The organism is Rhodococcus parequi, from assembly GCF_046042785.1.
GTDB classification, from domain to species: Bacteria; Actinomycetota; Actinomycetes; order Mycobacteriales; family Mycobacteriaceae; genus Prescottella; species Prescottella parequi.
The window spans coordinates 1-46,154 of record NZ_JBDLNV010000013.1 but is presented as its reverse complement, the minus strand read 5'-3'; the positions used below and the strand labels follow the sequence as shown (position 1 = coordinate 46,154).

Annotated in this window: 52 protein-coding genes and 1 pseudogene; 26 read left to right on the top strand and 27 right to left on the bottom strand. The window is 69.2% G+C overall.

Translation table 11 applies throughout. From position 1 onward, the window contains the following. Positions 1–512 (top strand): ESX secretion-associated protein EspG (locus ABEU20_RS24785; protein ID WP_420167045.1); only part of this gene is annotated, 512 nt, incomplete at its 5' end. 4 nt (positions 513–516) lie between these two features. Here the strand turns inward: ABEU20_RS24785 and ABEU20_RS24780 are convergent. The 5 genes from ABEU20_RS24780 to ABEU20_RS24760 all read right to left on the bottom strand — a co-directional run bounded on the left by ABEU20_RS24780 (position 517) and on the right by ABEU20_RS24760 (position 3,550). Beyond that, positions 517–1,206 (bottom strand): histidine phosphatase family protein, encoded by a 690-nt coding sequence (locus ABEU20_RS24780; RefSeq protein ID WP_420167044.1) that lies wholly within the window; start codon positions 1,204–1,206, stop codon positions 517–519. Then, complete coding sequence (gene pheA, locus ABEU20_RS24775; protein WP_420167043.1) at positions 1,203–2,117, bottom strand: prephenate dehydratase; 915 nt, start codon at positions 2,115–2,117, stop codon at positions 1,203–1,205. Before pheA ends, ABEU20_RS24780 begins: the two co-directional genes overlap by 4 nt. 72 nt (positions 2,118–2,189) lie before the next feature. Then, positions 2,190–2,903: a hypothetical protein gene (locus tag ABEU20_RS24770; RefSeq protein WP_420167042.1), complete on the bottom strand. Its 714-nt coding sequence runs from the start codon at positions 2,901–2,903 to the stop codon at positions 2,190–2,192. 89 nt (positions 2,904–2,992) lie between these two features. Beyond that, the gene (locus tag ABEU20_RS24765) at positions 2,993–3,259 is read right to left on the bottom strand and encodes a hypothetical protein (protein WP_420167041.1); all 267 of its coding nucleotides are present in this window, start codon (positions 3,257–3,259) and stop codon (positions 2,993–2,995) included. 3 nt (positions 3,260–3,262) lie between these two features. Then, entirely contained in the window at positions 3,263–3,550 is a 288-nt protein-coding gene (locus ABEU20_RS24760; protein WP_420167040.1) for a hypothetical protein, read from the bottom strand. A 60-nt stretch (positions 3,551–3,610) separates the two neighbouring features. Here ABEU20_RS24760 and ABEU20_RS24755 point away from each other — a divergent pair. From ABEU20_RS24755 to ABEU20_RS24735, 5 genes and pseudogenes are all read left to right on the top strand, one after another. Then, positions 3,611–4,585: pseudogene (locus ABEU20_RS24755) on the top strand (serine hydrolase domain-containing protein); the annotation flags it as partial. Between the two features lie 26 nt (positions 4,586–4,611). Next, positions 4,612–5,430 (top strand): CPBP family intramembrane glutamic endopeptidase, encoded by an 819-nt coding sequence (locus tag ABEU20_RS24750; RefSeq protein ID WP_420167039.1) that lies wholly within the window; start codon positions 4,612–4,614, stop codon positions 5,428–5,430. 37 nt (positions 5,431–5,467) lie between these two features. Next, complete coding sequence (locus tag ABEU20_RS24745) at positions 5,468–6,811, top strand: LCP family protein (RefSeq protein WP_456300339.1); 1,344 nt, start codon at positions 5,468–5,470, stop codon at positions 6,809–6,811. Positions 6,812–6,874: 63 nt separating this feature from the next. Next, positions 6,875–7,420 carry a ferritin gene (locus ABEU20_RS24740; protein WP_420167038.1) on the top strand — a complete coding sequence of 182 codons (546 nt, stop codon included), beginning with the start codon at positions 6,875–6,877 and terminating at the stop codon, positions 7,418–7,420. Positions 7,421–7,577: 157 nt separating this feature from the next. Continuing rightward, complete coding sequence (locus ABEU20_RS24735; RefSeq protein ID WP_420167037.1) at positions 7,578–8,126, top strand: ferritin; 549 nt, start codon at positions 7,578–7,580, stop codon at positions 8,124–8,126. A gap of 120 nt (positions 8,127–8,246) precedes the next feature. Here ABEU20_RS24735 and ABEU20_RS24730 read toward each other — a convergent pair whose 3' ends face one another. The 4 genes from ABEU20_RS24730 to ABEU20_RS24715 are packed head-to-tail and all read right to left on the bottom strand — an operon-like array spanning position 8,247 to position 11,233. After that, on the bottom strand, positions 8,247–9,161 hold the full coding sequence (locus ABEU20_RS24730) for a DUF5926 family protein (protein WP_420167036.1): 915 nt from the start codon (positions 9,159–9,161) through the stop codon (positions 8,247–8,249). A 33-nt stretch (positions 9,162–9,194) separates the two neighbouring features. Next, complete coding sequence (locus tag ABEU20_RS24725; protein ID WP_420167035.1) at positions 9,195–9,959, bottom strand: glycerophosphodiester phosphodiesterase; 765 nt, start codon at positions 9,957–9,959, stop codon at positions 9,195–9,197. Further along, positions 9,956–10,885, bottom strand: a complete 930-nt coding sequence (locus tag ABEU20_RS24720; RefSeq protein WP_420167034.1) for a DUF4328 domain-containing protein — start codon at positions 10,883–10,885, stop codon at positions 9,956–9,958. Before ABEU20_RS24720 ends, ABEU20_RS24725 begins: the two co-directional genes overlap by 4 nt. Beyond that, positions 10,886–11,233 carry a rhodanese-like domain-containing protein gene (locus ABEU20_RS24715; protein ID WP_420167033.1) on the bottom strand — a complete coding sequence of 116 codons (348 nt, stop codon included), beginning with the start codon at positions 11,231–11,233 and terminating at the stop codon, positions 10,886–10,888. 503 nt (positions 11,234–11,736) lie between these two features. Here ABEU20_RS24715 and ABEU20_RS24710 point away from each other — a divergent pair. Together ABEU20_RS24710 and ABEU20_RS24705 are read left to right on the top strand one after the other, a co-directional pair. Next, positions 11,737–12,666 (top strand): LLM class F420-dependent oxidoreductase, encoded by a 930-nt coding sequence (locus ABEU20_RS24710; protein ID WP_420167032.1) that lies wholly within the window; start codon positions 11,737–11,739, stop codon positions 12,664–12,666. A 248-nt stretch (positions 12,667–12,914) separates the two neighbouring features. Next, positions 12,915–14,420, top strand: coding sequence for an MFS transporter (locus ABEU20_RS24705; RefSeq protein WP_420167031.1), 1,506 nt, complete (start codon positions 12,915–12,917; stop codon positions 14,418–14,420). Between the two features lie 69 nt (positions 14,421–14,489). Here ABEU20_RS24705 and msrA read toward each other — a convergent pair whose 3' ends face one another. Together msrA and ABEU20_RS24695 are read right to left on the bottom strand one after the other, a co-directional pair. Next, on the bottom strand, positions 14,490–15,158 hold the full coding sequence (msrA, locus tag ABEU20_RS24700) for a peptide-methionine (S)-S-oxide reductase MsrA (RefSeq protein ID WP_420167030.1): 669 nt from the start codon (positions 15,156–15,158) through the stop codon (positions 14,490–14,492). Between the two features lie 9 nt (positions 15,159–15,167). Further along, entirely contained in the window at positions 15,168–16,310 is a 1,143-nt protein-coding gene (locus ABEU20_RS24695) for an acyltransferase family protein (protein ID WP_420167048.1), read from the bottom strand. A gap of 235 nt (positions 16,311–16,545) precedes the next feature. Between ABEU20_RS24695 and ABEU20_RS24690 the strand changes: the two genes are divergently transcribed. Then, entirely contained in the window at positions 16,546–17,175 is a 630-nt protein-coding gene (locus ABEU20_RS24690; RefSeq protein WP_420167029.1) for a superoxide dismutase, read from the top strand. A gap of 211 nt (positions 17,176–17,386) precedes the next feature. On the opposite strand, the gene ABEU20_RS24685 is transcribed toward ABEU20_RS24690, so the two are convergent. From ABEU20_RS24685 to ABEU20_RS24675, 3 genes are all read right to left on the bottom strand, one after another. Next, a complete protein-coding gene (locus ABEU20_RS24685) occupies positions 17,387–18,397 on the bottom strand; it encodes a CotH kinase family protein (RefSeq protein ID WP_420167047.1) in 1,011 nt (336 codons plus the stop codon). A 632-nt stretch (positions 18,398–19,029) separates the two neighbouring features. After that, positions 19,030–19,707: a DUF4956 domain-containing protein gene (locus ABEU20_RS24680; RefSeq protein ID WP_420167028.1), complete on the bottom strand. Its 678-nt coding sequence runs from the start codon at positions 19,705–19,707 to the stop codon at positions 19,030–19,032. Next, a complete protein-coding gene (locus tag ABEU20_RS24675) occupies positions 19,704–20,567 on the bottom strand; it encodes a polyphosphate polymerase domain-containing protein (RefSeq protein ID WP_420167027.1) in 864 nt (287 codons plus the stop codon). Before ABEU20_RS24675 ends, ABEU20_RS24680 begins: the two co-directional genes overlap by 4 nt. 125 nt (positions 20,568–20,692) lie before the next feature. Between ABEU20_RS24675 and ABEU20_RS24670 the strand changes: the two genes are divergently transcribed. From ABEU20_RS24670 to ABEU20_RS24655, 4 genes are all read left to right on the top strand, one after another. Beyond that, complete coding sequence (locus ABEU20_RS24670) at positions 20,693–21,553, top strand: SMP-30/gluconolactonase/LRE family protein (protein ID WP_420167026.1); 861 nt, start codon at positions 20,693–20,695, stop codon at positions 21,551–21,553. A gap of 173 nt (positions 21,554–21,726) precedes the next feature. Then, on the top strand, positions 21,727–22,254 hold the full coding sequence (locus ABEU20_RS24665) for a peptidase (protein ID WP_420167025.1): 528 nt from the start codon (positions 21,727–21,729) through the stop codon (positions 22,252–22,254). A 269-nt stretch (positions 22,255–22,523) separates the two neighbouring features. Then, on the top strand, positions 22,524–23,225 hold the full coding sequence (locus tag ABEU20_RS24660) for a TMEM165/GDT1 family protein (protein WP_420167024.1): 702 nt from the start codon (positions 22,524–22,526) through the stop codon (positions 23,223–23,225). Positions 23,226–23,234: 9 nt separating this feature from the next. After that, entirely contained in the window at positions 23,235–23,720 is a 486-nt protein-coding gene (locus ABEU20_RS24655) for an FABP family protein (protein WP_420167023.1), read from the top strand. A 4-nt stretch (positions 23,721–23,724) separates the two neighbouring features. Here ABEU20_RS24655 and nrdF read toward each other — a convergent pair whose 3' ends face one another. Further along, a complete protein-coding gene (gene nrdF, locus ABEU20_RS24650) occupies positions 23,725–24,693 on the bottom strand; it encodes a class 1b ribonucleoside-diphosphate reductase subunit beta (protein ID WP_420167022.1) in 969 nt (322 codons plus the stop codon). Further along, entirely contained in the window at positions 24,686–25,324 is a 639-nt protein-coding gene (locus ABEU20_RS24645) for a superoxide dismutase (RefSeq protein ID WP_420167021.1), read from the bottom strand. The genes nrdF and ABEU20_RS24645 overlap by 8 nt, the downstream gene beginning before the upstream one ends. Positions 25,325–25,576: 252 nt before the next feature. On the opposite strand from ABEU20_RS24645, the gene ABEU20_RS24640 reads away from it, so the two are divergent. The 6 genes from ABEU20_RS24640 (at position 25,577) to ABEU20_RS24615 (ending at position 31,717) form a co-directional block, all read left to right on the top strand. Further along, the gene (locus ABEU20_RS24640; RefSeq protein ID WP_420167020.1) at positions 25,577–26,413 is read left to right on the top strand and encodes an alpha/beta fold hydrolase; all 837 of its coding nucleotides are present in this window, start codon (positions 25,577–25,579) and stop codon (positions 26,411–26,413) included. 37 nt (positions 26,414–26,450) lie between these two features. Next, a complete protein-coding gene (locus ABEU20_RS24635) occupies positions 26,451–27,614 on the top strand; it encodes an acyl-CoA dehydrogenase family protein (RefSeq protein ID WP_420167019.1) in 1,164 nt (387 codons plus the stop codon). Between the two features lie 17 nt (positions 27,615–27,631). Beyond that, a complete protein-coding gene (locus ABEU20_RS24630; protein WP_420167018.1) occupies positions 27,632–28,513 on the top strand; it encodes a VOC family protein in 882 nt (293 codons plus the stop codon). Between the two features lie 104 nt (positions 28,514–28,617). Continuing rightward, entirely contained in the window at positions 28,618–29,388 is a 771-nt protein-coding gene (locus ABEU20_RS24625) for a TetR/AcrR family transcriptional regulator (protein WP_420167017.1), read from the top strand. A gap of 54 nt (positions 29,389–29,442) precedes the next feature. Then, positions 29,443–30,861 (top strand): amidase, encoded by a 1,419-nt coding sequence (locus tag ABEU20_RS24620; RefSeq protein WP_420167016.1) that lies wholly within the window; start codon positions 29,443–29,445, stop codon positions 30,859–30,861. A gap of 34 nt (positions 30,862–30,895) precedes the next feature. Further along, the gene (locus ABEU20_RS24615) at positions 30,896–31,717 is read left to right on the top strand and encodes a hypothetical protein (RefSeq protein WP_420167015.1); all 822 of its coding nucleotides are present in this window, start codon (positions 30,896–30,898) and stop codon (positions 31,715–31,717) included. 7 nt (positions 31,718–31,724) lie between these two features. On the opposite strand, the gene ABEU20_RS24610 is transcribed toward ABEU20_RS24615, so the two are convergent. Both ABEU20_RS24610 and ABEU20_RS24605 read right to left on the bottom strand, forming a co-directional pair. Further along, positions 31,725–32,360 (bottom strand): ankyrin repeat domain-containing protein, encoded by a 636-nt coding sequence (locus ABEU20_RS24610; RefSeq protein ID WP_420167014.1) that lies wholly within the window; start codon positions 32,358–32,360, stop codon positions 31,725–31,727. Beyond that, on the bottom strand, positions 32,357–32,947 hold the full coding sequence (locus ABEU20_RS24605) for a GlcG/HbpS family heme-binding protein (protein ID WP_420167013.1): 591 nt from the start codon (positions 32,945–32,947) through the stop codon (positions 32,357–32,359). Before ABEU20_RS24605 ends, ABEU20_RS24610 begins: the two co-directional genes overlap by 4 nt. 139 nt (positions 32,948–33,086) lie before the next feature. Between ABEU20_RS24605 and ABEU20_RS24600 the strand changes: the two genes are divergently transcribed. From ABEU20_RS24600 to ABEU20_RS24590, 3 genes are read left to right on the top strand one after another with little or no spacing between them, the layout of a single operon-like run. After that, positions 33,087–34,244, top strand: coding sequence for a sensor histidine kinase (locus tag ABEU20_RS24600; RefSeq protein WP_420167012.1), 1,158 nt, complete (start codon positions 33,087–33,089; stop codon positions 34,242–34,244). Beyond that, on the top strand, positions 34,241–34,861 hold the full coding sequence (locus ABEU20_RS24595; protein ID WP_420167011.1) for a response regulator: 621 nt from the start codon (positions 34,241–34,243) through the stop codon (positions 34,859–34,861). Before ABEU20_RS24600 ends, ABEU20_RS24595 begins: the two co-directional genes overlap by 4 nt. 3 nt (positions 34,862–34,864) lie before the next feature. Further along, a complete protein-coding gene (locus ABEU20_RS24590) occupies positions 34,865–35,410 on the top strand; it encodes a hypothetical protein (protein WP_420167010.1) in 546 nt (181 codons plus the stop codon). Between the two features lie 24 nt (positions 35,411–35,434). Here ABEU20_RS24590 and ABEU20_RS24585 read toward each other — a convergent pair whose 3' ends face one another. After that, positions 35,435–36,082 carry a PadR family transcriptional regulator gene (locus tag ABEU20_RS24585; RefSeq protein WP_420167009.1) on the bottom strand — a complete coding sequence of 216 codons (648 nt, stop codon included), beginning with the start codon at positions 36,080–36,082 and terminating at the stop codon, positions 35,435–35,437. Positions 36,083–36,261: 179 nt separating this feature from the next. Here ABEU20_RS24585 and ABEU20_RS24580 point away from each other — a divergent pair, with 179 nt between their 5' ends. Then, positions 36,262–36,792 (top strand): DUF3558 domain-containing protein, encoded by a 531-nt coding sequence (locus ABEU20_RS24580; RefSeq protein WP_420167008.1) that lies wholly within the window; start codon positions 36,262–36,264, stop codon positions 36,790–36,792. A gap of 15 nt (positions 36,793–36,807) precedes the next feature. Continuing rightward, entirely contained in the window at positions 36,808–37,173 is a 366-nt protein-coding gene (locus ABEU20_RS24575) for a hypothetical protein (protein WP_420167007.1), read from the top strand. Between the two features lie 24 nt (positions 37,174–37,197). Here the strand turns inward: ABEU20_RS24575 and ABEU20_RS24570 are convergent, their stop codons facing one another. From ABEU20_RS24570 to ABEU20_RS24545, 6 genes are all read right to left on the bottom strand, one after another. Next, a complete protein-coding gene (locus ABEU20_RS24570) occupies positions 37,198–38,010 on the bottom strand; it encodes a hypothetical protein (protein ID WP_420167006.1) in 813 nt (270 codons plus the stop codon). 63 nt (positions 38,011–38,073) lie between these two features. Next, positions 38,074–38,676 carry a TIGR03086 family metal-binding protein gene (locus tag ABEU20_RS24565; RefSeq protein ID WP_420167005.1) on the bottom strand — a complete coding sequence of 201 codons (603 nt, stop codon included), beginning with the start codon at positions 38,674–38,676 and terminating at the stop codon, positions 38,074–38,076. Positions 38,677–38,749: 73 nt separating this feature from the next. Beyond that, positions 38,750–39,382, bottom strand: a complete 633-nt coding sequence (locus ABEU20_RS24560; RefSeq protein WP_420167004.1) for a DUF6308 family protein — start codon at positions 39,380–39,382, stop codon at positions 38,750–38,752. Between the two features lies 1 nt (position 39,383). Beyond that, positions 39,384–39,968: a hypothetical protein gene (locus tag ABEU20_RS24555; protein WP_420167003.1), complete on the bottom strand. Its 585-nt coding sequence runs from the start codon at positions 39,966–39,968 to the stop codon at positions 39,384–39,386. Between the two features lie 82 nt (positions 39,969–40,050). Next, a complete protein-coding gene (locus tag ABEU20_RS24550; RefSeq protein WP_420167046.1) occupies positions 40,051–41,496 on the bottom strand; it encodes a flavin-containing monooxygenase in 1,446 nt (481 codons plus the stop codon). Positions 41,497–41,656: 160 nt separating this feature from the next. After that, on the bottom strand, positions 41,657–42,025 hold the full coding sequence (locus ABEU20_RS24545; protein ID WP_420167002.1) for a RidA family protein: 369 nt from the start codon (positions 42,023–42,025) through the stop codon (positions 41,657–41,659). A 170-nt stretch (positions 42,026–42,195) separates the two neighbouring features. Here ABEU20_RS24545 and ABEU20_RS24540 point away from each other — a divergent pair, with 170 nt between their 5' ends. After that, on the top strand, positions 42,196–42,963 hold the full coding sequence (locus tag ABEU20_RS24540) for an SDR family NAD(P)-dependent oxidoreductase (RefSeq protein WP_005516432.1): 768 nt from the start codon (positions 42,196–42,198) through the stop codon (positions 42,961–42,963). A 57-nt stretch (positions 42,964–43,020) separates the two neighbouring features. Here ABEU20_RS24540 and ABEU20_RS24535 read toward each other — a convergent pair whose 3' ends face one another. Beyond that, positions 43,021–43,530 (bottom strand): pyridoxamine 5'-phosphate oxidase family protein, encoded by a 510-nt coding sequence (locus tag ABEU20_RS24535; protein ID WP_420167001.1) that lies wholly within the window; start codon positions 43,528–43,530, stop codon positions 43,021–43,023. A gap of 143 nt (positions 43,531–43,673) precedes the next feature. Next, positions 43,674–45,269: a TM0106 family RecB-like putative nuclease gene (locus ABEU20_RS24530; RefSeq protein WP_420167000.1), complete on the bottom strand. Its 1,596-nt coding sequence runs from the start codon at positions 45,267–45,269 to the stop codon at positions 43,674–43,676. 121 nt (positions 45,270–45,390) lie between these two features. Here ABEU20_RS24530 and ABEU20_RS24525 point away from each other — a divergent pair, with 121 nt between their 5' ends. Next, positions 45,391–46,020 (top strand): DUF6474 family protein, encoded by a 630-nt coding sequence (locus ABEU20_RS24525; RefSeq protein WP_420166999.1) that lies wholly within the window; start codon positions 45,391–45,393, stop codon positions 46,018–46,020. The last annotated feature ends 134 nt before the right edge of the window (positions 46,021–46,154 follow it).

Here is a 46,154-nt window from a genome sequence, read left to right as displayed (position 1 = left end):
GGTTCGCGGCGGGCGCCGTGTCGCGGCTCTGTCTGGCCTGCGACGGCGACGGCGCCGTAGTGGCGCTGCGCAGCGGCGACGCCCTCACCGTCCGGTACGCGCGCCACGACCTCGCCGGGCCGGTCGCGCACGCACTGGGCGCGGTCGACCCGCTCGCGTTCGGCGTGGTCAATCGGCCCACTGAGGTGCTCGGCGCGGCACTCGACCGCCTCGCCGACCCGGCCCGGGCCGCGGGGGAACTGACCGGGATCGGGGTACCGGCGGCGGACGCCGCCGTCCTCGGACCGGCGTTCGTCGACTGTCCCGTCTTCACCGAGATCGTCGGCATCGCCGGTGAGGACGGGCGCCCCGACCTGATGCACGGGCCGGTCACGGTGTTCGACACCGCGGCCGGCCGGATCGTCGGCACCACCAGCGTCGCCGCCGACGGCACGCGCTGGACGTCGCTGAGCCCCGGTCACCCCGGACGGCTGCGTCAGGCCCTGCTCGGTCTGCTCGACCAGCTGGACTGAGACGTCAGCCCATCGGGTCGTCGGTGGCGCCGGCCGCCTCCGGCTCGAACCACGGCTGCTGCGGGGTCGCGTCGAACGGCGGATCGTAGGCGCCCCATCGTACGCACTGCCAGCCGATGTCCGTCGGCACCAGCTCCACCGTCGACGTGTTCTCGAGGTGACGGTCCGCCGCGAACGCGCCCGGCACACCGGACAGGTAGGCGGCGACGAGCCGGATGGCGGCCCCGTGGCTGACCACCACGACGTCGCCGCCCGCACCGCCGTCGAGGTACTCGCCGCGCAGCGCATCGATCACCGGCACATAGCGTTCGACGATGTCGTGCCCCGACTCGCCGCCGGGGATCCGCGCCGACAGATCGCCGGTGTGCCACGTGTGGAAGACCTTCGCGAACATCCGGTGCGATTCGAGGTCCGAGCGGTCCTCGAGCTCGCCGGCCTGTGCCTCGTGGAGGCCCTCCCGGACCTGCAGCGTGATGCCCGACTCCGTCTCGACGAATCCCGCGGTCTCCCGGGCGCGCAGCGCCTGCGACGACACCAGTGCCGTCGGCGGACGCAGCGCCAGCCGCGAGCCCAGCGACTGTGCCTGCGTCCGACCGAGTTCCGTCAGCCGCGCACCCGGCAGCCGGGTGTCGAGCCGGCGTTCGACGTTCGCTTCCGTCTGCCCGTGCCGGACGAGGATCAGCCGCCCGCTCATGCGCCCGCCTCCCCGCGGCGCAGACGCTCCAGCCAGGCGGTGTCGTCGGCGTCCGGCATCGGCGCGCCGCCCCCGGGCACCGCCGACGGCCACGATCCCAGGAACCGGACGTCGCTGAAGCGGTGCAATGCCTTGAGCGCCTCGGCGACCAGGCCGTCGTCGATGTGCCCGACGCAGTCGAGGTGGAACAGGTAGGTGCCGAATTCCTTACGGGTGGGCCGGGATTCGATCCGGGTGAGGTCGATGCCGCGGGTCGCGAACTCGGTCATCGCCCGCACGAGCGAACCGGGCACGTTGTCGAGGTGCAGCACGACGCTGGTGCGGTCGTTGCCGGTGCGGGCGGGGGCCGGACCGGGCTCGGTGACGAGCACGAAACGGGTGCGCGCACCCTCGTAGTCGGCGACACCGGACGCGAGCGCCGTCAGCCCCAGCCGCTCCCCCGCCAGCGCGGTGGACACGCCGGCGTCCGCGAGACCGGCCGCGACGTCCTCGGCGGCACCGGCATTCGACGCCGCGGGTTCGACCACCGCGTTCGGCAGGTTCCGGTCGAGCCAGCTCTGCACCTGTACGGTCGCGACCGGGTAGGCGCGCACGGTGCGGACGTCGTCGAGCGTGGCGCCGGGACGTCCGACGATCGTGAACGCGACGTCGAGTTCGGTCTCGGCCATGACCTGGAGCCGGTCGCCGAGCGCGAGCGCGTCCATCGTCGGGCGGATGGATCCCTCGACGGAACTCTCTATCGGGACGACGGCGCCGGCGACCTCGCCGCGGCGCACCATCTCCAGCGCCGCGGACTGGCTGACGGCGGCGATCCGCTCGACCTCACCGGTGAACGTCCCGGCCGCCTCGAGCTGGGCGAGGGCCATCTCGGTGAAGGTTCCGGTGGGTCCGAAGTAAGCGATACGTGGCACGCCTACGAGATTACGCACTCGGCCGGGGCGCACTCCCGCGATCGGTCCCGGTTCCGTTACAGCAGACCGGGGTTACAGCAGACCGGCCTGGGCGAGCACGCGGTCGACCTCGTCCGGGTCGGCCACCTCGATCCCGAGCAGCACACCGCGGACCGCCTCGGCCGCCTCCGGGACCAGCGCGGCCAGCGCCGCCGCATCCGGTGCGGCGAGGGCGGCCCGGACGTCGTCACCGCGCAGCGACGCGACCGTGCCGGCGAGCAACGCGAGGACCTCGGCGCCGTCGGCGGCGCGGGCGACGAACCCGACGGAGGTGTGGGTGAGGACCGCGAGGAAGTCGGCGACGACGTCGGCCGGCTGTCCGGCGACCAGTCCGGGGCTGTGCCCGGCGTCGGCGAGGAGCTGCGCCGACTCGGCGAGCGTCGGGCCGGACTCGTCGGGCGTGACGAAGACGGCGACCGGCGCGGACAGGCGGAGTTCGACGGCGTCCTCGACCTGCTCGGTCGTGCAGTCCACGTGGTAGCGGACGGCGCGATGGTCGATGGCACTCTCGAGAGCCCGCGGTTCGACGTCGAGTTCGACGACCATGGCCCCCGCGTCGGCGTCGGCGCCGACCGCGGCGGTGAGCACGGAGGCGGCCACGATCGGGTGGCCGGCGGTGACGGCGTCCCGGACGGCGGTCGGGACGGCGGCCTCGCGCCGCTGGTGGAGCAGCCCCGCGACGAGCGGCTGCGGCGCGCTGTTGCGGGACGGAAGAGTCGGCATCGACAGGGACACAGGGATCGACACACCACCACGTTAGCCCGGACCGGCGGAAACTCCCGCTTCCGAGCCGAGGGGTTGCCCCACCACCCCCGAGGAATTAGCTTAGGTTTACCTCACTTACTTCTGCTCGCGTCACACGAACCGAAGGATGCCGCCATGACCCGCACCACCGGACCGACCACCGCCGAACGGATGCGCAGCGCGAGCGCCCGCGCCACCGACGCCGTGCTCGCCGTCGCCGGCACCGACCCCGTCGTCACCTCCCTGCACCACCTGCGCGGCGACGGCACCGCGATCCTCGTGGCCCCGTCCGAATCGGCGGCCACGGCGCTGGCCTGGCAGTACGGACCGGGCGGGCTGCCCGCTGTCCTCGAACTCACCGACTACGCGCCGCTCACGCTGCGGGAACCGGTCCGCTCGCTCGTGTGGCTGCGCGGCAACCTCGTCGCGGTACCCGACGACCGGGCCCGCCGGCTCGCCGACGACCTCGGCGCCGCTGCTGTCGGCGACGACGGCCGACTCCAGCCGCAGCGTGAGCAGCGCGGCGCCGTGACCGAGGTCGAGCAGCGCCGGGTGCGGGTTCTCGGCGGCGACGGGCAGCCGACGAGGATCCGCAGCGCCTGGCTGAGCGCGAGCGCGTCGTCCACCGGTTCGGTGAAGTCGAGGCGCACGTCGTGGTTCGCAGAGTCGGCGGAAGGCGTCGGGCCAGCATCTCGACGAGGTCGGCGTGGTCCTCCTCGGGCAAAGGTGTCGCGAGCACGGTGCTGCACCGCCTCGCGCAGCGCGGACTCATCGACTACGACACCCCCGTCGCCGCCTACTGGCCCGAGTTCGGCGAGGCCGGCAAGGAAGCGATCACCGTCCGCGAGCTGCTCAGCCATCGCGCCGGACTGCACCGCATCCGCGGCCTCGTCCCGGGCCGGACCGCGCTGCTCGACCACGACCGGGTCACCTCGGCACTTGCCGCGGCCGTGCCGGATCCTCGGCGTACGCGGCTGCCCGGCTACCACGCCGTCACCTACGGAACGTTGATCGCGGAACTGACCGCGCGGGTGACGGGACAACCGTTCACGGAACTGGTGCGCACCGAGGTCGCCGAACCGCTCGGCATCCCCGAGTTCTGGTTCCAGGTGCCCGAGTCCGAGAGGGCCCGTATCGCGAAGGTGTTCCCACGCATCAACCCGTTCGGGGTGCCGTGGGGGCTGACCTCGATGACGCTCTCGCTCGTGCCGCACCTCAAGGACATCGCCGACGCCGGGATGCCCGAGGGCTTCGACCTGCTGGTGCGCGACCCGACGATCCACGACTTCGTGATGCCCGGCTGGAACGGGGTGTTCAGCGCCCGGGCGCTGGCCCGGATGTACGCGGCATTCGCGAACGACGGCGTCGTCGACGGCATCCGATTCCTCGAACCCGACACGATCGCCCAGCTCAGCGAGGTCCAGACCCGCGCCCGTGACTATGTTCTCGGCATCCGCATGAACTGGCGGCTCGGCTATCACGCGGCGCTCGTCGCGGCCCGCACCCAGCACTCGGGGGCGTTCGGCCACTACGGCATGGGCGGATCCGGCGCCTTCGCCGACCCGGAGACCGGGCTGTCGGTGGCGTTCGTGACGAACCGTCTCGGCAACGCGCTGACGCCGTTCGCGGACCTGCGGCTACCGAGCCTCGGCGCCCGCGCCGAATCCCTCGCTCACCACCTCTGACGCCGATTGCGGCTAGCGTCGGCGTGGTGATCACCCGCACCACCGTCGATTCGTGGCTCCGGCCCAGCTCACCGCCGCCGTCCGAACCGCCGCTCGACGCCCGGGAACGGCGGACGCTGTGGTTCGAGATCACCATCGTCCTGCTGGTCACGTTCGGGCTCAACGGCGTCTACAGCGCGCTGTCGCTGCTCGAGTCGGCGCTGCAACCGGGTGGGCTGTCCGAGCAGGCGGTCGCGCTCAACCCGTCCCGCTCGACACAGTCGTTCATCGACCTGGCCCGACAGCTGCTCGGCGTCGTCAAGCTGGCGGCGTGGGCCGCACTGGGGCTGTACCTGCTGTGGCGCAGCGGCCTCGGCCCGCGCCGGATCGGTCTCGGTCGGACGCAGGTGCGCGACGGGATCCTGCCCGGAGTCGGACTCGCAGCGCTGATCGGTCTGCCCGGCCTGGCGTTCTACCTGGCCGCGGTGGCGCTGGACATGAACCTCACGGTCATGGCCAGCACCATCGACGACCACTGGTGGCGGCTGCCGGTACTGGTGCTGTGGGCGATCGCCAATTCGGCCGCCGAGGAGATCCTCGTCGTCGCGTACCTGATCTCGCGGTTGCGCAGGCTGGGCTGGAGCGAGAACTCGTCGCTGCTGGCGTCGGCGCTGCTGCGCGGCAGTTATCACCTCTACCAGGGGCTGGGCGGGGGCATCGGCAACGTTCTGATGGGTCTGGTCTTCGGCCGCTACTGGCAGCGCACGGGCAAGTTGTGGCCTCTGGTGATCGCGCACGCGCTGATCGACACCGTCGCATTCGTGGGCTACGCGCTGCTGCGCGGGCACCTGTCGTGGCTGCCGTGACACCCATTCGCCGTTCTCGTGCGTATTCTCGGATGTCGTGAACGGCGAGACCCCCGACAGACGTCAGCCGGGCCCGCCGCAACGCGGTCGGCCCCAGCCGCCGCGCAACGTTCCTCCGCCACCCCGCCGCGGCGGTCCCCCACCGCAGCGTCCGCCGCACAATCCCGAGGGCACCCAGATCATTCGCCGGGACGGCCGCGCCGGTGGACCCACCCAGCGTCCGGCGCCGGCCCGCGCGTGGTCGCAGGCGCCGGAGCCGCAGCCGTACTCGCAGGGCCAGGGCGGACCCCGCGGCCCGGTGCACGCGCCCACGCAGACGCCGCGGCCCTACGCCGAGCCGCGTCGCATCCCGCCGCCTCCGCGTAATCCCCAACCGCCGCGGCCCCCGGCCGCACCCGCCGAGCCGCCCAGGCAGCGTCGGCCCCGCAAGCGCGGGACGTGGCTGCGACGCGTCGCGCTCACCCTCGTCGTCCTCCTGGTGGCGTCCGTCGGCGGTGTGGTCTTCCTCGACACGAAGCTCAACCGCGTCGACGCCCTCGCCGACTACCCGGACCGGGTCGCCGACACCCCGGGCACCAACTGGCTGCTCGTCGGCTCGGACAGCCGCGCGGGCCTGTCGGCCGAGGAGGACCGCCAGCTCGCCGCGGGTGGCGACATCGAGGGCAAGCGCACCGACACGATCATGCTGGTGCACATCCCGAAGAGCGGCGCCACCACGATGGTGTCGATCCCCCGCGACTCGTACGTGAACATCCCCGGCATGGGCCGCGGCAAGATCAACGCCGCGTTCTCGCAGGACGACGGCGAGCAGTTGCTGGTGCAGACCGTCGAGGAGGCCACCGGGCTGCGCATCGACCACTACGCGGAGATCGGCTTCGGCGGATTCTCGGGCATCGTCGACGCCCTCGGTGGAGTCGACATGTGTGTGCCCTACCCGATCGACGACCCGCTGGCGGGCATCGACCTGCAGGAGGGCTGCCAGGAACTGACCGGCCCCGAGGCCCTCGGCTTCGTCCGCAGCCGCGCCACCGCGATGGCCGATCTCGACCGGATGAACAATCAGCGCGCGTTCATGAGCGCGCTGCTGAAGAAGGCCACGTCACCGATGACGCTGATCAACCCGCTGCGGTTGTGGCCGATGATGACGAAGACCGCCGGTTCGCTGCAGGTCGCCGACGGCGATCATCTCTGGAATCTGGCCGGACTGGCGTGGGCGCTGCGCGGCAAGATGGTCACCACCACGGTGCCGGTCGGCGGCTTCGACGTGGTCTCGGGCTGGGGTGACGTCCTGCTGTGGGATCGGGAAAAGGCGTCGGAATTCTTCGATGCCCTGGCAAATGACCGACAGGTTCCGCCGAGCCTGCTCACCGGCGCACCGTGATGCTCGTCGCTGTCCCGACATCGACGCCACTACGGCGGCATTGCGGGCGGTAATGTTCCGCATATGACTGAAGCGGCGCACACGAGCGAGTTCCATCAACTGTTGCAGGCCCAGATCCGCAACGAATTCACCGCCTCACAGCAGTACACCGCGGTCGCCGTCTACTTCGATTCCCGCGATTTGCCGCAGCTGGCCGGCCGCTTCTACAGCCAGGCCGCCGAGGAACGCGATCACGCGATGATGATGATCCAGTACCTCATCGACAACGACCTGCCGGTGACCGTGCCCGGTGTCGACGACGTCGTCACCGAGTTCGCGTCCGTCCGCGAGCCGGTCGCCCTGGCCGTCGCGCAGGAGAAGACCGTCACCGAGCAGATCACGCGGCTGGCGCGCACCGCTCGCGACACCGGCGACTACCTCGGCGAGCAGTTCGTCCAGTGGTTCCTCAAGGAGCAGGTCGAGGAGGTCGCGAGTATGACGACCCTGTTGACCATCGTCGATCGCGCCGGCGACAACTACTTCAACATCGAGGATTTCGTGGCCCGCGAGATGAGCTCCGCGGTGACGGCGGACTCCACGGCCCCCAGGATCGCCGGCTCCGGCGCCTGATGCCCTTCGCTGCAATTGCCGACATCCTCGGCAATTGCAGCGAATCCGAATACCGGGACAACATGCCGAATTGAGGCAACACTAATTGAGGCAATACTAGGCTTAATTAGGTTCCACTTGGGTGACAGTTCGATCTGATCACCTATATCGTTGCTTCATGAGTGCTTCAGACGATTCGCATCGTACGAAATTCCACGCACTTCTCCATGACCAGATCCGCAACGAATTCAATGCGTCGCACCAGTACCTGGCGACCGCCGTGTATTTCGACAATGCGGATCTGCCGCAGTTGGCCCGCCACTTCTACAAGCAGGGCAACGAGGAACGCAATCACGCGATGATGATCATCCAGTACTTCCTGGATCGGGACATCGCGGTGGAGCTCACCGGGGTCGACCCTGCGCGGTGCCATTTCGACGGCGCCCGTGAACCCATCGCCCTCGCGCTCGCACAGGAGAAGGCCGTCACCGAGCAGATCGTGACCCTCGCGCGGACGGCCCGCGACGACGGGGACTACCTCGGCGAGCAGTTCATGCAGTGGTTCCTCAAGGAGCAGGTCGAGGAGGTCGCGCGCATGACGACGCTGCTGACCATCGCCGATCGCGCCGGCTCCAACCTCTTCGATCTCGAAGACTTCGTGGCCCGGGAGATGCGCAGCGTCGACGACGCGTCCGGGGCGCCGCCCGCCGCCGGCGGCACCATCTAGCGTTCCCTCTACAGCTGAAGGGTCCCTTCATGCGCTCGTAGCGCGTGAAGGGACCCTTCGGCTGTTTCGAGACTCGGCTGTTTCGAGACTCTGCTGTTTCGAGACTCTGCTGTTCGAGATTCAGCGCAGGGTGACCTGGCGGCTGCGCAGCCCGTCGCGCGCGCCGCGCTCCGCCACGGTGAGCGGCGCGTCGGTCGCGAGGGCCTCGGCGAGGCGCTCACCCAGCTCGGCGGTCGCAGCCGCCCATTCGTCGACGTGCTTCTCCGGATCGAGGTCGAAGACGGGGACCAGCAGGCCGTGCGTGCGGAACGACCCCGCGAAACGGGAGCCCTCCCCGAGGTGCAGCGCGCCGGCGGCGTGCACTCGGGCGAGCGCGAGCATCAGATCGTCCTCGTCCTCGGGACGCACCCAGCGCAGATGCGCCTTGTCACCGGCATCCACCCACCACGCGGCGACGACACCGTCGGCCTCGAGACGCGCGGACGGCATGATCGCCTGGTTCGCCTGCACGACGGTCGCGGCGACGTCGGGGGTCGGCTCCACGCCCTCGGGGATCCACCAGTCGAAGGTCTGGTGGACGGTGATCTTCGGGAGCACGTCGGCGACGAGGACGTCGGCCAGTCGCGGGCCGTCGGCCTGCGGGTCGGCGAACGTCAGCGAGGTGCCCGGCTCGGCGGTCTGCGCCCACGTCACCGCGGCACCGAGGTCGGCGCCCGGGTCGCCCGTGTGCGCCTGGACCTGCAGGCCCACGTAGCGGCCGGCAGTGCCGGATTCGTCGCGCACCAGCGCGGCGACGGCACCGGGCAGGACGGTGGCCGCGGTCACCGGGGTGGCGGCGTCACGGACCGGGAGTTCGACGAGCGCGGACGGCACGAACTCGCGCAGCGCGACGAGATCGCATTCGGCGGCAAGCCCCGCGAAGGGGCGAGTCGGCGCGGCGACCTCCGCCTCGCGTTCGAGGCGGCGCTGCTCGAGCTTCTCGGCGCGGTTGCTGCCCGGCTTGGGACCACTGTTTCTCTTGCTCTTCTTACCCACGAGGCCAAAACCTACACGGACACGCCGGTTCTCTCAGCTGCCCAGCCAATTCTTGGTGCGCCCCGGGTGATTGGTGGCCACCCAGCTGACGCCGAGTTCGCGGCACAGTGCGACGTCCTCGTGGGCGTCCACGGTCCAGCAGTAGGTGGCGCGGCCGGCTGCGGCCGCCTTGTCGACGATCTCGGGGTGCTCGCGCAGCGTCCTGATCGAGGGCCCCACCGCGGTTGCCCCGACGGTGGTCGCGGCGCCACCGCCGAGGTAGCGCGACGCGTCCCCCAGCAGCACCGTCGGAAGCAGGGGTGCCGACCGGCGGATTCGCCACACCGCGCTCGCCGCGAACGACATCACCACCGCCCGCGAGTGGTCGGCGGATGCGGGGGCGGCCAGGCCGAACCGGGCGAGTTCCGCGAGCAGCTTGCTCTCGACCAGTCCGCCGTAGCGGACGGGGTGCTTGGTCTCGATGAACAGCTTCGTGGGCCGCGACGTCCAGTCGAGGACCAGCGTGATCAGGTCCGCGAGGGTGAGCAGCCCGGCGGGTTCGTCGCCGTCGCCGTAGTCGAGTTCGCCGAGCGAGCTCAGGGTCATCTCGCTGACCACGCCGGTGCCGGACGACGTCCGGTCGATCCGACGGTCGTGAACGCACACGAGATGGCCGTCGCGGGTGAGCCGCACGTCGCATTCGAGGCCGTCGGCGCCCTCGGCGAGCGCGAGTTCATACGCGGCCAGGGTGTGTTCGGGACGAGCGGCGGAGGCGCCGCGATGCGCGACGACGAGCGGTCCACGGCGGTCCGGGCTCATCCGGCCGTCACCTCGTCGGATCGCGGAATGTTGATCCACCGTGTGACGGGGTGCGGCCGACCGAGGAGGTCGCGTCCGTCCAGGCGCCGGATCACCAGCAGCGCGAGCAGTGCAGTGGCGGCGCCGACGGCCGCGGTGACGGCCGCCAGCACGACGCCGTCGGCGTGCGCCTGCAACGAGTCCCGGTTACGCCACAGCACGTTCACCACCACGAGGACGCCACCGGTGATCCAGGCCGTCCACCAGAGTCGGATCGCGCGCCGGAGGCGGCGGTCGTCGTCCGCGATCTCCCGGAGGTACACGCCGGGCATCACGAGGTTCAGGCCGGGCACGAGCACGCCGACGAGCAGTTCGCGCAGCGGGCGCGGGTCGGCGAGGCCGCGCTGGGCGAACACGCGGGCGCGTTCGACGTGCAGCCGGCACGCGACCGCGACGGCGGCCGCCACGGCGACCAGCGGCGCGGACAGCTGGGTCGACCACACCATCGCGTCGGAGATCGCGAGGGTGAGCGGGTCGACGAGCCGGACACGGTTGAACACGAGCAGCCCGTACCGGAACGTCTCGGCCAGCGTCGCGAGCCCGAACACGAGCGCCGCGCACGCCAGCAGCGTGGGCGCGAGATCGGCGACCACCTCGGTGCGGCCGGCGGGCGCTTCGCGGTCCTCCGGCGGCGGGTCGAGCAGTCCCCAGCGCGGGATCTGGCGGTACCGCGGGGTGGGGCCGAGCGACGTGCGCGCCCGGCGGCGCACCGCGGGCGGGTAGGGGCTGCGGGCCACCCAGCGGAAGTTCCGGCCGGACGGCGGCGCCGGGCGCCGCGTGTCGACGGGAGAGAGGAGGACGCCCTGGCAGCGCGGGCACCACTGCGCGGGCGCACCGGCCACCGGCCACTGCGACGCGCACCGTGCGCACACCTGGACGACGGTCATCTAGAAGATCTTCGCCGTGTCGGGATGGTCGTCCGAGGTCAGCGGCAGGCCGGCGACCTGCCACGCGACCATGCCGCCGTCGACGTGGTAGGCGTCGAATCCCACGGAGTTCAGGAACTCGACGGCGACGATCGAGCGCCCGCCCTGCCGGCACACGACGTACACCTCGGCGTCGATGTCGATCTCGTCCATCCGGGCCGGGAGGTCGACGAGCGGGACATGCTGCGCGCCGGGCGCGTGGCCGAGGGACCATTCGTCGTCTTCACGCACGTCGAGCAGCACGACGGTGCCGTCGCGCTCCACCGGGAGGTCCGTCACGTGAACGGTCGGAACGTGTGGAGAGGTCACATCGTCGATTCTGGCACGATGCCCCGTCGCGGGAGGCGCGTCCGGCGTTACGTGACGGCCGGGTTCGTGACCGGACCGAGACTGTAGCGGAGATCACAGCCTACAAATGACCATTGAAATGTGACCTGTACCACTTGCACTGAGGAGTTATCCACAGTTTCCACAGGCTCATCCACAGTTCTGAACAACCTTCGGGGCGATCATCCACAGGTCAGCGCCGTGCTGTGAGTGCATTGCTGACAACTGTGCACCGTGGGACTCGCGGCAATCCACAGCCTGTGTGGATCACCCCCTCTGCGGATTGCCGCGAGCCGGCACGGACCGGAACTTCCCACCCGGGACGCGTGCCCACGTCCCGCCCCTTGATTCCGGCCCGGCCTCCCCCCTCCGCCGGGACGCTCCCATCCCGACATCTGCTCTGACGCGGTGGCACCCGAATCGGTTCCCTCCACCTTTCCGACACCGACGCACGTCACACTCCCCGGTGCGGCACAGTGGACTGCATGGACCTGAGAATCTTCACCGAGCCGCAGCAGGGCGCCACCTACGACGATCTCCTCGCGGTCGCGAAGACCGCCGAACAGTGCGGGTACGACGCGTTCTTCCGGTCCGATCACTACCTGGCGATGAACGTCGAGGGGCTGCCCGGCCCGACCGACGCGTGGATCACGCTCGCCGGACTCGCCCGGGACACGTCGACGATCCGCCTGGGCACCCTGGTCACCTCGGCCACGTTCCGCTACCCCGGCCCGCTCGCGATCTCGGTCGCCCAGGTCGACGCGATGAGCGGCGGGCGAATCGAGTTGGGCCTCGGCGCGGGCTGGTTCGAGGAGGAGCACCGGGCGTACGGCATTCCGTTCCCGTCCCTCGGGGAGCGCTTCGACCGTCTCGAGGAGTCGCTCACGATCATCACCGGACTGTGGGAGACGCCCGTGGGCCGGACGTTCACCCACGAGGGCAGGCATTTCCCGATCACCGACTCACCCGCGCTGCCGAAGCCGGCACAGTCCCCGCGCCCGCCGATCGTGATGGGCGGCATGGGCAAGAAGCGCACCCCCGCGATGACGGCCCGCTACGCCGACGAGTTCAACCTGCCGTTCGTGTCGATCGACGACACCGTGGCGCAGTTCGGACGCGTCCGGGCGGCGTGCACGGCGATCGACCGTGACCCCGATTCGCTCGTCTACTCCAATGCGCTGGTGCTGTGCTGCGGTCGTACCGACGAGGAGATCGCGCGTCGCGCCGCGAAGATCGGGCGCGAGGTGGACGAACTGCGGGAGAACGGACTGGCCGGCACCCCGGCCGAACTCGTCGACAAGATCGGCCGCTACCGCGAGGCCGGATCGCAGCGCATCTACCTGCAGACGCTCGACCTCGCCGATCTCGACCACCTCGAGTTGGTCGCGTCGGACGTCATGTCCCAGATCGGCTGATCCGACAAACAAACGTTCGACCGAAAACTGCATGAATCGGACATGACAACGGCCGCAGCATGTTTGCGGCGTCCACACCCCCAGCGAAGTGCACACCCGGCCGAAACCGGGTGTGCACTTCGCTGTTTCGGGCTTCCCCGAAAACAAGTGTTCCGTTGAACGAGACGGCTATCTGTGATCGCGCCCACGCCATCTGTAATGGGGCGTCACTCGTGTGACTCGGACCACACATCGCAGAAAGGCGTTACATGTCAGGAACTCTCGGCACCGCGGCCACCAACCCGCGCGCCGTCTTCGGAAGCGGCTGGACCCCGCGGCTCGTCCTGTCCCTGGTCTCGATCGCTCTCGTCCTCGAAATCGTCTCGCTCAGTTCGACGATGGCCGCGGTCGCGATGATGCCGATCGGTGAACACTTCCAGACCGATCAGGTCGCCTGGGTGACGACGGCATACCTGCTCGCTGCTGCCGTGGCGTGCCCGCTGGCCGGCAAGCTCGCCGACATCCACGGCAAACGCAAGGTGTTCCTGATCAGCATGGCCATCGCCGCGGCCGGTGCGCTGACGTCCGCGGTCGCCCCCAGCTTCCTGGTCCTCGTGATCGGCCGCGGCCTGTTCGGTGTCCTCATCGCCTGCATGTTCCTGGGCTTCTCACTCATGCGAGACGTCTTCCCGCCCAGAACCCTCGCGCTCGCGGTCAGCATCGCGGCCGGCGGCATGGGCCTGATGACAATCCCGTCGCCCTTCATCACCGGCCTGCTGGTCGACGCGTGGGGCTTCCGCTCGCTCTTCTGGTTCCTGCTCATCGCCCTCGTGGTGCTCGCGCCGCTGGTCCTGCTCACCACCCCCGAGTCGCCGGTCCGCAGCACTGCGCGCCTGGACTACCTCGGGGCCGCCCTCCTCGGTGGCGGCCTGGCCGCGATCCTGGCCGGCGTCAGCTTCGGCCCCTCGTGGGGGTGGACCGACGGCGGCACACTGCTGCTGATCCTGGGCGGTGTCGCCGTCATCGCGGCCTGGGTGCCGATCGCGCTGCGCACCACAGACCCGATCGTCGACCTGCGCTTCTTCCGCCGCGGCCCGATGCTGCGCATCTGCCTCTCGGCCGGTTTCGCCTACGGCACCATGTCGCTGTACGCGACGCTCATCCCGCTCATGTGCATGACGCCGGCCGTGCTCGGGCTGGGCTACGGCTTCGGCGTCGACGCCAAGAGCGTCGGCCTGCTCCAGATCCCGATGGGTCTCGGCAGCGTCATCGCCGGCATCACCGTCGGACGCATGCTGCGCACCACGTTCCCGACGCTGACGCTGGCCGGCGGTGCGGGCCTGATGATGCTCGCGTCCGTCGTCACCGCGTTCTGGCACGTCGGCAAGGTCGAGGTCCTCTTCGGCATCCTGCTGTTCGGTCTCGGCATGGGCGCCCTCACCGCCTCCGTCCCGAACCTCACGATCGCGTCGGTGCCGCCGTCGGTCCAGGCGTCGATGTCGAGCATGGTGCAGGCGTCGCAGACCCTGATCGCGTCGGTCATGCCGGTCATCGCGTTCACGGTGCTGAACTCGAACGTCGCCACCGTCGTCGACGGCTACGGCTTCTACACGGACGGCGCCATGAGCGTCGCGTACCTCATCTCCGCCGCGTCGGCGCTGGTCGCGATCGTCGTGGTGCTGACGCTGCACCGCCGCCGCAACGAGATCACCGAGCGGGTCGCGGCGCAGACCGCGGCCGAGACCGCCGAGCGGGAGCCGGTCGCGGTGGCCTGAGCACCGCCACACGTGGGGCCGGTGCCGATACGACGGCACCGGCCCCACGTGGCGCTGCGAGCGAGATTCTCAGGCGCCCAGTCCCACAGGACAACTCACGCCGGTCGCGTGGACGGGGCAGTACCCGCCGGGGTTCTTGGCGAGGTACTGCTGGTGGTAGTCCTCGGCATAGTAGAAGGCGCCGAGCGGCGCGATCTCCGTGGTGATCTCGCCGTAGCCCGCGGCTGCGAGGCGCTTGGCGAACGCCTCCGCGGTGGCCCGAGCCGTCGCCGCCTGCTCGTCCGATCCGGTGTAGATCACCGAGCGGTACTGCGTGCCGTGATCGTTGCCCTGACGCATGCCCTGCGTCGGGTCGTGGTTTTCCCAGAACTGCTTGAGAATGCCCTCGTACGAGATCTTCTCCGGGTCGAACACCACGAGCACCACCTCGGTGTGTCCGGTCCGGCCCGAGCAGACCTCCTCGTAGGTGGGGTTGGGCGTGTAACCGCCCGCGTAGCCGACGGCAGTGGAGTACACCCCGTCCAGCTCCCAGAATTCCTTCTCGGCACCCCAGAAACAGCCCATGCCGACGACGGCGGTCTGCATGCCGTCGGGGAACGGGGGCTGCAACGGGTGTCCGTTGACGTAGTGGGCGTCGGGCACAGGCATCGGGGCGTCGCGTCCCGGCAGCGCCTGATCCGGTGTGACCATCACGGATTTCGTACCGGCGCGGGCGACGAGGTCATCGAACCAAGACATAGGACGATGCTACGCGCGGTCGCGTGACGCCACCTGGTCGTCGACCTGTCCGCCTACGGGCTCGGAGCGCCTCGTGCGCTGGGCCAGCCACCGTGCGGCCGGCACCTCGACCCACCGGTACAGCGCCTCGGACACCAGTGCCGTGACCACCAGGAAGGCGACGACCGCGCCGGTGCGGCCGAGCGGGCCCACGGCGTTCTCGTACACGCGGTACAGGATCAGCGTGTGCACGAGGTAGATCGCGTAGCTGCGGGTCGCGGTCCAGCGGACGACCGTCCAGCGCGTCGGGCTCCCGCGCCACCGCCCGAGCGCCACCACCAGCACGGTCACCGCGGTGATCGTCCACAGGTAGCGGTCGCCGGCCCAGTACACCCGGATGTCGGTGGCGAGGCGAACCACCTCGATCTGCGCGAGGACGCCGACGATGATCCAGCGCCAGGTCGTCAGCCGCGCCCACCACAGGTACATCAGCTGTCCGAGGAAGACGGCCGGCAGCGTGGCGGCGACCTTCGACAGCATCGGCACGGTGTACGGGTGTGGCGCGTAGAGGTTGTAGAGCAGCACCAGCGCGCACACCGCGGCGCCGACGAGCGGGACGGCGACGGGCCGCGTCCGCAGCACCGGGCGCATCGCGACGCAGTACACGTAGAACAGCACCTGCACGACGAGCGTCCAGGTGACCCCGAGGACCGCGACCTCGGGTTTGAGGAAGAACCCGCCGAGCACGAAACTGAGTGCGGCCTCGACGTTCGAGACGCCCTGTTGCCCGCTGAACATCCCGTTGATACCGAAGCGGACCAGCAGGATCGCGGCCGCGATCGCTACCCAGAACGCGGGGAGCAGGCGGCCGATCCGGTCGACCAGGAATCGGCCGGGCGCGTGCCGGATCGCGGATCTGGTGATCACCGCACCGGTCAGCATCATGAAGATCGCAACGCCGACGAACGAGAGATGCTGATTGAGCCCGAGGCCCTCGACGAACACCGCGTAGACGCCGTCGATCAGCCACCAGCCGTCACCGAGATCGTCGATCAGATAGAAGGAGATGTGCGAATAGATGACGGCGAGCACCGCGATGGCGCGCAGGAGATTTGCCCCGGTCAATTCGACACGTGGCGCCCTCTCGACCCCCGGGGATGAAGCGGGCGTCACGGAAGGCACCGCTCGATATTAGTGTTCCGTTCACATCGCGTTCCAATTTCGCCCGCCGACCGTAATGTCCGCCACACGCAAAACAAGCCAAGTTAAGGGTCGCCGAACTTTTTTGTGAGGGATTCCCACCTGAGCGGTCTGGTTGCACAAGGTGTACCAATGAGATTGGGTTATCCCCGAGCACGATTCACGAATACACACGTCAGGGCGCCACGCCCGCAAAGAAGGGATTCTCGTGTCTGTCTACACGCTGCCCGATCTGCCGTACGACTACGCCGCCCTCGAGCCCCACATCTCCGGCAAGATCATGGAACTCCACCACGACAAGCACCACGCCGCCTACGTCGCCGGCGCCAACACCGCCCTCGACAAGCTCGCCGAGCTCCGCGAAGCCGACGCCCTCGCCCCCGTGGTCAACCTGCACGAGAAGAACCTCGCCTTCCACCTCGGCGGACACACCAACCACACCGTGTTCTGGAACAACCTCAGCCCCGAAGGCGGCGACAAGCCCGAAGGCGAACTCGCAGCCGCCATCGACGACCAGTTCGGCAGCTTCGACGCCTTCCGCAGCCACTTCTCCGCCAACGCCAACGCCATCCAGGGCTCCGGCTGGTCCATCCTCGCCTGGGACTCCATCGGCCAGCGCCTGATCATCGTCCAGCTCTACGACCAGCAGGGCAACATCAGCATCGGCCTCACCCCCCTGCTCATGCTCGACATGTGGGAACACGCCTTCTACCTCGACTACCAGAACGTCAAGGGCGACTACGTCAACGCCTTCTGGAACATCGTCAACTGGGCCGACGTCGCCGACCGCTTCGCCAAGGCACGCACCCAGACCGCCGGACTCATCGTCCCGGCCTGACCCGACGCGCGTCAGCGCTCCGGAACCTCCGACGGCGCCGCCCCCGACCACTCGGGGCGCGGCGCCGTCGCGCTTTGGACTCCACGCCTTCCCCCTCCCTTTCCCGCCCCTCCTTCCCGCCCCTCCCCCTCGCGTTTTTCGCACTTATCGCGAGTTTTCGGGGTCCGGGAGCGCGACAAGTGCGCAAAACGCGGGAGCCGGCCGGGGGGGACTAGCCGGAGGCGATGACCGCGTTGTCGGCGAGGGCATCGGTGCGGGCCTGCAGGCGCGCCCGCAGCGTCTCGACCTGCTCGGCGAGGGCATCGGCGGTGAGTCCGTCGCTCGTCGGCACGGACGCGGCGATGTCGTCGAGCAATTCGACGGCCCGGCCGCTGGCGAACAGCTGCTCGTACAACTCCCGGTAGGCGTTCTCGTAGATCCCGGTGAACGCGGCGGATGCGAGGAACCGTTCCTCGAGGGCGTTGCCCGTCCGCATACCACCGCCCATCGCAGGACCCTCCTGTGGCGCCGCACCACCCTGCGGCGCGGCTCCACGTTGCGCCGCCCCGCCCTGCGTCAGCCCCTGACGTTGCTGGGGCCGGCCGGTGGCGTCGCCCGCGGCGGTCGCGGCGCCGGGCGGTGGTCCGCCCATGCCGCCCATCCCGCCCATCCCGATCGAATCATGCGGACCTGCAGTCGAGTTCGACGACAGCGCCAGGTTGAGATCCCACGAGACCACCGTCAACTTCTTCGATCCGAGGTCGTACCAGAGGTAGTAGTTACGTCCGGGCCCTGCCATGTCGTCGCTGTTGACCAGCAGGTTCTGTGTCGCGACGTAGCGAGCGAACGACTCGACGTCCACGTGATCGCCCAGGTGTGCGGCGAACTCGTCGTCGCTCGCGCCGTCCATCCACTTCAGGAAACTGATGATCGGCTGCAGGTCCTGCGAGCCTTGCCCGTTCACCTGGGTGAACTGGTCGGCGTACGTCGTCTGGTCGTCGCCCTGGTACGTGAACGACGAGTTCGCGTCGGCCTTGTAGAGCACACCGGGGTCGTCGAACAGCGAGTTGGCGTAGCCGTCGTCGGGGTGCTCGAGCAGCAGACGTGTCTGCGTCGCACCACCGTTCACCGAGTACGTCGCGTAGCTGTAGCGCTGTGTCGCCTGCCCGGACTCTGCGGTGAGCGAGAGCGCCGTCGCCTCGTTGAGCACCGGTGATCCCGGACGAACCGACAGTTCGGTCATGCCCTGGTATGCCCGGCCCTCGACGTACTTGTCGAAGCGGACGAGCAGCGGGAGCGACGTCGGGTCGTCCGCCGACAGCGACACCATGCCGCCTGGGCCACCGCCGCCGGGCGGAGCGAACCCCTCCGGAAGTTCCATGCCGTCCGGAAGTTCCATGCCCTCCGGCAGTTCCGGCATCTGCATGCCTTCGGGACGGTCGCCGCCGGGCCCGCCGGTGGTGGCGCGCAGGCCCGTCAACGTGGAATTGCCCTTCAGTCGCACGCCGACGTCGGTGATCAGTGTGCCGTCGACGGTGATGTCGGCGGTGATCCACTCCTTCTCGCCCTCGTTCTGGTACGTGGCGATCATCCGGTCGTAGTCCGATTGAGAGAACTCGATATTCACCGAATGTTCCTCTTCGGTGTCGAAGAAGTCGACGGTGCCGGCGATGTTCTCGGTGATGTCCGACGCGATGACGCTCGCGTTCCCGGTGATGTAGGGGCGCACCCGGGTGGACCCGAAGACCGTGGTGGCGACCAGGACGAACGCGCAGAACACTGCGACGATCGGCCAGTGCTGCCGCAGCGAAACCGGAATCCGGTGGCGCAGCCGACGGGGCGGACCGCCTCTGCCCGAACCTGTTTCGGCGGTCATCAGATGTCGGTCTGGTCGTATCCGGTCAGGACCGTGACGCGCTGACCGGTGTTGACGTCACTGAGCGCGGCGATCAGCTCGGACGGCTTCTTCCCGGCCTTCAGTTGCGCGGTGTAGTACAGCTCGGTGAGGGCTCCGGCGCGCACCGATTCGGTGCTGACGAGCTCGAATTCCTTGGTGAACTGGACCAGGATGTCCTCGACCACCGCGGTGTAGCCGGGCTCCGGCGGCACCTGGACCTTGACGACCTGACGCTGGACGTCGAGCTTGAACCAGTTGAACCGGCTCATCAGCACCAACACGAGGCAGATCGCGACGGTGGCGGCGATCGCGAGTACGTAGAATCTCGTACCCGTCGTCATGCCGATCGCCATCACCAGGAAGATGAAGCCGACGTCACGAGTTTCCTTGATGGCGTTGCGGAATCGCACGACGGACAGCGCGCCGACGAGGGCGAAGGCCCGGGCGATGTTGGAGCCGACCACCAGCATGATGAGGCTGATGACCATGCCGACCATCACGAGGGTCTGGACGTAGGACTGGCTGTAGGAGACGTTCTTGTGGGTGAGCCGGTAGACCCAGCCGATGATCGCGGACAGCACGAACGACAACGACAGCGATACGACGATGTCGAGGGTCGAGAAGGTGCCGCTGAGGTCCTGGAGGTCGAAGTTCATCGTGTTCCCGTCGGTGCGAGCTGATCGTCGAACACGTCAGCTGGTGTGGTGGTGAGGTTTTCGGGGAGCCCGTGCATGCGCGCTCGCGGTGCCATACCGAAGGCCTCGACGCTCTGGCAGTACTTGGAGATCCGCGCCACCGACATGTCGAGTCGCGCGGTGAGGTCGGTGACCCAGTACGGCACGCGCTCGTTGGCCTTGATCTCGACGATGCACAGGTGCGGCGGAATGATGAAGCGGTTCTCGGATGTCGACGCGAAGCCGAAGTCCCGGTCGCGGCCGTGCACCCGATGATCGATCGTCACACGCAGACCCAGATCGGCCTCGGTTCCGACGAAGGCCTCCCGCAGGTATCCCGTGGTGACCGTCGGCACCAGGTCGAGATTGCCGACGAGGGTGGAAACTTCGCCCACGAAGGCACGCTGCCGGTCGTCGTGCTCGATCGGCCACCGCTCGTCGCAGAGGAGCCGGGCCTGTGCGTAGGGCACCCGGATTCGACGCTTCTGCGTCACCCGGTTGACCCGCTGTTTGATCTCGACGAACACCGGGGACTCGTCCGTCGCCTCGGACGGCGGGCCGTAGAGGCGCACGCGGAGCTTGCGCCGGAACCGCAGGCCCTCGATCTTCTCCCAGTAGAACCGCAGGTTCCGGGTGTCGTAGTAGAGGCTGGTGACGGGGTACCCGCCCACGGGGCTGAACTCGTCGGACGCCATGTGGGCGGCGAGCGCCTCCCGCAGCCGCGGCACGTCCCGCTCCGCCGCCAGATACTTGATCTCGTAGCGGTTGAACGCGTGCAGCGAGCTGGCGGTCCGGAGGTAGCCGGAGGGCGCGTCGGTTCCGCGCGACCCGGGTGATGACATGGTCGGTGCAGCCTTTCTGTCGGGGGCTGCACCAGTCCAACGGGTAAACCTCGAGTAAACCTGGGCTGAACCTGGGAGGTTGCTCCGCCTCGTCGAACAAGCGCTCACTGGGTAAGGTGGCCGCTATGGCGGACATCACACTCGATACCCTCGTCACCGGCCTGGCGTTTCCCGAGTGCCCGCGGTGGCGGGACGGGCGGCTGTGGTTCTCCGACATCTACCGGGGCGTGGTGTTGCGCCTGGATCCCGCCACCGGTGATGTCGAACGCGTCGTCGAGGTGCCCGGACAGCCCGCCGGTCTGGGGTTCCTGCCGGACGGCGACCTCGTGGTCGCGTCGGTGGAGGAGCGCAGGCTCTACCGCGTCGGCGGCGACGGAGCGCTGAGCCCGCACGCGGACCTGCACGGCATCGCTTCGTGGCACCTCAACGACATGGTGGTGGACGCCGGCGGACGCGCGTACGTCGGCAACTACGGCGACGCCAGCGCGCCTCCGGAGCCCCCTTTCCCGGCCGATCTGGCGATGGTCGAGGCCGACGGCACCGCTCACGTCGTGGCGACGGAGATGCTGTTCGCGAACGGTATGGCAATCACTCCAGACGGTTCCACGCTGATCGTGGCCGAGACCCGTGCGACTCCGGCCCGCCTGACCGCGTTCACGATCGAGGCCGACGGCAGTCTCGTGAACCGACGCGCGCTGATCGAATTCGACGATCCGCGGGTCATGCCGGACGGCATCGCGCTGGACGCCGAGGGGTCCGTGTGGGTGGCGTCGCCGTTCAGCGAGGAGGTGATCCGGGTCGGCGCGGAAGGCACGGTGCTCGATCGCGTCCCGGTGCCGCACCCGTACGCGGTTGCCCTCGGTGGCGCCGACGGGCGGGACCTCTTCGTCTGCACCGCGGACACGTGGGTTCCGGAGGACGCTCTGCGGATCGGTGGCGGCGCGATCCGGCGTCTGCGCGTCGCGGCGCCCGGCGCGGGCCTCTGACACTCCGGGTCGCCCGCTGCTGGCACTCGAGACCCCTTGTGTGCCAGCAGGACCGCGGCGCATGCTCGTAGGACCCAACGAGGTGTGACGATGCGCGCCGGGCGGGCCCGACCATCGGGCCCACCCGGCGCTCCCGTCGTCGACGGACACCGCGCGGGAGAATCGAGGCCGGGATGAACGAGAACGATTTCGTCGGGATCGCGCCGTTCCACGCCTCGGGAGACCTGCGCGGCTTCGTGATCTCCGGGCGCTGGCCGGACACCACGAGGGAATGGGCGCAGTTGCTGGCGCTCGCGGTCCGGATCGCGTCGCTCCCCGGCCTGCTGCCCACGTCGACGGTGTTCGGGGCGCGGGAGGAACTGCCCGACGATCCGGCACCGGGAACGGTCGGTTTGATCATTGCCGAGGGGCCGGTCCTCGGCGACTCCGCGTTGCCTCCCGGCCGCTTCGCCGCGCACCAGCCGCCCGCACTGATGATGTTGCATCCCCCGGGCGAGACGGTGCCGTCGCTGCCGGAGTGTGCCGGGGCGGCGTCGGGCTGCGTCCTCCTGCCGGGACTACCGCATCTGGGGCTCGAGCATCGGGCCGCGTGGGTCGAGGCGGAGGCGGACGGCACTGTCACATCGATGATTTCGCGGGTGGGAATCGATCCGATCAGCGATCCCGACACCGCGATTCTGGCGATGCTGCTCGCGGCGTGACTACCGCCGAAAGAGAAAAGTTCGGGGTTCCAAACTTACTGTCGCCTTTGCACTTTCACTGATTCGCGGCTATCGTTGCCTCAGCGAAGGGGAGTAGCCCCCAATCGTTGGGTCGACATACTGGCCGGCGCTGCGAAGTGCCCGCCCGGCTCAGCGAACCGGTTCTGTGCCGGTGGGCGAGACCTTCGGCCTGCGAACGCGCCGCGTTCGGGGCCGGAGGAAGGTTTCCCGACATCCTCCGAGAACGAGAAATCCGGAGGAGGTTCGACTTGCTGGCCGCGATCCTGTTGAGTTTCGGTGTCATCTTCGTCGCCGAACTGGGCGACAAGTCCCAGCTCATGGCGATGACGTTCGCCCTGCGCTACCGCTGGTGGGTGGTGATCGCGGGTATCACCGTCGCCACCACCGTCGTGCACCTGGTCTCGGTCGGCGTCGGCCACTTCCTGGGCGCCGCGCTGCCCACCACCGCCATCTCGATCGTCGGCGGCATCGCCTTCGTGATCTTCGGTTTGTGGACACTGCGTGGCGACAGCCTGTCCGACGAGGAGGAGAACAAGGCCCGCAAGGTCACCGGATCGGCGTTCCTCGCCGTCGCGTCGGCGTTCTTCCTCGCCGAGCTCGGCGACAAGACGATGCTCGCCACCGTCACTCTCGCGGCCGACAACGACTGGGTGGGCGTGTGGATCGGGTCGACCATCGGCATGGTGGCGGCCGACGCCCTCGCGATCGTCATCGGCGCACTGCTCGGCAAGCACCTGCCCGAAGCCTTCGTGCGGATCGGTGCGGCAGTGCTGTTCTTCGCGTTCGGCGCATGGCTCGTGCTCGAGGGCCTCTTCCCGGAGAGCCCCGCAGGCCCGATCACCGCGGGTGCGGTGGTCGCGGTCGCCGTCGCGGGTGCCGGCATCCGGCGCCTGACCAAGGGCCGCGCCACCGCCCCCGCCGAACAGGTCGATCCGTCGCGCACTTCCTAGACTGACGGCATGGATCAGACGAAGTCCGAACTGCTCGCGCCCCTCGGCGATCTCGCCGCCTTCGCCGGACGCTGGGTGGGCGCCGGCTCCGGCCACTACCCCACGATCGACGACTTCGCTTACGACGAGGAGATCGAACTCGCGCCCAGCGGAAAGCCGTTCCTGTTCTACCGGTCCCGCACCCGCAAGCCGGGCGGTGGCATGCCGATGCACACGGAAACCGGTTACCTGCGCCGCGCGGGCGACGCCGTCGAACTTCTGGTGGCGCAGCCCACCGGTTTCGTGGAGATCCACCGTGCCACCCCGTCCGACGGGGTCCTCGCCTTCGCGTCGCACGCGCTCGACGCGTCACCGGACGCCAAGCCGGTTCACGAGATCCGGCGCCGTTTCGAGCTTCGCGAGGACGGTTCGGTCCTCGCGTACGACATGTGGATAGCGTTCGACGACGTGCCGATGACGCATCACCTGCGTGCGGAACTGCGCCGCGCCGCCTGAGAATTCAGAAGTTCCAGTCCGCGTCCTCGGTGGGTTTCTGCTTGCCGATGACGTAGGCGCTGCCGGAGCCGGAGAAGAAGTCGTGGTTCTCTCCGGCCCCGGGATCCAATGCCGACAGGATCGCCGGATTCACCTCGCACTCGGATGCCGGGAACAACGGCTCGTAGCCGAGGTTGGCGAGTGCCTTGTTCGCGTTGAACCGCATGTAGCACAGGACCTCTGCCGTCCATCCCACTTCGTCGTACAGATCGGCGGCGTACGCGACCTCGTTGGCATAGAGCTTCTGCAGCAGCTCGTAGGTGTAGCGCCGATGCGCGTCACGCGCACCCCTGTCGAGCTGTTCGAGCGCTTTCCGGCACTTGTATCCGATGTAGTACCCGTGTACCGCCTCGTCCCGGATGATCAGGCGGATCAGGTCGGCGGTGTTGGTGAGCTTGCCGCGGCCGGCCCAATACATCGGTAGGTAGAAGCCGCTGTAGAACAGGAACGATTCGAGCATGACCGACGCCGCCTTGCGGGCGAGGGCGTCGTCGCCGCGGTAGTACTCGACGACGATCTGCGCCTTGCGTTGCAGGTGCGGGTTGCGCTCCGACCATTCGAACGCCGCGTCGATCTGCCGGGTCGAGCACAGCGTGGAGAAGATCGAGCTGTAGCTCTTGGCGTGCACCGACTCCATGAACGCCATATTCGTCAGGACGGCCTCCTCGTGCGGGGTGACGACGTCGGCGATCATCGCGACGGCTCCGACGGTGGCCTGCGCGGTGTCGAGCAACGTCAACCCGGTGAACACCCGGATGGTCATCTCGCGCTCGGTGTCGGTGAGCGTTTCCCACGACGCCAGGTCGTTGGACAGCGGAATCTTCTCGGGCAGCCAGAAATTGCCGGTGAGCCGGTCCCAGACCTCGGCATCCTTGGGGTCGGGCAGCCGGTTCCAGTTGATCGCGTGGACGCGATCGACCAGGCGTTCACTCACCGCCGATCGCCTCCCGGAGGTCGAACCCGCGTCCGGCCCGCGCCGCCTCGAACCTGCGTCCCACGTCCGACCAGTCGACGAGCGACCACAGTCGATCGATGTAGTCGGCCTTCACGTTCCGGTACTGCAGGTAGAAGGCGTGCTCCCAGGCGTCGAACACGAGCAACGGCGTACTGGTGACTGCGAAGTTCGTGTGGTGGTCGTGCAGTTGATGCACCACGAGACGGATGCCCACCGGATCCCAGGCCAGTACGCCCCAACCCGACCCCTGCACCGTGGCCGTCGCCGAGGACATCTCGGCCCGGAAACCGTCGAAGCTTCCGAAGAACTCGTCGATCGCGGCTGCCAGTTCGCCGTCCGGTCGGTCACCGCCCGTGGGCGACAGGTTGCGCCAGAAGATCGAGTGCAGCGCGTGTCCGGACAGGTTGAAGGCGAGGGCGCGCTCGAGCCCGGCGAGCGCCGAGTAGTCGCCGCACGCGCGAGCCTCGTGAAGCTGTTCCACAGCGGTGTTCGCTCCCCTCACATACGCGGCGTGGTGTGCGCCGTGATGCAACTCCATTATCTCGCCGGAGATGACGGGTTCGAGCGCCCCGTAGTCGTAGGCGAGGTCGGGAAGAACGTAACCGGGCATGTCTGATCACCTTTCGTCGATGGGCCGCCGCCAGACTAGCTCGAGTTTCGGATCACCGAATACTTGTCTTCGTATGCCCGAACATCCTACGTAGCGGAACATCGGCGAACCAATCTCACTCAATCGCTTGATTGATCTCCAGGGTGACCGTAGGCTCACGACCCAACATCAGGATTCGAACTGTCACCGAGATCGGTTCGCGCTCAAGGCTTCTTGCGCCGCCGATGAGAGCGCACGGAAGATGGGACCAGAATGGACACGCTCGACTACGCCGGCACCACCCGCGGCCCTTCCTCGACCGACAAGCTGCACTTCCACGAGGCCGGCGAGGGCCACCCCCTCGTGTTGCTGCACGGGTCCGGACCGGGCGTGTCCGGGTGGTCGAACTTCTCGAAGAACCTGCCGGTCTTCGCCCGCAACTTCCGCACCATCGTCGTGGACATGCCGGGATTCGGTGCGAGCCCGGACATGACGTACGACCGGCCGTACCCCGAGATCGCCGCGGAAACGATCGTCACGCTGCTCGACGACCTCGGCATCGAGAAGGCGCACCTGCTGGGCAACTCGATGGGCGGCTGGGTCGCGCTCGAGACGGCAGCGCTCGCCCCCGAACGGGTCGAGCGGATGGCACTGATGGGCCCGGGCGGCCTGTACGCACCGCTGCTCGGTCCGATGATGAGCGAGGGGGCGCGCCGCCTCAACGCCTTCCTGGTGGACCCGACCCGCGAGGCGCTCGAGGCGTGGGTCGACTCGATGGTGTACGACCCGGCGACGATCACGCCGCAGCTGCTCGACGAGCGCTGGGCCAATGCCACCGCGCCGCGGGCCATCGAACGCATGCGCGCGGTGATGGCATCGCTCGGGCTGCCCGGCAAGGCACCGCTGTGGGCGCGCACCGACGAGATCCCGCACAAGACGCTGGTGACGTGGGGACGCGACGATCGCATGCTGCCGCCGGACGGCGCCCTGTTCGCTCTGCGGCGGATGCCCAAGGCGGACCTGCACATCCTCGGCGAGTGCGGGCACTGGGCCCAGGTCGAGCGCAAGCACGACTTCGAGTCACTGGTCACGGACTTCCTCACCCGCTAGGTCTCCCGCTCCCCGCTGACGAAAGGTGCTCTTCACCATGCAGTTTCAGCACGAAGCCATCGATTCGGTCCTGGCCGCCGGCGACCGGATGCGCGACCTCGAAACCGACTGCGTCGAACAGCGTAGGCTCTCCGACGACTCCGCCAAGATCCTGCGCGACGCGGGCATCATGCGACTCCTCCAGCCCAAACGCTACGGCGGCTTCGAGTCCGGCCCCGGGGTCTTCAACGCCGCGATGCACGAGATCGCCCGGCTGTCGAGCTCGGCGGGTTGGGTGACCGGCGTCGTCGGCGTCCACTCGTGGCATCTGGGCCTGTACCCGGACCGGGCGCAGCACGACGTGTGGGGCGACAATCCCGACGCGTGGATCAGCTCGTCGTACAGCCCGGCCGGCACCGCCCGCATCGTGCCCGGTGGCTTCGAACTGACCGGGCGGTGGGGCTTCTCGTCGGGCAGCGACCACTGCGACTGGGTGTTCGTCGGCGCGATGGTCCTCGACGCGGAGGGGCGCCGCACCGGGCAGCAGGTGCATCTGTTGCTCCCCCGCGCCGACTACACGATCGACGACGTCTGGTTCACGTCCGGCCTGGCGGGCACCGGCAGCAACGACATCGTCGTCGACGGCGCCTTCGTACCGGACCACCGCGTGCTCGACGTCGCGGACCTCTACGCGGAGCGCTACCCCGGCAACGAGGTGAACCCCGCGGGCCTGTTCCGACTTCCCTGGTACACATTGTTCGTCAATGCCGTCGTGATGCCGCTGGTGGGCATGTCGCGCCGGGTGCTCGACGAGGCGGTGGGAATTCACAAGTCCCGCTTGGCAGTCGACACTTCCAAGTTGCCGCACCCGGCCACGCTGGCGCGCCTGACCGAAGCCGACTTCGAGGTCGACACCGCGTACCGGATCCTGCAGGCCAACCTCGCCGACGCCTACGCCGCCGTCGAACGCGGCGACCAGGTGTCCATGGGGGTCCGTCAGCGCACCCGGCGCGACCACATCGCCGCCGTGCGACTCGCCGTCTCCGCCGCCGACAAGGCCTACCAGGTGGGCGGGCCCCGTTCCATCGCGACGTCGAGCGCGCTGCAGGCGGTCTGGCGCGACGTCCACGCCGGTCAGCACCACGCGGTCAATCTGCCGGACCGCTCCGACCACGAGTACGGCGAATACCTGCTCACCGGGAACCCCGGCACCCTCTACTGATCCGAGGAGAATTCACAATGCCTGTTCTCTCGCTGGGATACCTGCGCCTGAACGTCGAGTCGGCGGCGAGGTGGAAGCCCTTCGCGGCCGATTTCCTCGGCATGATGCCCGTCGCGGGTCCCCTGCCGGGCTCGCAGCACTACCGGATGGACGACTACCCGCCGCGACTGGTGGTCACCGAATCCGCGACGCCCGGCCTGGAGTCGGTCGGGTTCGAGGTCCTCGACCGCACCGACCTGAAGGACCTGGTGGCCCGCGTCGAGGCGTCGGGCATCGAGACCCACGCCGGGACGCCGGAGGAGTGTGCGCTGCGCCAGGTCACGGGGTTCGCGGGGTTCGACGACCCGTCGGGCAACCGGGTGGAGTTGTTCTACGGGCCGGTGCTCGATCACCGACCGGTCGACCTGCCGCACGGATCCGGCTTCGTCACGGGCGATCAGGGCATGGGTCACGTCATCCTGAACGTCGTCGACACCGAGGCCGCCTACGAGTTCTACGTGGGTGTCCTGGGATTCGCCGAACGCAACTCGCTCGAGCTGCCCGGGGGCACCAGCTACTTCCTGGGCTGCAACCCCCGGCAGCACACGCTCGGGCTCAACCCGGCCGAGGGCCCGAACCTGCTGCACCTCATGGTGGAGACGGCGGACCTCGACGATGTCGGCAAGGCCCTCGACCGTGTCGACAGCCTCGGCATCCCCATGATGCAATCGCTCGGCAAGCACACCAACGACCGGATGCTGTCGTTCTACGTCTACTCCCCCGACGGCCATGCCACCGAGATCGGTTGGGGTGGTGAGCGGATCGAGGGCCCCGCGCCCACCTACCGGATCACCGAGGGCGCGGTGTGGGGGCACAAGTACACGCCCGCACCGGCCGGCGCGAAGGGGCTGCCGCGCTGACCACCACACCGAGCAAGCGCTTCGTCGATCAATCGTCCAGTTCACCGCTGCTAGCCTTCGGTGGTACTCGGTCGAACCGAATACCTGGACAATGAGGAGTGAGCGTGGCGTCAGCGGGTCGACGCGAAGTCATCCTGACCGAATCGGCGCGGTTGTTCTCCGATCGGGGCATCGCGGCCACGACGATCCGGGAGATCGGCGAGGCCGTGGGCCTGAACTCGGGGACGTTGTACCACTACTTCAAGTCCAAGGACGCGATCGTCTCGGAGATCCTGGTCAGCTTTCTGACCGATCTCGTGGAACGGTACCGCGCGGTCGTGGCCGAACCGGAGAGCGCGCGGACCCGACTCGTGCGCATCGTCCGCGCCTCGCTCGAGGTCGCCGACCTGCACCCGTACGCGACTGAGATCTACCAGAACGACTTCGCGAACCTCTCGGCCCTGCCCAGCTACGCGGACATCGCCGACGCGGTCGATGCCTCGCACGACGCCTGGTACAGCGTGGTCGAGGCCGGCGTCCGGGACGGCGAATTCAATTCGGGCATAGACATCTTCGAGTTCCAGCGGATGATGCGCGAATGTGTGTTCATGTCGGTGCGATGGCACCGCAACACCCTCGGTCAGGACATCGACGCCCTCACCGAGATGCTCACGACGGTGTTCCTCAACGGCTTCGTACCGCCGCCGTCGGGGGCTCCCACACCGCCGCCCGTGCGCCCGCGGAAACGGGCCGCCAAGCAGACCGCCGCGGCCGAACCGACACAGCCGGAGAAGGCTCCGGACGAGGTGCAGGACATCCGCTCCGAACTGGACTCGCTGCGCACCGAGATGCGGGCGATCCGCGCCGCCATGGCCGATCGCGTCGACACGCCCTGAGCATTCGCTTCGCGACGGTTCCCCGCGGAGGTCGTCTCGTCCTACACTCCGGACATGACGGCCACTCCGCGTGTGCATGCGTTTCGTGACGACGCCCTCGGCGATCTCGATGCCACCGGCGTCGCGGCCCGGATCGCGTCGGGTGAGGTGTCCGCGCGCGAAGTGGTCGAGGCTGCGATCGAGCGCGCCGAGCTGGTGCAGGGGCCGCTGAACGGCATCCAGTTCGCCGACTTCGAGCAGGCGGCGCGGCACGCCGACACCCCCCGCCCGGGCGTCTTCGCCGGCGTCCCCACGATCGTGAAGGACAACGTGGACGTCGCGGGTGTGCCGACCGGGCACGGCAGCGCGGCGTTCACCCCGACCCCGGCGGCGCGCAACAGCGACTTCGTCGACCAGTTCCTGTCCACCGGCGCCGTGTCGATCGGCAAGAGCAGGCTGCCCGAGTTCGGGTTCAGCGCATCCACCGAGTACGAGGACGCCGATCCGGTGCGCAATCCCTGGGATCCCGACTACTCGGCGGGGGCGTCGTCAGGAGGCTCCGCGGCGTTGGTGGCGTCCGGGGCGCTGCCGTTCGCGCACGCCAACGACGGCGGCGGTTCCATCCGGATTCCGGCTGCCGCTTGCGGACTCGTCGGTCTCAAACCGACACGTGGTCGCACCGTGGCCGACGCGACCGACAAGACGATGCCGATCCGCATCATCTCCCAGGGCGTGGTCACCCGGTCGGTGCGCGACTCCGCACGGTTCTACGCGGCCGCCGAACGCTACTTCCGCAACCCGAAGCAGCCGCCGATCCGGCTCGTCGAGGGCGCCGGCTCCGCGCGCCTGCGGATCGGAGTGATCGTCGACTCCGTGACGGGTGTGCCCACCGACGACGAGACGCGGAAGTCGGTGCAGGCCACCGCAGATCTGCTCGATTCGCTCGGCCACCACGTGGAGGAGGCGACGCTGCCGGTCGACGCCACGTTCATGAACGATTTCCGGCTCTACTGGGGATTCCTGTCGTTCGCCGTCCTCACCGGCGGCAAGCGCATGTTCGGGCCGTCGTTCGAGCGGACCGGCACCGACAACCTCAGCCGAGGACTCGACGCGTTGTACCGCAAGCACTTGGCGCAGACGCCCCGCATGCTCTATCGGCTCCGCCGCAGCGCGAACGCCTACTCGAGAATGTTCCGGAACTACGACGTGGTGCTGTCGCCGGTCCTGAGTCACACCACCCCGAAGATCGGTTACCTCTCGCCCGCACAGGATTTCGACACCCTTCTCGAGCGCCTGGTGAACTACGCGGCCTTCACGCCACTCAACAACGCCACCGGCGGGCCCGCCATCTCCCTGCCGCTGCACCAGACCTCGACCGGTCTGCCACTGGCGTCACACTTCTCCGCGAACCACGGCGACGAGCGCACCCTGCTCGAACTCGCCTACGAGCTCGAGGCGGCCAAGCCGTGGGCCCGGATCCAGGATCCCGCCTGAACGCCGAATCGTCTGATACGGAAAGCAATCCCGGGTGATCGACGACGCCGACATCACGGCGCACCTGACCGACGAGGTGTGCGCGCTCCCCTACCCGGGGCAGTGGTCGAATCCTCGGTTCGCGGGTGACGGCGCGGCGGTGATCGCCCGCGACGGCGACCTGACGGAGTTGCGCGTCGATCGGCGGGCCGGTCGCGTCGACTGGGTGGACCTGCATACCGGAGCCGAGCAGATGCTCGCCCCATCGCTGCCCGCCCTCGGGGCGCTCGCGGCAGCGTACGCGACAGCGCTACGGGACACCCGAGGAGCCGGCGACCCCGCGTTGCGGCGCATCGAGCAGACGTTCCTGGATTTCGTCCGCACGGTGTCCGCCGATCTGGTCGCCGACGGGACGTTCTGGGCCACCGCCGCGGAGGAACTCGGCGACGGTGTGCTCGGTGGTGACGACCTCCCCGAACCGCTCACCGTGGTACCGGCGGGCGGGTCCACCGTCGTCATCGCGATGCCGATGCTGCGGCTGCACCGGGCGCTCACCGACGAGGGACTCACCCTGTCCGGCTACCGCACCGCGGTGTCGTACGTGACGCTGTCCGGCGACCTGAGCACCACACTGGCGAACACAGCCCGCCCCGGTGCACAGGCGTCGGGACCAGCGCGGGTGCTCGTCGTCGACGGGCAGACCCCGCTCACCGCCGACGCCCTCGCGTTTCCGACGCTACGGACGCTGATCCTCGTCGAGCCCGCGACACTGCCGGAGAATCTCGCCGCAGCCGCCGCGGCCCTCGCGGTGGTGACCGTCGGCTCCCGCGAACCGTTCGCCCGGATCGCCGACCTCCTCGCCCACCGCGAAGTCTGACGACTCGTCAGTTCGCCTCGGCCGCGGTCAAGAGCGCGACGACGTCCTGCTGGCCGCGGGCCTGCGCATTCTGCAGCGCCGTCAGCCCGCGAGCGTCCCGGATCGACGGGTCGGCTCCGGCGTCCAGGAGTTGCCCCACGACGTCGACGTAGCGCGCCGAACCGTCGCCGTAGACGACGGCCTCGAGCAGCGCCGTCCAACCCGGGTCGTTGACGTGGTTCACCGGCACGCCGGCGTCGATGAGGATGCGGACCGTCTCGACATGGCCGTGCTCGGCCGCGGGAATGAGCGCAGTACCGCCGAACCGGTTGGTGGAATGCACGTCCGCACCGTGTTCGAGCGTCGCGACGAGAATGTCGTTCAAGCCTTCCGCACCGGCGTACAGGAATGCCGAATCCTCGATGGCGTCCTTGGCGTTCACGTCGGTCCCGGCCTCGATCAGCGCGATCGCTTCCGCGACCTCGTTCGCCTTGGTGGCCGCGACGAGGCGGCGTTCGAGGTCCGGGGTGGAGGACGGCACGGCTTCCGCGGTTGCCGAGGTGACGGCGGGAGGTGTGGGGGCGGCCGGCGTCTCGACGACATCGGCGGTGCCGCAGGCGGCCGCCGTCAGGGCGACGGCGGCCACCAGAACAGCCGCTCTCACTGCAGGCTGCCGGCGATCTCCGCGAGACCCGCTGCCGCGCAAGCCTGATCGGCGTTGCCGTCGGGTGCACCGCCCACACCGATCCCGGCGATCGACGCGTTGCCGACCTTGACGCTCACGCCGCCGGGGAGGAACAGCGTGCCGGGCAGGTCGGCGATCGTCGGGCCGTCGCCCTTCACGCGGCCGGCGAGGTCGCTGGTGTTCGCGCCGAACGCGGCGGCGGTGTAACCCTTCGCCCGCGCGGCCTCGACGGTGTGCTCGGCAGCATTGTCACCGCGCAGCATCGCCTGCACGCTGCCGAACCGGTCGACGACCGAGACGGTGACGAAGCCGAGACCGTCGGCCTGGCACTTGGCGAGTGCGGCCTGCGCGGCGCGGCCGGCGGTCGCCACCGACAGCCGATCGGCCGACACGGTGCCCTTCTCGGCGTCGCCGGGCTTCTGCGACGACATCGCGACCGGGGCGACCTCGGTGCCGGACGGCGTTGCGGTCGAGTCCTGGCTGGATCCGCAGGCGGTCGCGGCGAGCAGGGCGACGGCGGGAACGGTGATCGCGAGGGCGCGGGGGAGGCGGCGGGACAGGTTCATCGGTGGCCTTTCGAACGGGGGAAATCGAGTGATTCCACCCTCGCGCCGGTGCCGGGTTCGCGGCATCGGCCGCGCGGCCACCGTCGGATCATCCGAATGGCCGATCCCGGTTCGTCGCGGCGTCCGTAGGATCGGCCCGATGCAGGGCAACCGGGAAAACGCGGACACCGCCGCCTTTCGCGGACCGCTCGGTGCCGCGATCCACCTGTCGTTCTACGTGCTGCTCGCGGCGTCGACGGCCCGCTACCTGACCTATCACGGGGTGAGCGGACGGTGGCTCGTGGTCGCCGGGCTGATCGTCGCGCTGGCGGCGCTATACGCGGAGATCGTGGTGCTGTCGCGGCGCGGCGGTGCGTGGCAGCCGTGGGTGTGGCCGGTGCTGACGTCGTGGGTGGCGCTGGTGTGGCTGGCGCCGAGCTTCGCGTGGACGGCGTTCCCGATCTTCTTCCTGTGCACACGCGCGTTCCCGCGCTGGGCGGCGTACCTCATCGTCGCGGTGCTCGCGGTGTTCGCGGGCATCGAGTTCGCGTCGTTCAGCGGCCGCACCGAGTGGGCGGTGCTACTGGCCCCGCTGTGCACCGGGGCGCTGATCGTGCTCGCCTACGGGCAGGTGGAGCGGGACAGCGCCGAGCGCGAACGCCTCCTCGGCGAACTCGTCGACGCCAAGTCACGGCTCGCCGAGACCGAGCGGGAGGCCGGCGTGCTGTCCGAGCGCGAGCGTCTCGCGCGGGAGATCCACGACACCGTCACGCAGGGCCTCACCAGCGCGCTGCTGCACCTCGAGGCGGCCGACGAGGTGTGGGAGCGGTCCGGGCCACGGGCCCGCGACGAGGTGCGGGTGGCCACCCGCTCGCTGCGCGAGAACCTCGCCGAGACCCGCAACCTCGTCCACTACCTCAGCTCCCCCGACCTCGCGACGCAGACACTCGACGCCGCCCTGCTGGCCGCCGTCCGCGGGTACGTGCCGTCGGCGCAGTTGCGGGTGATCGGTGAGCCCGTCGCACTGCCGTCGGACGTCGAGCACGCGCTGCTGCGGATCACGCAGAGCGCGGCGTCGAACATTCGACGGCACGCGAACGCGCACACTGTGGGGGTGACCCTGACGTACCTGCCCGACGCCGTCGCCCTCGACGTGTTCGACGACGGCACCGGATTCGTGGTGGGCGAGACGAGTGGGTTCGGCCTCCCGGCGATGCGGCAGCGCGTCGAGGCCCTCGGCGGCACGTTCTCGGTGGAGAGCGCGCCCGGCGAGGGCACCGTGGTCGCGGCGCAGATCCCGGTCGGGGACGCGTCGTGATCTCGGTGCTGCTGGTCGACGACCATCTCGTGGTGCGTGCCGGCCTGCGGGCGCTACTCGATTCGCAGCCGGACGTCGAGGTGATCGGTGAGGCCGACACCGGCGAGGACGCCGTTGCGATGGCCGCGGACCGGTCCCCCGACGTGGTGATGATGGATCTGGCGCTCGGCGCGGGAATCGATGGTGTGGAGGCGATCCGGCGCATCCGCGCGGCTCGCCCCGAGCAGCCGGTGTTGGTGTTCACCACGTACGACACCGACGCCGACGTGGTGCGCGCGCTCGACGCCGGCGCGATCGGATATCTGCTCAAGGACTCTGCGCCGCAGGACATCTTCGGCGCGATCCGGGGCGCCGTGGCCGGCCGCAGCGTGTTGTCGCCGCCGGTGGCCTCGCGGGTGCTGGACCGGATGCGACGCCCCGACCAGGCCCTGACGGCACGGGAGGCGGAGTTGCTGAGCCTGCTCGCGGAGGGTCTGACAAACAAGGAACTCGGCAAACGGCTGTTCATCAGCGAGGCGACCGTGAAAACCCACCTGGCACACATCTACGCCAAGCTCGGTGTCGACTCGCGGGCCGCCGCGGTCTCGATCGCCTTGCGGCGGGACGGGATTCGCTGACGTATGTCCGAGTTCTCCTCGATCCGCGTGCAGGGCACGCCCACGGTGACGCACCTCGACCTCGACCTGCTGGAGTCGTACGCATTTCCCGACGGCAGCGGATTCCCGGCGTCGTATCGCGACTTCGTACGCGGTCTCGGCTGGGGCCGATTGTTCGGTCTGTGGCTCGTGTATCCGCCCGTGCTCGACGGCCACGCGGACGGCTGGCAGGCCCGGAGCCGCATTCTCACCGAACGGCTGCGGGAGGCCTACCGCGACGGCCGGGCAGAGGAGTTCGACTGGATGATCGAACCGGACGGCGACTGGTCGCTGATCGACTCGCTGCGTGTCTTCGCGATCAGCGAGAACGGGGACGTGCTGGTGTGGGACACCGCCGCTCGCGACGAGCACGGCGAGTTCCCGGTGTACTGCTCGCAGGGGATGAACTCGCTGCGGTTGCTCGGACGTTCACTGGATGCGGCGGTGACGGTGCTGCGCGCCGAAACGGCGGAGTTGTTCGGCGAGAACGAGTTCGACTTCGAACCGCTCGGCGCGCAGCGCCTTTCGTGACCGGGTGACCGGTCACGCCGGTATTCACGACTCCGTGGCGGTGTCGCCTGAGCCCGCGTCCTGGTCGTCGCCGGCCAGGATCAGGTAGAGCGCCCGTCGGGCGTCGGTGAGTACCTTCTCCGCCGCAGCGAGTTGCTCGGCGGTTCCGGACATCTGGACCTGACGGGCGGCGCCGTGCAGGTCGTGGAGCGGTCCGCGTAGATCGGGTCCCGATCCCGCGAAGGCGAAGGGGTCGCCCCAGGATTCGGCGTTCTGCTCGACGAACTCGCGTCCGGTATCGGTGAGGGTGACGAGCTTGCGGCCGCCCTCGGCGGTCGTCTGCACCAGGCCCTCGTCCTCCAACTGCTGGAGCTTCGGGTAGATCGCGCCGGCGCTCGGGCGCCAGGCACCGTTGGTGCGATCGGTGATGGTCTGCATCAGTTGGTAGCCGTACATCGAGTCCTCCTTCAGCAGGAGCAGGACGGCTGCGCGGACGTCGCCGCGACCTGCTCGACCCATGCCACCGCGTCCGCGGGGTCCACCGTGTCCGCGACCCCGGCCCCGACCACCGCGCATGCGGGGGTCCTCGCCGTCGAAGGGGCGGTGATGGCGGCGCTGACGGCCCGTCTCCTCACCCCACGCGGGGTGTCCGTGCATCTGTTCCGGCCCTCGCCGGTGATTCATGTTCCTCATCGGTTCTTCCTTTCATCGTTTCCGACACACTCACGATATATCGTGATCGTATCTTTGAAAAGGGTGGTGCGAGTCACTGGTCGTCGCGGCGGGTCATCCGATGGAACCGGGTGCCGGCGCGCTGCGTCTGATCCAATGAGCGAGTCGTCTGAGCGAATCGAGGGGGAAACGTGAGGTCAGTGGGTCGATATGGGGTCGCCGTTCTCGCGGCGGTCAGTGTCGTGGGCCTGGCCGGTTGCGGATCGACCAGCGTCGAGGGGCAGGCCGAGACTCCCAAGGCTGACGCCGGGGAGCCGGCATTCGATCCGTGCAGCATTCCGGACGAGGTGCTGCGCGCCCTGGGGATGGATCCGTCGTCGGAGGAGCGGGACATCCAAGACGTCAAGCAGCCGGGTTGGAGTCTGTGCAGTTGGAACGACCCGGACGTCTCCTTCTTCGTCACGATCTTTGCCACCGGCCGACCGCTCGACTCGATCCTCGCCAATGAGCGATTCACCGACGTGACACCCATCGAAATCAACGGACGCGAAGCATTCACAGTTCGTGAGACGTCGGACAAGCGCAACGAGCACTGCGACGTCGTCCTCGCCGCCGGGCCGGACACGTTGATGCTGCAGGCCGACTACGCGAAGGGCCTGCCACCGTCCGAAAGCCCATGCCCTCTTGCGGTCGAGAACGCACAGCTTCTCGAACCGGCCCTGCCTCGCTGACGAAAGGGCTCGATCATGTGGACGACCTCGTCATGGAGCGAACTCGGCGCGATGGTCGATGCCGGTGAACTCTTCCTCGAGGCCGGTGTCGCCGAAAGGTGCGCGGCCCGCTGCGCCGAACTGCACCGCGAACTGGTCACCCTCCAGCGAGACGCCAAACGCCTCGCCCGTATCGACGGCCTCGGCCACCTGCCGTCCGGCGTCGCGCTGGCCCGCAAGTTCGGGCAGAAGGCGTCGGGCGGTGAGTATCCGCTCGATCAGGCGCTCGCCGACCACATCACCGTCGTCGAGGAGATGCGGTCGGTGTTCGAGAAGATCGCGGCGAATTACGAGGCCGCCGAGGAGTCGAACGCGCAGCGGTTCTCCGAACTCGGAGGCTGACCCGCAGCCGTTCGCCGGCTCGATCTAGGACTCGGTGAGGTCCGCGAAGTTCTCCGTGTAGCCGAGCAGCAGCACCGACGAGCCACGCAGCACGGCGCGGAGTTCGTTCCAGGCGTCCGCATCTCGCTGCCCGTACAGCTCCCGCAGGTCCGCGATGAGCGCGTCGACGTCGCGCTGCTCGGGATCGAGGACACTCAGGAACCCGAGCGTGGACGCGCCGATCCCGGCCAGTTCGTACCCGTGCCGCTCCCGCATCCGGCGCGCCACCGTACAACTCTCGAACGGCGTCCAGTCGCCGCCGAAGTAGCCGTTGGGGAGGTCGGCGAGCAGGTCGATGTCGTCCTCGGTCGGCAGGCACTGCACCACGTGCACGTCGTCCACCACCAGACCGGGATCGCGATTGAGCGCGACCAGTGCATCGATGTCGCTCGGCGCGGTGACGAGCGAACCGCACACGTCCTCCCATCGCACCGCGTGGTCCGGGTCCGTGAGCACCGCCCGGGCCGACTCGAACACCGCGGTGTCGTAGGCGAGGACGGCCTCGTCGGTCTCGTCGTCCGGGTACTCCACGTCCCCGTCCAGATCGTGCTTACCGCGCGCGTGGCCGCTCGTGTAGAGGCACTGGTTCGGGTCGTCCAGCGTCAGGAAGCAGCGGCCGTCGTTGCGATGGGCCGCCTCGATTCCCCGGAATGCTGCGAGCAGCGCATCGAAGGACTGCGCCTCGGTGACGACTGCGACGCTCAGCCGGTTCACACCCCGGTGTCCCGCGTCGGGCAGGGCAGTGACGACCGCACCCGCCACGTCGCCGTAGTCCACCGGCTGCCGGGTATCGGACACTGTTCCTCCATCAGGGTTCGGCGCTACCGCATGCCGACCCATGATCCCCGAAGGTCGCAGCGGCTAGTCGCCCACCATCTCGCCGGACGGCGCCCAGCGCGGATTGCGTCCGGCGTATCCGAGGAGCCGATCCAGATCGGAGGCGTCGTCCGGGACCGGAACCACCGGCCCGTAGAGCCCCTGGCGGCCCGCCTCCTCCCCCGGCACCGACATCGAGGCCGCGAAGCTCAGGCTCGCCTCGACGCTGGCCGGATCGGATTCGAAGGGCTGACCGGTGGCGCGCGCGAGGTCCCAGCCGTGCAGCACCAGCTCGTCGATCGCTACCGTGCACATGACGGCGGCGGGCATGGTCACGCCGCCGGCCGCCGCTTCGCCCTCCCAGGCTCCGGGCTCACGCCACGCGGCGGGCAGTGCATCGAGTTGCCGTTCGAGCCGCGCCCGCCAGTCCGCCGGTAGTTCCGTCGGCCGCGCCGACCCGTCCCCGGGGAACGGGGTCTTGCGGGCCGCGGCCGTGAACGCGTCGGTCAGCTCGAGCAGGTGGCGCAACAGGTCGGCCACCGACCAGTCGGTGCAGGGCGTCGGGAGATCGAGGTGCTCGTCGCGTACCCCGTCGGCCACCCGCGCCACCTGCATCGACGCCGGCCCAAGGTCGTATTCGGTAGTCATGCGTGCCTCCGTCCGTCGAAATCCATCTCACAGATATCGACCGGGCGGGGACGCGGAACTCATCGCCCGCAGATCAGTGCGGAGACTTGAGCTGCATCCACGCGAGCACCGTGAGGATCCGCAGCGCAGGCACCGCGTCGTCCAGCCCGGCCTGTTCGCGCAGCGAGACGAGTCGCCGGTGCAATTCGCCGTCGTTCGCACGGAGCGCCCGGCGCACGGGATCGAGGTGCGCCTGCTTGGTGTCGAGGACCTCGCCGATCACTCGGTCGTAGATCGGGAACAGACGCGGGCGTTTCCGGGCGATCAGCTTGGACGCGACGGTGCGGCCGATGCTCGGGACCGTCCAGAGCGCCGTCTCGAGCCGGCACACCGGAGACTCGGGGGTCGGTTCGGCCGCCTCGTCGACGAGGTCGCGGTCGGGGCCGACGGCAGCCAGCAGCTCGGCGAACTCCGCACCGCGCTCGCGCAACAGGATCTGCGCGCCGTCCGGAGACACGTCGACCGACAGCATCGTGACCGCCACGAGGTCGTCCGCCGTGAAGACGTCGGCGTCTCGCCCGCGGGTGCCGGTCGAGTCCCAGGTGTCCCACCGTGCGCCACTGCGCAGGTACCCGGTCTTGACGAGCGGTTCGGTGAAGTACCTCTGCAGGACCTCGACAGCGGCGCCGTCATCGGCCCCGAGAACCTTCGGGAGCCGAATCGCCATGTCAGGCATCCTCGTTCATGACATCGAGAACGTGCTGCGCGAACGAGCGGTTGTGGTACTGCGCGAACGGGCCACGCCCCTTGCTCACCAGCAGCTCGGCCAGCGGACGGATCGTCGTCTCGTCCAGCGGCAGCTCGAAGAACTGCTCGTCGGCGCCCTCGTCGGAGAGGAACCAGTCGATGAGCACACCGTCACCGTCCGCGGAGGCGTGTTCGGTCTGCTTGAAGCGCAGCAGCGGGTTGGCCATCGCCAGCCCGTCGAGGCTGTACCCGGTGCTGCGCTGCAGCGCCGACAGCGACGTGAACAGCACGGTGCGGAAGTCGACGGTCTCGCCGTTCTCGGTGTAGCGCTCCACGTACAGCACTTCCATCGGACCGATGTTGAGCGCGAACAGGCGTTCCCGTTCGGCGGTCTTGTTCGTGTCCGGGAGGCAGCTCAGGGTCCACTGATCCACCTCCACCGCGGCCGGGTCGTCGAACGCCGAAGCGAGATAGCCGGCAATCAGATCGACCACCACGTCGAAGAACGGGTCGGTCTGCAGCAGTTTGAAGTTGGCGTCGGTCGCGGCGGGGTCGATGTCAGGCATGGGTGATCCTCGGGTTGTGGGGCGACCTCCGAGGATACTGCGCCGAGGGTCCTCGACTCGGCGCCAGAGGCGACCCCTCCGCTCACACGCTCGCCGACTCCATCCGATAGTCGCCCAGCGGGAAGCTCCGCGCCTCCGCGAAGGCGTTGGCCGTCGACGTCGGACGCAGCAGCGCTGCCTCGCCGTGCTGGTTGAAGTAGTAGGACCGGGCCGTGCCGCAGCTGCCGCCGTAGAAGACGGAGTCATCGAGGTTCGCGGTCATCCGGTCCAGGAACCGGGTGTTGGCGTCCTCGGTCACCTCGAAGACGTCGGCGCCTGTGCGCCGCATCTCGGTGAACAGCCGGGTCATGTGCGCCATCTGCGATTCGATGGTGGTGAAGTACGACAGCCCGCTGTACGAGTACGGGCTCGCCAGGGTGAGGAAGTTCGGGAACTTCGGCACCGCGACACCCTCGTACGCCTGGAAGCGATTGTCCCGCCACCACTTTCCGAGGTCGCGACCGCCCCGCCCGATCACCTCGATGGCCGGGAAGTTCACGTCCCACAGGTTGAAGCCGGTCGCCAGGATCAGGGTGTCGATCTCGGTACGCCGACCGTGGGTGGTGACGACGGCGTCCGGCTCGATACGCGCGATCGACGTGGTTTCCAGCTTCACGTTCTTCTTCGTGAACGTGCGGTAGTAGTGGTTGGAGAACGTCGGCCGCTTGCAGCCGAAGTCGTAGTCGGGCGTCAGTTTCCGGCGCAACCCACCGTCGCGCACCTGCGCGCGCAGGAACAGCTTCGACGCCGCCGCGGCACCCTTGTTGAGGATCTTCGCCTGCCGGTAGTGCAGCACCGCGCTGACCATGATGCCTTCGAGAATGGCGTCGCTGACCGCACGGGCCACGCGCTGCGTCGTCGGCACCCGCGAGAAGAGTCGTTGCACCACAGCAGGAATCGGCATGTCGAGCTTCGGCACCACCCAGATCGGGGTGCGCTGGTAGACGGTGAGCTCCCGCGCCTTCCGGGCCACCTCGGGGATCAGCTGGACGGCGGTGGCACCGGTGCCGATGATCGCGGCCCGCGACCCCGCCAGCTCGATGCCGTCTTCCCACGCGGTGGTGTGCAGGACGCGTCCGGCGAACGTGTCGATGCCGTCGATGGCCGGCAGCTGCGGCTGCGAGAGGAATCCGGTCGCGGTGAGCAGGTAGCGCCCGGTGACCTGGCCGCCGCCCTCGGTCGACACCACCCAGTGCCGGGCGTCCTCGTCCCAGCGGGCGCCGGTGACGACGGTGCCGAAGCGCATGTACCGGCGCAGGTCGTACTTGTCGGCGACGTGCTCGGCATATCGCTTGAGCTCGGCACCGGGCGCGAACAGCCGCGACCAGTGCGGATTCGGTTCGAACGAGTACGAATAGGTGACCGACGCGATGTCGACGGCCAACCCGGGGTAGCGGTTGACGTGCCACGTGCCGCCGAGGTCGTCTTCGCGTTCGAGGATCGCCAGGTTGGTCAGCCCGAGCCGACCCAGGGCGATCGCCGCGCCCATCCCGCCGAAGCCGGCACCGACGATCACGGCGTCGTACTGCGTGTTCCGATCCACGGCTCCACCCTCCCCAGATATGTGTCACTCCCAGTGTCACTCATCTGCGCGAGTGTGGCCAGGGTTTCGGTGCGATCCGGCCACCACCCCCGCACCGAGGCCGGGCTCAGCCGCGCGTGCCGGCCGTGGCCACCGCGTCGATCTCGACCGTCGCGCCGTACGGCAGTCCGCTCACCTCGACGAAGGTACGAGCCGGTCGCGGGGCGTCGAAGAGACGCTCGAACTGCCGGTTCGCCTCCTCGCGCAGGGACAGGTCGGTCACGAAGTAGGTGAGCTTCACGACGTCGCCCAGTTCTCCGCCTACGGTCGCGAGACGCTCGACCATCCGGTCGACGGCGGCGTCGAGCGCCTGCGTGCGACCCGGCACCGGAACGCAGTTCTCGTCGACGGACAGGGCGCCCGAGACGAAGACGAGGCCGGCGGCGACGAACGCCGGACTGTAGGGGTGGTCGGCGGACACCTCGGTCAACGACATCGAGTGCCTCCTCTGAGGTCGACAGCAACGGATCAGGCCGACCATAGCCCGCCCCGGGACACGTGCCGATGAACAGCACGCACACCCCAGCGACAGCCCCGACCGCACGTTATGGTGCAGGTCACACGGCCGACCGTGAGGGGTCGACCCGACGCGAAGGGGAAACCGCAGTGGAAATCCAGGGAACCGCGGCACTGATCACCGGCGCAGCCTCCGGCCTCGGAGCCGCAACCGCGAAGCGCTTCGCCGACGCGGGCGCCACCGTGTTCGGGCTCGACCTGGCGCAGTCGATCGAGCGAGCCGGCGACAACGTGCCCGCAGGCGTCACGTTCCTTCCCGCCGACGTCACCAGCGAGGCCGACGTCCAGGGCGCCGTCGACAAGATCGGCGAGTCGGGGGTTCCGCTGCGCACCGTCGTCAACTGCGCCGGCGTCGGCTGGGCGGGCCGGATCCTGTCGAAGAACGGCCCGCACGACCTCGAGTTGTTCCGCACCGTGATCACCGTCAACCTGCTCGGCACGTTCAACGTGATGCGACTGGCCGCCAACGCGATGCAGCACCTGCCGACGGTCGACGACTCGGGGCAGCGCGGCGTCATCATCAACACCGCGTCGGTCGCGGCGTTCGAGGGGCAGATCGGGCAGATCGCCTACACCGCGTCGAAGGGCGGCGTGCATGCCATGACGATCACCGCCGCGCGCGACCTCGCGCAGGTCGGCATCCGGGTCAACACCATCGCCCCCGGCACCATCGACACCCCGATGCTCGCGGGCGTCACCGACGAGTACCGCACCAACCTCGAGGCCGGCATCCCGTTCCCGTCGCGCCTCGGCAAGCCCGACGAGTACGCGCAGCTGGCGCAGTTCCTCGTCGAGCACGACTACCTCAACGGCGAGACCGTCCGCATGGACGGCGCGCTGCGCATGGCGCCGCGGTAGAAGCCCGCCGCCCCGGGGCGAGTGCCTCGGGGCGACGCCCCTCCGGGGACGCGCGGATCAGAAGCGCCAACGCGTCTGCGCGTACTCACCTTTCGCGAACGCGAGGACAGTGGACGGCTCGACGCGGAACACCGTGGCGGGTCCTCCGGCGGTGTTGACGAACCGCCCGTCCGTGACGTCGAAGCTCCAGTCCGACCCGTACTTCGCGCGGTAGGCGTCGGCGATGCCGGTCAGCGACTCGGGATCCGAGATCCGCACCGCCCGCCCCTCGATCACGACGTCCAGCCCGGATCCGAGGGCGTTCGACCCGGTCGTCAGCGCGCACGCACTGCTTTCGGCGAGGTTGCGCGCCTTCTGCTCGTCGGGCCCGGTGCAGAAGTGCATCCGGTCGTCGACCCGGACCGCGATCAGCGGCGTCACGTGCGGTCGGCCGTCGGCGCGGACCGTGGACAGCCAGAACACCTCGGCGCCGTCCAGTGCGGCCGTCACCTGCGGCCAGGTGGACGGCGGCGCGTTCTCCTCGCTGTATCGGCGGTCCAGTTCGGCGGCGGGCAACTGCGCGGTCATGGGGGTCTCCCGTCTCGTGGGGTGCTCTCCCAGGTACAGACCCGGACCCCGCCGAAAACTCATCGCGAGGCCGCCCGGATCTCCCGGATAGGACCGCGCGCCCTCGCGATAAGTGCGCAAAACGCGAGGGCGGGGCGGCCTGGCTACAGCTCCGACTCGTGCGGGATCTCGGCGACGGCGCGCTCGCTCATCCACTCGCGCAGCACCTTGGTGGCGATGACGTCGTCCTCGTTGTACTCGAGGAGGCGCTGACGCTGGGTGAGGTCGGGGTCGCCGTCGTAGCCGACGGCCTCGCGGTACCAGCTCATCGACGCCTCGCCGTTGGCTTCGGCGTCCCGCCAGTGGAACCCGGCGATGGGCGCGATCTTCTTGAGGCCCTTACCGTTCGGGCACACGAAGTTGTCGCCGACGGCCTGGTAGATGTCCACCCATTGCGGGCTGTCGATGAACTCGCGGATCTCGGCGACCGTGGGGATCCCCTCGATGCCCGCGAAGCGGCGTGCCGAGTCGAGTAGCCACTTGTCCTCGGCGGACCGCGAATAGCAGTACGCAGCAAAGGTTTTCCCGGCCGCCGCGGCGCCCGCCCGCTCGGCCATGAGCCATATCCAGAACTCGGCGAACGAGCGCGCCTCGTCGACGGTGGGCACCGGATCCCAGCTCACGAACGGCCGGTACACCGACGTGCCGGCGACGTTGAGCAGCGTGCCCCACAGGTAGGCGCCGTGCTCCTGGTAGCTCTCCATGTCGACGTCCACCTCGACGTCGGCGCGGGTCACCGTCACGGTGTCGTGGCGGCGCACCAGCGGCGCCTGCGCGATCCACGCCTTCGCGGTGACGACGGTGTCGTGGAACGAATTGTGCGGCCACTCCTCCGGGGCGTCGCCCTCCCACGCCGCCAACTGCTCGATGGTGCGTACGCCGCGCTCACGCAGCACGTCGGCCCGCGACCCGGACGCCACCAGCGACACGTCGTGGGTCTCCTCGAGCTTCTCGCGGCAGCCCGGCCACCACGGACACGAGCGGCACTCGCCGATCTGCGACGGCACCGTCGCGATCTCGCCGCGCGCGACGGCGATCCGGTCGGCGAAGCGTTCGTCGTAGTCGTCGAGCACGGTGGACAGGTCGTGCACCAGCACGCAGTCGGCGCCGTAACCGATGGCACCGCCCAGCAGCGCCGGGCTCGCCAGGTCGTGGCGTTCGAGCATCCGGTGCACCTGCGCGAGCCGCATCTGGTCGCGCAGCTGGGCGCGCACCTTGCGCTTCTCGTCGACGGCGGGCGCCCACTCGAACAGCCCCGTCGTGGTGGCGCCGGTGCCCGGGTCGGTGACCTTGTGGTTGACGACGATGACGGGGATGTAGCCGCCGCCGTCGACGTCGCGCAGCAGGATCTCGACGCGACCGCGCCGCCCGGTGTCCCGCTCGGTGGGCAGTACCGCACCCCAGATCTTGTCGGCCCCGTCCCGGCACGCCTCGAGAGTGGCGCGGGCGCGCTGCCCGGCCGGACCGTCCGGCGCGATCCGCACCCACGCGTCGGGGTCGGCATCCATGAGCCGGACGCGGACCGCCTCGCGCTGCGCGGCCGCCGCGTCCTGCCGCTGTTTGACTCCGGTGTTCTCGGGGGCCGCCGCCAGCAGGTCGGGGTAGGTGGCATCGAGATGGACACGGTGGCGGCACCGCGTCAGCGCACCGGGCTCGAGGAGCACGGGGGCGCCGTCCTGCGGGCCGTTGGGGGAACACACGATGTGGAAGATTATGTGCTCACCTAGGGTAAAGCCGAAAGCGGCGGAGCCCGATCAAACACAGATAGGCTGTGACGCAGTCCGCCGCCGCGCCGAAACACCAGATGGAGGGGCCTTTCCAGTGGGGTTGTTCAAGAAACGTAAGCGGCGCGCCACGCGCAAGGCCGAGGCGAAGGCGCTCAAGCACAAGGCGAAGATCGAGGCCAAGCTCGGCGCCAAGAACGACCGCAGGAAGAACCGGTCGGACGCGAAGGCCCAGAAGAAGGTCGACAAGGCCCAGATCTCGGCGCTGAAGGCGCAGGAGAAGGCCGCCGTGAAGGCGGCCGAGAAGGGTCTGACGGTCGCCCAGCTGCGCCGCTACATGGGCGTCGCCCGCCTGCTCGCCCCGGTCGTGGTGCCGCTCGCCTACCGCGGCGCGACCGCGCTGCGCGGCCAGCTCGACGCCCAGCGCGCGCAGCGCATGGGCATCGCCGTCGACCAGCTCGGCGAGTACACCGGCCACGGCGCCAAGCTCAGCGCGCGCATCGCCGGCGCCGAGAAGTCGGTCGCCGAGATCGTCGCCCGCCACCCCGGGGACGCGGAGACGCAGCAGTTCGCGACCGCGATCCGGGCCCGGCTCACCGACCTGGAGACCGCCGTCCACGCCTCCGAGCAGATGCCGCCCGCCCGCCGCAAGCAGGCGCACCACGCGATCTCCTCCGAGCTCGACGGCGTCGAGGCCGACATCCTGGCGCGCCTCGGCGTCCGCTGACCTCTTCGCCCCGACCGCCGTGTCCGCCCACCGACCCGCCCCGACCGCCGCGCTCCGCGGTGGTGCGGTGGGCGCGTTGGCGGCGGCACTGGCGGTCGCGGCGCACGGCGTCGCCGGGGGCGGGTTCCCCGGCT

What these genes read in the sequence shown, in the direction of transcription:
- ABEU20_RS24600 (WP_420167012.1), top strand. Translation starts at nt 33,087, where the DNA reads ATGCAGGGCAACCGGGAAAACGCGGACACCGCCGCCTTTCGCGGACCG.
- ABEU20_RS24620 (WP_420167016.1), top strand. Translation starts at nt 29,443, where the DNA reads ATGACGGCCACTCCGCGTGTGCATGCGTTTCGTGACGACGCCCTCGGC.
- ABEU20_RS24675 (WP_420167027.1), bottom strand. Translation starts at nt 20,567, where the DNA reads ATGTCATCACCCGGGTCGCGCGGAACCGACGCGCCCTCCGGCTACCTC.
- ABEU20_RS24555 (WP_420167003.1), bottom strand. Translation starts at nt 39,968, where the DNA reads ATGCCTGACATCGACCCCGCCGCGACCGACGCCAACTTCAAACTGCTG.
- ABEU20_RS24550 (WP_420167046.1), bottom strand. Translation starts at nt 41,496, where the DNA reads ATGGGCGCGGCGATCGCCCTGGGTCGGCTCGGGCTGACCAACCTGGCG.
- ABEU20_RS24720 (WP_420167034.1), bottom strand. Translation starts at nt 10,885, where the DNA reads ATGACCGTCGTCCAGGTGTGCGCACGGTGCGCGTCGCAGTGGCCGGTG.
- ABEU20_RS24735 (WP_420167037.1), top strand. Translation starts at nt 7,578, where the DNA reads ATGAGTGCTTCAGACGATTCGCATCGTACGAAATTCCACGCACTTCTC.
- msrA (WP_420167030.1), bottom strand. Translation starts at nt 15,158, where the DNA reads ATGTCTTGGTTCGATGACCTCGTCGCCCGCGCCGGTACGAAATCCGTG.
- ABEU20_RS24710 (WP_420167032.1), top strand. Translation starts at nt 11,737, where the DNA reads ATGGACCTGAGAATCTTCACCGAGCCGCAGCAGGGCGCCACCTACGAC.
- ABEU20_RS24635 (WP_420167019.1), top strand. Translation starts at nt 26,451, where the DNA reads ATGCAGTTTCAGCACGAAGCCATCGATTCGGTCCTGGCCGCCGGCGAC.
- ABEU20_RS24780 (WP_420167044.1), bottom strand. Translation starts at nt 1,206, where the DNA reads ATGAGCGGGCGGCTGATCCTCGTCCGGCACGGGCAGACGGAAGCGAAC.
- ABEU20_RS24640 (WP_420167020.1), top strand. Translation starts at nt 25,577, where the DNA reads ATGGACACGCTCGACTACGCCGGCACCACCCGCGGCCCTTCCTCGACC.
- ABEU20_RS24645 (WP_420167021.1), bottom strand. Translation starts at nt 25,324, where the DNA reads ATGCCCGGTTACGTTCTTCCCGACCTCGCCTACGACTACGGGGCGCTC.
- ABEU20_RS24590 (WP_420167010.1), top strand. Translation starts at nt 34,865, where the DNA reads ATGTCCGAGTTCTCCTCGATCCGCGTGCAGGGCACGCCCACGGTGACG.
- ABEU20_RS24585 (WP_420167009.1), bottom strand. Translation starts at nt 36,082, where the DNA reads ATGAGGAACATGAATCACCGGCGAGGGCCGGAACAGATGCACGGACAC.
- ABEU20_RS24705 (WP_420167031.1), top strand. Translation starts at nt 12,915, where the DNA reads ATGTCAGGAACTCTCGGCACCGCGGCCACCAACCCGCGCGCCGTCTTC.
- ABEU20_RS24740 (WP_420167038.1), top strand. Translation starts at nt 6,875, where the DNA reads ATGACTGAAGCGGCGCACACGAGCGAGTTCCATCAACTGTTGCAGGCC.
- ABEU20_RS24575 (WP_420167007.1), top strand. Translation starts at nt 36,808, where the DNA reads ATGTGGACGACCTCGTCATGGAGCGAACTCGGCGCGATGGTCGATGCC.
- ABEU20_RS24545 (WP_420167002.1), bottom strand. Translation starts at nt 42,025, where the DNA reads ATGTCGTTGACCGAGGTGTCCGCCGACCACCCCTACAGTCCGGCGTTC.
- ABEU20_RS24560 (WP_420167004.1), bottom strand. Translation starts at nt 39,382, where the DNA reads ATGGCGATTCGGCTCCCGAAGGTTCTCGGGGCCGATGACGGCGCCGCT.
- ABEU20_RS24605 (WP_420167013.1), bottom strand. Translation starts at nt 32,947, where the DNA reads ATGAACCTGTCCCGCCGCCTCCCCCGCGCCCTCGCGATCACCGTTCCC.
- ABEU20_RS24685 (WP_420167047.1), bottom strand. Translation starts at nt 18,397, where the DNA reads ATGACCGAACTGTCGGTTCGTCCGGGATCACCGGTGCTCAACGAGGCG.
- ABEU20_RS24725 (WP_420167035.1), bottom strand. Translation starts at nt 9,959, where the DNA reads ATGAGCCCGGACCGCCGTGGACCGCTCGTCGTCGCGCATCGCGGCGCC.
- ABEU20_RS24565 (WP_420167005.1), bottom strand. Translation starts at nt 38,676, where the DNA reads ATGACTACCGAATACGACCTTGGGCCGGCGTCGATGCAGGTGGCGCGG.
- ABEU20_RS24535 (WP_420167001.1), bottom strand. Translation starts at nt 43,530, where the DNA reads ATGACCGCGCAGTTGCCCGCCGCCGAACTGGACCGCCGATACAGCGAG.
- ABEU20_RS24680 (WP_420167028.1), bottom strand. Translation starts at nt 19,707, where the DNA reads ATGAACTTCGACCTCCAGGACCTCAGCGGCACCTTCTCGACCCTCGAC.
- ABEU20_RS24630 (WP_420167018.1), top strand. Translation starts at nt 27,632, where the DNA reads ATGCCTGTTCTCTCGCTGGGATACCTGCGCCTGAACGTCGAGTCGGCG.
- ABEU20_RS24655 (WP_420167023.1), top strand. Translation starts at nt 23,235, where the DNA reads ATGGATCAGACGAAGTCCGAACTGCTCGCGCCCCTCGGCGATCTCGCC.
- ABEU20_RS24670 (WP_420167026.1), top strand. Translation starts at nt 20,693, where the DNA reads ATGGCGGACATCACACTCGATACCCTCGTCACCGGCCTGGCGTTTCCC.
- ABEU20_RS24665 (WP_420167025.1), top strand. Translation starts at nt 21,727, where the DNA reads ATGAACGAGAACGATTTCGTCGGGATCGCGCCGTTCCACGCCTCGGGA.